Source organism: Vannielia litorea, from assembly GCF_018424695.1.
Classification (GTDB): domain Bacteria; phylum Pseudomonadota; class Alphaproteobacteria; order Rhodobacterales; family Rhodobacteraceae; genus Vannielia; species Vannielia litorea_A.
The window spans coordinates 1-43,878 of sequence record NZ_QTNQ01000029.1 but is presented as its reverse complement, the minus strand read 5'-3'; the positions used below and the strand labels follow the sequence as shown (position 1 = coordinate 43,878).

Here is a 43,878-nt window from a genome sequence, read left to right as displayed (position 1 = left end):
GGCAGCCCGCTGCGCGGTGAAATGCTGATCTATGATGCGCTCTGGAGCGAAACCCGCAAGATCTCGCTCAAGCGGCGGGCCGATTGCGCGGCCTGTGGTGCGCGCGAGGACGTCTCGAAGGACGGATGAGCGCACCCCCTTCGCCTTCCGCCCCGCTGCCCCTATCTTCCCTCCCAAAGGAGACCGCGACCCATGTCAAACCCGCTTCTCACACCAACCGAGCAACCCTTCGACCTGCCCGATTTCGCCGCCATCGAAGATGCGCATTTTACCCCCGCGCTGGATGCCGCCGAGGCCGAGACGCGCGCGGCGATCGACGAGATCACGGCCAATCCCGATGCGCCCACCTTCGAAAACACCATCGAGCCGCTCGAGCTTTCGGACGAGCCGCTGAATGACGTGCTCGGGCCGTTCTTCCTGCTGGCCGCCGTGTCGTCCACGCCGGAACGGGAGAAGCTGCAACGCGCCTTCTCGCCCCGGCTTTCGGCGCTGGGCACCGACATTGCGCTCAACGAAAAGCTCTTCGAGCGGGTCGATACCCTGTGGCAGGCGCGCGACGAGCTGGAGCTGACGGACGAGCAGGCGCGGGTGCTCTACCTGCACCACCGCTACTTCCGCCGCGCCGGCGCCGGGCTGGATGACGCGGGCCGCGCGCGGCTGCGCGAGATCAACGCCGCGCTGTCGGAGAAGACCACTGCCTTTGGCCTCAACCTGCTGGCCGACGAGCGCGACTGGTTCATGCCGGTGGCCGACCTCACCGGCCTGCCCGCCTTTCTCGTGGATGCGATGAAATCCGCCGCCGAGGAAAAGGGTAGTGAGACACCGGTGGTGACGCTTTCGCGCTCGCTCATCGTGCCCTTCCTCCAGTTCTGCCCGAACCGCGATTACCGGCGCACCGCCTACGAGGCCTGGACCTCGCGCGGCGCCAACGGCGGCGAAACCGACAACCGCGCGCTGGCTGCCGAGATGCTGGCGCTGCGGGCCGAGCGGGCGGCGCTGCTGGGCTACGAGAGTTTTGCCGACTACCGGCTGGAAACCGAGATGGCCAAGACGCCCGACAACGTGCGCGGGCTGCTTCAGGCCGTCTGGTCGCCCGCTCGCGCCAAGGCCGAACAGGACGCCAAGGTGCTGGAGCGCCGCCTCCATGCCGAAGGATTCGACGGGCGGCTGGAGCCGTGGGACTGGCACTACTACGCCGAGGCGCGCCGCAAGGAAGAGCACGCGCTGGATGAGGCCGAGTTGAAGAGTTATTTCCAGCTCGACCGGATGATCGAGGCGGTCTTCTCCTGTGCCAACCGGCTCTTCGGGCTGGAGTTCACCCCGCTGGCCGCGCCGCTCCACCACCCCGATGCCCGCGCCTGGGATGTTCGGCGAGACGGTGAGCACATCGCGGTGTTCATCGGCGATTACTTCGCCCGCTCCGGCAAGCGCTCGGGCGCGTGGTGCTCTGCGCTGCGTGCGCAGAAGAAACTTGGCGGAGACACGGCGCCGCATGTCATCAACGTGTGCAACTTTGCCAAGCCGCCCGCGGGCCAGCCTGCGTTGCTGAGCTACGACGACGCGCGGACGCTGTTTCACGAGTTCGGCCATGCGCTGCACCAGATGCTCTCTGACGTGACCTACGGCTCGATCTCCGGCACCTCCGTCAGCCGCGATTTCGTGGAGCTTCCCTCGCAGCTCTACGAGCACTGGATGGAGGTGCCCGAAGTCTTGCAAGAGTTTGCCACCCACGCCGAAACCGGCGAGGCGATGCCCGAAGACCTGCTGCAACGGGTGCTCGACGCGGCGACCTACAACATGGCCTTCCAGACCTGCGAATACATCGCCTCGGCTTTGGTGGACCTTGAGTTTCACGCCGGCCCGCCGCCTGCCGACCCGATGCAGAAGCAGGCCGAGGTGCTGGAAGAGATCGGCATGCCCCGCGCGATCCGGATGCGCCACGCCACGCCGCATTTTTCGCATATCTTCGCGGGAGGCTATGCCTCGGCCTATTACAGCTACATGTGGTCGGAGGTGATGGACGCCGATGCCTTCGCGGCCTTCGAAGAGGCGGGCGGGCCCTTCGACCCGGAAATGGCGAAAAGCCTTGAGTCGAACATCCTCTCGACCGGCGGCGGGCAGGAGCCTGAGGCGCTTTACACGGCGTTCCGGGGCCGTTTGCCCGGTGTGGAGGCGCTGTTGAAGGGCCGAGGGCTGGACGACGTCGCCTGACAATCCACGAAGTTATCCACAGGCATGGCCGGTTCATTCACCGGCCGTGTCGCGGCCCAGGCTCCGTTAAGGCGGGCATTTGCCCAGATTAAGGGCGCAATAAAATAACTGCAAAAGGCACGTTTAAGGCCTTGATCCGGAGATTATTGGCCAGCGACTCGGGCCAAGCACCCTTCCGCTGCGGTGCCGCATTGCGCAAATGCAGTGTCCGCTTGGGTATTTGTTCACACCGGCTTGGTGTGACGCTGCGTCAATTCTTACAACCCCAGCAAGAGGCCGGGCAGGTAGAGCACAATCGCCGGAAAGGCGACGAGGCCGGCGATGGTCAGCGCGTCGGCGATGAAGAAGGGCGCCGCGCCGCGGAACACATCCTGCACCGAGAGTTCAGGGCGCACGCCTGCGACGACGAAGCAGTTGAGCCCGATGGGCGGGGTGATGAGGCAGAGCTCGGCCATTTTCACCACGATGATTCCGAACCAGATCGCGCAGCCCACGGCGTTCATGCCAAAGGCACTGTCTGCCGCCGTCACCGCCTCGCCGCCGTTGAGCGCGATCACCGCCGGGTAGACGATGGGCAGGGTCAGCAGCAGCATGCCGATGGCATCCATGAACATGCCCAGAACCGCATAGGCCGCGAGGATCATCAGCAGGGTGATCATCGGCGATTGTTCGAGGGTGCCGATCCAGTCTGCGAAGGCGCCGGGGAGGTCGGCGAAGCCGAGGAAGCGCACGTAGATCAGAACGCCCCAGATGATGGTGAAGATCATCACCGAGAGCTTGGCGGTTTCCAGCAGTGCGTTCTTCAGCTCGGGCCAGCGCATGCCGCGCCAGAGCGCGATGAGGAACACCACGAAAGCCCCCAGCGCCCCGCCCTCGGTGGGCGTGCCCCAGGCGTCGCCGCCGAAGGGGTTGTAGATGAAGAAGATGATGATGAGCACGACAAAGAGTATCGGCAGCGCGCCGGGCAGGGCGGCAAAGCGTTCCCCCCAGGTGAAGCCGGTGACGGGCGGACCAAGCTTGCGCCAGACCATCGCCATACCCACGACCATACCGCCGTAGATCAGCGCCGAGAAGGCGCCGGGGATGAAGCCCGCCAGCAGCAGCGCGCCCACGTCCTGCTCCACGATGATCGCGTAGATCACGAGGATCGCCGAGGGCGGGATCAGTGAGGCCAGCGTGCCCGCTGCGGCCACCACGCCAGCAGCAAAGCGCTTGTCATAGCCCACCGCCAGCATCTCGGGGATGGCAATGCGGGCAAAGACGGCGGATGTGGCAACCGATGCGCCCGAAACGGCGGCAAAGCCCGCCGTCGCGAACACGGTCGAAACCCCGAGTCCGCCCGGCAGCCAGCCCACCCAGCGCTTGGCGGCGGTGAAGAGCGCCTTGGTGAGCCCGGCGTAATAGGCAAGGTAGCCGATCAGGATGAAGGTGGGGATCAGCGAAAGCGCGTGGCTCGACACCTTGGAATGCGGCACTTGCCCGGCAGTCTTGACCGCAACGCCAAGCGCCCAGCCGAACTGCTCCGGGTCATAGCCCTTCTTCGACCAGAAGATCCAAAGCAGGCCGACCAGCCCGGCGATGGCGGCGGCAAAGGCGACGCGGGTGCCGATGAGCACCATCACGAGCAGGCCGGCGGTGACCCAGAGGCCGATCTCGACGGAGGTCATTTGCTGTCCTCCTCGAAGCCGGAGACGGTTTCGGCCTCATGGGCGGCCTGGGTGGCGGCGTCTTCGATCAGCGGCACGGCCACGGGGGTTTCAGCCCCCTCGATCAGCGCCTTGCCGTAGGCCCAGACGTGCAGGCAGAGTCGCAGGCAGAGCAGGCCAAAGGCGATGGGCACCACCAGCTTGGCGGGCCAGAGCGGCAGGCCGATGTCGATGGAGCTGTCGGACGACCAGAGCGGGCGGGTGATATCGAAGCTTCTGTCGAAATGCGACCAGCTGCCCCAGACCAGAAGCACCATCAGCAGGAGCACAAGCAGGGTGGAGAGCAACTCGAACAGCCACAGCGCCCGGCCTTTCAGCCGCCCGACCAGAATGTCCATCCGGATGTGCCCGCCGAGCCGGTGGCAATAGCTTACGCCGAGGATGGCGATGAAGGGCATCAGGAACTGGATCCAGTCCACATAGCCCGGCAGCGGCTGGTTGAAGAGCTTGCGGCCGCCGACCGAGCCGACGGCGAGGAGCATCAGCGAGAACACGACGATGCCACCGACGAGCGCCATGAGCGTTTCCACCCGAAACAGCACCCTGTCGATCCGACTGAGCGTGCTGTCGTCTTCAATGACGTTCGATGCGCCTGCCATGTCCCTCACCCCCCTTTGCAGAACGGCGGGCCGGGGGTGCGCCCCGGCCCGCCGCCGTATCACATCCGAGCGTGGATCAGCTGTCGCCGCCGATCACGCCCTGCACCAGCTCCAGCAGCTCTTGCGCCGGAAGCCCCTTGGCCGCGTTCTCCTCGACCCAGGCCGCGGCAATCGGTCCGGCGGCCTGCTCGCGGAAGGCGTTCAGCGCCTCTTCGGAATAGGTGACCTGCTCGATCCCCTTTTCCTCCAGCAGCGGGCCCCACTTGGACATCGTTGCGCCGTTGTAGTTGTCGACGTAGTGCTGGATGGCCTCGTCAACCGAGCCCATCAGCGCCTCGCGCTCGGCATCGCTCAGGGCGTTCAGCGCATCGGTGTTGACTACGATGGGGCACTGCACGGTTCCGGGGTTGAGGTTGGTCGTCCACCAGTTGGCGCCCTCGATGGTGCCGAAGCTCATGTGCGCGTGGGGCGCGAAGGCCACAGCCTTCACCACGCCGGAGTCGAGCGCCTGGCGCGCTTCGGAGGAGGTGACCGAGGTGGGCACGGCGCCGACGGTTTCCATCGCGCGGCCAATACCGCCGGTGGCCCGGACGGTGAGGCCGGAGTAGTCGTCCAGCGTTTCAGGCGCTTCACCCACGCCGGCAATGTTGTATTGCGGCATCGGCGAGGGCATCAGCAGGGTGGCGTTCCAGCGGGCGAGGTCTTCCTTCACCGCCGGGTGCTCGTAAAGGGCAAAGCTCACCTCCACTTCCTTGTCGAGGCTGTCGACGCCAAGGAAGGGCAGCTCGAGCACGGTGAGCGAGGGGTTCTTGTCGGGGTGATAGCCGGCGCAGATCTGCGCCATCTCGAAGGCACCGATCTCGATGCCGTCGAGGTTTTCGGTGTTCTTCGACAACCCGCCATAGCTGATGTTCAGCGTGAACTCGCCGTTCGTCTTTTCGCTCACCAGCTCGGCCATCTTCTCGACGTGCTCGGTGAAGGCGCGGCGCTTGCCCCAGACCGAGACGTTCCACTCGGTGGCGGCGGCTTCGCTGGCGATACCGGCTGTCATCAGGGCGGCCACGGCCACCTTCGTCATCATCTGCATATCTCTCTCCCTGTTGCCCGCTGCTTTTCGCCTGGCGGAATTTAGTTCCACCAATCTGCTGCGGATCGCCGTCATCCTAGAAGCACGCGCTTGCCGATGTGAAGGCTTTTCTGACCGACAGGGGGATGCTGCGCCTGCACATTTAATTGCAAATCATTCGCATTTGCATTGACTCGGGCCAACGGCGGCATATCCTCACGCCAAACAGCAACGCAGGACTGCCCCAATGCGCATCATCGCCGCCGCCCTTGCATTCCTAGCCCTAGCGCCGGGCATGGCAGGGGCCGAGAAATTCAAGGTCGCCACCACCTTCACCGTGATCGCCGACATGGCACGCAACGTGGCCGGGGAGGCGGCGGAGGTTGTTTCAGTCACGCCGCCGGGCGCCGAGATTCACAACTACGCCCCCAGCCCGCGCGACATCCTGGATGCGCGCGATGCCGACCTGATCCTGTGGAACGGGCTCAACCTCGAGCTCTGGTTCGAGAAGTTCTTTCGCAACCTCGGGGATGTTCCCTCTGCCGTGGTCAGCGAAGGGGTGCAGCCCATTTCCATCAGCTCCGGCCCCTATGACGGCAAGCCCAACCCGCACGCCTGGATGGGACTCGATTCGGCGCTGATCTACGTTGACAACATCGCCGCCGCGATGGCCGAGCATGACCCGGAGAACGCTGAGACCTACCGGGCCAATGCCGCGGCCTACAAGGAGGAGATCGCCGCCACCATCGCGCCGATCCGCGAGGCCATCCTTGCGCTGCCGGAGGAGGAGCGCTGGCTGGTCACCTCGGAAGGCGCCTTTTCCTACCTCGCCCGGGACTATGGGCTGAAGGAGCTTTACCTCTGGCCGATCAACGCCGACCAGCAGGGCACGCCCCAGCAGGTGCGCGCGGTGATCGACGCGATCCGCGACAACGAGATTGCAACCGTCTTTTCCGAGTCGACCATCTCCGACAAGCCAGCACGGCAGGTGGCGCGGGAGACCGGCGCGCATTATGGCGGGGTGCTCTACGTAGATAGCCTGACAGAGGCGGACGGCCCGGTGCCGACCTATCTCGACCTGCTGCGCGTCACCTCGCAAACCATTCTGGACGGGCTGGAAGAGGGCAAATCGTGAGCCTCGCAACCGAACCTTGCGAAGTCTTCGAGCCCGGCACCGCAGAGGCGGGGGCCGGGCTCAAGGTGGATGATATCACCGTCACCTACCGCAATGGCCACACCGCCCTGCGGCAGGCCAGCTTCGAGATTCCGAAAGGCACCATCACCGCGCTGGTGGGGGTGAACGGCGCTGGCAAATCGACGCTGTTCAAGGCGATCATGGGCTTTCTGAGCCTCGCGGCGGGCGATATCCGCGTGCTGGGCCTGCCGGTGCGCGAGGCGCTGAAACGCAACCTGGTGGCCTATGTCCCGCAGGCCGAGGAGGTGGACTGGGCCTTCCCGGTTCTGGTCGAAGACGTGGTGATGATGGGCCGCTACGGCCACATGGGCTTCTTGCGCCGCGCCCGCGCCGCCGACCGGCAGGCGGTGACAGAGGCGCTGGACCGTGTTGGCATGGAGGGCTTCCGTCACCGCCAGATCGGCGAGCTCTCGGGCGGGCAGCGCAAGCGGGTGTTCCTTGCCCGGGCGCTGGCGCAGGAGGGGCAGGTGATTTTGCTCGACGAGCCTTTCACCGGGGTCGACGTGACGACCGAGGAAGAGATCATCAAGCTCCTGCGCGAGCTGCGCGACGAGGGGCGGGTGATGCTGGTTTCGACCCACAACCTCGGCTCGGTGCCCGAGTTCTGCGACCGGACCGTGCTGGTAAAGGGCACCGTGCTGGGCTTTGGCCCGACGTCCGAAACCTTCACCCGCGAGAACCTCGAAGAGGCCTTTGGCGGCGTGCTGCGTCACTTCGTGCTCGGCGGGGCCGACCTGCATGACGATGAGGATACACGCCGCGTAACGGTCATCACCGACGATGAGCGGCCCTTCGTGATGTATCAGGAGCACGCCGAATCCGACCCGGCGATCGAAGAGCGCGACGAGCGTGGAGAGAGCGAGGCCGAAGAGCGGGCCGACGGCCCCGATGAGGCCGCCCGGTGAGCCTGCTTGAGCCCTTCTCCTACGGCTACATGACCAATGCCATGTGGGTCTCGGCGCTGGTGGGCTGCGTCTGCGCCTTCCTCTCGGCCTTCCTGATGCTCAAGGGCTGGTCGCTGATCGGCGACGCGCTCTCCCACGCCATCGTGCCGGGCGTTGCGGGGGCCTACATGCTCGGCCTACCCTTCGCGCTGGGCGCCTTTCTTTCCGGCGGGCTGGCGGCGGGGGCGATGCTGTTCCTGAACCAGCGGACGGGGCTGAAGGAAGATGCGATCATCGGGCTGATCTTCACCAGCTTCTTCGGCCTCGGCCTCTTCATGGTCTCTATTTCGCCCGTACCGGTGGACATTCAAACCATCACGCTCGGCAATATCCTCGCCATCACGCCCGAGGACACGCTGCAACTCGCCCTCATTGGCTTCGTCACCCTCGCCGTGCTCACCGCCAAGTGGAAAGACCTGATGGTGACCTTTTTCGACGAGAGCCACGCCCGCTCCATCGGGCTGAACACGAACGGGCTGCGCATTCTCTTCTTCACCCTGCTGGCCGCCTCCACCGTGGCCGCGCTTCAAACCGTGGGGGCCTTCCTCGTGATCTCCATGGTGGTGACGCCGGGCGCGACGGCCTACCTGCTGACCGACCGCTTTCATCGCCTGATCTGGCTTTCGGTGCTGATCGGCGCGGGCACCGGCTTTTTCGGAGCCTACGCCAGCTATTTCCTCAACGGGGCGACGGGCGGGGTGATCGTGCTCTTCCAGGTCGGACTCTTTCTGGTGGCCTTCTTCCTCGCCCCCACCCACGGGCTGCTGGCGGCGCGGCGCCGCGCACGGGAGGCGCTGGAATGATCGAAGAGCTGCTGCTGCCGTTTCAACTGCCCTTCATGCAGAACGCGCTCGCCGTGGCCGCGCTGATCTCGGTGCCCGCCGCGCTGCTCTCGTGCTTTCTGGTGCTCAAGGGCTGGTCGCTGATGGGTGACGCAGTGAGCCACGCGGTGCTCCCCGGCGTGGTGCTGGCCTATCTTGTCGGCCTCCCGCTGGGTGTGGGGGCCTTTGCCGCCGGGATGGGCTGCGCGCTGGCGACCGGCTACTTGCAGGAGAACTCCCGCATCAAGCAGGACACGGTGATGGGCGTGGTCTTCTCCGGCATGTTCGCTCTGGGCCTCGTGCTCTACACCGCCATCTCGACCGATGTGCACCTCGACCACATCCTCTTCGGCGACATCCTCGGCATCGGCGCGGCGGACCTCTGGGAGGCGGGCCTCATCGGCGGGGTGGTGACCCTCGCGTTGGCGGCGAAATGGAAAGACCTGCTGTTGCATTCCTTCGACCCGACGCAGGCCAAGGCCTCGGGCCTGCCCGTGGGCTGGTTGCACTACGGGATGCTTGTGGCGCTTTCGCTCACCATCGTGGCGGCGCTGAAGGCGGTGGGGATCATCCTTGCCATCGCACTGCTCATCGCCCCCGGGGCCACCGCATTTCTGCTCACCCGGCGCTTTCACGCGATGTTGGCCGTTGCCGTGGCGCTCGCGCTCATCTGCGCCCTCGCGGGCACCTATGCCAGCTTCTGGATCGACAGCGCACCGGCCCCCACCATCGTGCTTGCCATGACGCTCTGCTTCATCGCGGCCTTCATCGCCACCGTCCTGCGCAACCGCCGCGCCGCCAGCCCGCTTGCGTCTGCCGAGACGGCACCGTAACCCGGGCCGGGCAATCCCGGGATCACCATGCTCGTTCTCACCATCTGGCCGCTTTTTGCGCTGATCTGCCTTGGCTACCTGCTCTCGCGGCGGGGCTGGCCGGATGCGGGCTTCTGGCCCGCGGCCGAACGGCTCAATTACTTCATCCTCTTCCCGGCGCTGCTCGTCTCAAGCCTTGCGGACGCGCCGCTGCGCGACCCGGCAATCCTGCGGATGGGCGGGGCGGGGCTGGTGACGATCACGCTCGCGGCACTGGGGATGTGGGCGGTGCGCCGGTTGATCCTGCCCGCAAGGCCCGCCCGTTTTGGCCCGGCATTGCAGGGGGTGATCCGTTTCAACACCTATATCGGGCTGGCTGTCACCGTAGGGCTCACCGGTGCGGCGGGGTTGGGGCAGGCGGCGGTTTACCTCGCCATCGCGGTGCCCTTCGTCAACGTCCTCTCGATCATGGCGCTCTCGGAGTCGACCGGCCTGCGCGCCGCGCCTGCCATGGTCCGCAGCATCCTCGCCAACCCGCTGATCCTCGCCTGCCTTGCCGGGATCGTGCTGACGCTCACCGGCATCGGGCTGCCCTGGGGCGCCGACCGGTTCCTCGATCTGATGGGCCGCGCCAGCCTGCCCCTGGGTCTGCTCTGCGTCGGCGCGGCGCTGCGCCCCGCGGCCCTGCGGCAAGACCTTGCGCCGCTGATCACCATTGGCGCGCTGCGCCTGCTGGCCATGCCACTGCTCGCCGCGCTCATCGCCCGGGCGATGGGCCTGGAGGGCACCGAGGCGCTGGTGCTGGCGACCTTCTCCGCCATTCCGGTTGCGCCCACGGCCTATGTGCTCACCCGCCAGCTCGGCGGCGACGGCACGCTGATGGCGGGGCTGGTCACGTCGCAGACGCTGGCCGCTGTCGCCACGATTCCGCTGGTGCTGTCGCTCCTCGGGCTGGCGTGAGTCAGCCGTCTTCTTCCGCGCGCACCACGTAATCCGCCGCGAGTGCGTTTGCGGCCACGTGCCGCGCATTCACCAGGTCGTTCTCGTGGATACGTCTCTTGGCTTCCGCCTCGGGAATGGCATGGTCGCGCCAGCGTTGGGTAAGGCGGGCTTCGAGCACGTCGAGGGGCACCTCAAGCTGGATAGAGATATCCCACTGCCGGGCCATCTCCCGCCAGACCGGGGCATCGAGAAGCAGGTAGTTGCCCTCGACGATGACGGTATCGCAGCCCTCGCCAACCTCGCCCGCCCCGCCGATCGAGATGTCGCGCTCGCGGTTGAACACCGGGTAATGCACCTGTGCATCGTCCCGGAGGGCGGACAGGAGGCGCAGCAGGCCAGCGGCATCGAAGCTTTCGGGCGCGCCCTTGCGGCCGATGAGGCCGCGGCGCGACAGGATGCGGTTGTCGAGGTGAAACCCGTCCATCGGCACGATCTCGGCGGGGCAGCCCTGCGCCGTCAGATCGCGGGCGAGGGTCTCTGCCAAGGTGGACTTGCCCGAGGCGGGCGGCCCGGCGAGCGCCACAAGCCTGCGGCGCCCGGTGTGGGGCGCGGCCAGGATCAGGCCCGGCAGCGCCCCCGCGTCGTCAATCGTTTCGCTCACGCGGCATCCTGCTCGGGGGGCTCCTTGGCCCCGGTCATGAAGGCCACCGCATCGGACATGGTATAGTCCTTCGGGTCGATGGTGCAGAGCCGCTTGCCGAGCCGGTGGATGTGGATCCGGTCGGCCACCTCGAAGACATGGGGCATGTTGTGGCTGATGAGCACAATCGGGATGCCGCGCGCGCGCACGTCCTTGATGAGCTCCAGCACCTTGCGGCTTTCCTTCACCCCCAGCGCCGCGGTGGGCTCGTCCATGATGATGAACTTGGTGGCGAATGCGGCGGCGCGAGCCACGGCCACGCCCTGGCGCTGGCCGCCCGAGAGCGTTTCGACCGGCTGCTTGATGGATTGCACCGTCATCAGCCCCAGCTCGGTGAGCTTGTCGCGGGCGAACTTTTCCATCGCGGGCTTGTCGAGCAGCCGCAGGTATTTGCCCATGAAGCCCTCTTTGCGCAGCTCGCGCCCGGTGAACATGTTGTCGGCGATGGAAAGCGCCGGGGAGAGCGCGAGGTTCTGGTAGACGATCTCGATGCCCATGTCGCGGGCCTCGATGGGCGAGGAAAACCGCACCGGCTTGCCCTCGATCAGGATCTCGCCCTCGTCGGGCACCGTGGCCCCGCAGATCGCCTTGACGATGGAGGATTTGCCCGCCCCGTTGTCGCCGATGACGGCGAGGATCTCGCCGGGGCGCAGCTCGAAGTCGGAGTGGTCGATTGCGGTCACGTGGCCATAGCGCTTCACGATTCCGCGGGCCTGAACAACTGGTGTCGTCATTATGCCGAAACCCTTCTGATCCATTGGTCGATGGCGACCGCGATGATGATGAGCCAGCCGATGGCGAAGACCTGCCAGAGCACGTCGACTCCGGCCATCCGAAGGCCCGACTGGAAGACGCCGACGATGAGCGCGCCGAAGAGCGCCCCCATGATCGAGCCGCGCCCGCCGAACAGCGAGATGCCCCCGATCACCACGGCGGTGATGGATTGCAGGTTGCCCTCGTAGAACGACTGCGGCGAGATCGAGCCGACACGTCCGATGGAGGCCCAGCCAGCGATGGCGCAGACGAGGCCCGCCAGCATGTAAACCGAGACCAGCGTGCGCTGGGTGCGAATGCCCGAAAGCTCCGCCGCCTCGATATCATCGCCGATGGCGTAGACGTGGCGGCCCCAGGCCGTCTTGTTGAGCATGTACCAGAGGGTGACGAAGATCACGATCATCAGGATCACGCCGAAGGTGATGCGCGCGCCGCCGAAGTCGATGGCATTTCCGAAGAACTTCAGGAACGGCGCGGCATCGTCGATGTCCTGGCTGCGAATGGATTGTGCACCGGAAAGCCAGAGGTTGAGCGCGAAGAAGATCGACCATGTGCCCAGCGTGGTGATGAAGGGCGGGAGCTTGACCTTGGTGATGAGCAGGCCGTTCATCGCGCCTGCGGCCATGCCGCCCGCCATGCCGATCAGGATGGCGAGGGGGGAGGGCACGCCGAGGTTGACGGCGAGATTGCCCATGATGACGGACATCAGGATCATGATTGCGGCCACCGAAAGGTCGATCCCGGCGGTGATGATGATGAGCGATTGCGCCGCCGCCAGCATGCCGATGATCGACACCTGCTGCATGATGAGGCTGAGGTTGAAGGCCGAGAAAAAGCGGCCGCCCGCGATCATCCAGAACGCCAGCAGGCTGATGAGCAGCACGATGACGGGCACGAAGGTTGGGTTGTTGTGAAGGATGTGCTGAACGCGGTTCAGCGGTGACATGCGCCGCGCCGCGAATTGGGCAACGCGGGTATCGCTTCCGCTGAGGGCGCTTTCGTAGCCCTCGCCCTTGGAGCCGGTTCCGGATGAATCAGACATGTAGGCCCTCCCGCCCCGAGCCTACGCCGGGGCCTGCGATCTGGTCAAAATCTTGGTGGTGGGGGTGTGCTGGCCGGGGCGACCTGTGCCCCGGCCAGCGAGATGTGCGGGGATCAGCCCCAGCACTTCTCCATACCTGCTTCGGAGGTGATCGACTCGATGCCGTCAACCGGCGCGTCGGTGATCAGCTCGACGCCGGTGTTGTAGAAGTCGAGCCCTTCCGAGTTCTGCGGCTTCTCGCCGGTTTCGGCAAAGGTCGCGATGGCTTCGATGCCGAGCGAGGCCATGAGCAGCGGGAACTGCATCGAGGTGGCGCCGATCACGCCTTCGCTGACGTTCTGAACGCCGGGGCAACCGCCGTCGACCGAGACGATGAGCACGTCATTCTCGCGGCCAACCGACTTGAGCGCCTCGTAGGCACCGGCGGCGGCGGGCTCGTTGATGGTGTAGACGACGTTGATTTCAGGGTCGATCTGGAGAAGGTTCTCCATCGCCGTGCGGCCGCCTTCTTCGTTGCCGTTGGTCACGTCGTGGCCAACGATGCGGGGATCATCCTCGTCACCGATGTCGGTCGGGTCCTTGATGTCGATGCCGAAGCCCTGAAGGAAACCACCGTCGCGCAGGTAGTCCACCGAGATCTCGGAGGCGTTCAGGTCGAGCAGCGCGATCTTGGCGTTGGCCGCCTCGTCGCCCAGCGTGGCAGCGGCCCACTGGCCGATCAGAACGCCGGCCTGGAAGTTGTCGGTGGCGAAGGTGGCATCGGCCACATCGGCGGGCTCGAAGGGAGTGTCGAGCGCGATCACGAGCGCCCCGGCCTCACGGGCCTGGTTGATCACCGGGGTCAGCGCGCGGCTGTCGGTGGGGGTGATCAGGATGCCCTTGGCGCCCGAGGCGATGCAGGTTTCGACGGCGGCGACCTGGCTTTCCACGTCGCCGTCGATCTTGCCGGCGTAGGTGGCAAGGTTGATGCCGTTCGCTTCGGCGGCCGCGGTGGCGCCTTCCTTCATCTTCACGAAGAAGGGGTTGGTGTCGGTCTTGGTGATGAGGCAGGCGTTGGTCTCTGCCGCGGCAGCACCTGCCATCACGGTCAGGGCAAGGGCCGAAGTGGTCACTAGGCTTTTCATGGAGTCCTCCCATTGAAGTCAATTCGATCGCAGCGGTGGCAGTGCCCCGCCGCTGAACCTGCGCTCTCCTCGGTTTTGCAGGTTGGCCCTTTGAAACCTGATTCTGGGGAGTCTGTCAAATAGTTTGTAAACTTTCCTAACTAATAAGTTTGGGCTATATTTAAGGGAAGAAAGCAGGCAAACATGGTCCGCATCATGGATGGAGACAGCATCAGCAGCCGCAGTGCGGGCGTGAACCAGAGCGGGGTTCGCGACCATAACGAGCGGCTGTTGCTCTCCATCCTGAACCGGCATCGCAGCGTGCCCGCTGCCGAGCTGGCACGTCGCACCGGCCTTTCGAAGCCAACGGTCTCGACGATTTTGCGCAACCTGGAGGCGGACGGGCTGATCCGGCGAGGCACCCCGCTGCGCGGCCGGGTCGGCAAGCCCTCGATCCCGATCGAGCTGGACCCTGACGGGGCATTTTCCATCGGGCTCAAGGTGGGGCGCAAGAGCGCCGACCTGCTGCTGCTCGATCTCTCCGGCGCCACGCGCGGCCAACTGCGTACCACCTATGAATACGCGATGCCCGACGCCGTTTTCGGGTTTCTGCAAAGCGGCCTCGACACCCTGCTGGAGACACTCCCGGCGCGGCTGCGCTCCCGGGTCTGCGGCATTGGGATTGGCAGCCCCTTCGAGCTTTGGAAGTGGCATGATCTGTCCGGACCGGCGGCAGAGCGCTTCCGCTCGTGGAAGGACGTGGTGTTCAGCGAGGAGGTTGCCCGCTTCAGCGAGTTGCCGGTCTATGTGGTCAACGATGCCACCGCCGCCTGCCAGGCCGAACACCTCTACGGGCGTGGCCACGAGTTTCGGGACTTCGCCTATTTCTTCATAGGTTCCTTCGTCGGCGGCGGAATCGCGCTGAACGGCACCGTCTTCGAAGGCAACCAGGGCAATGCGGGCGCGCTGGGCGCGATGCGCACCACCGGCCCGTTGGGGGAAAGCCAGCAGCTGATCGACACCGCCTCGCTGCATCTGCTGGAGGCCCGTCTGGTGGAGGCCGGGCTTGACCCGCAGGTGATGTGGCAGAAGCCGCAGGACTGGTCGGCGCTGTCGCATTACGTGGAGCCGTGGATCGGCGAGACGGCGCAGGAGCTGGCCAAGGCCTCGCTCTCGATCTGCTCGGTCCTCGATTTCGAGGCGGTGCTGATTGACGGCGCCTTCCCGCCCGATGTGCGGCAAGAGCTGGTGGAGCGGGTGCGCCGCTACCTCGTGAACCAGGACAAGCGCGGCCTGATCGCCCCGGTTGTCGAGGCAGGCACCGTTGGCGAGAACGCGAGAGCCATAGGCGCGGCCTGCGCACCGATTTTCGCGCAGTTCATGCTCAACACGAATGCCGGGCTTTCGGTTTTCTGAGGGGCATCTCGCCGACTATCAAAAATATCCGAAAACTGTTGCGGGAAGTCACGCGTTGGCAAGGCGCGGCCCGGGGCCACATATTGGGGCGGACACCCAACACTGACAGGAAGCCCAATGCCCCGCTCCTACTTCGCGCCCACCGGCGGCCTGCCCGGACAAGACCAGCTGCTGACCGACCGTGCGATCTTCACCGAGGCCTATGCCGTGATCCCGAAGGGCACGATGCGCGATATCACCACCAGCTTTCTGCCCGGCTGGGAGGGCACGCGCCTGTGGGTCATCGCCCGCCCGATGACTGGCTTCGCCGAGACATTCTCGCAATACATCATGGAGGTGCAGCCCGGGGGCGGATCGGACCATCCTGAAAGCGATCCTGACGCGCAGGGTGTGCTCTTCGTGGTGGAGGGCAGCGTGGAGGTCACCGTGGAGGGGGCGGCGCAAAGGCTTGAGCCGGGTGGCTACGCCTATCTGCCGCCATCGTCCGGCTGGACGTTGCGCAACACCGGCGAGGCCGTGGCGCGGTTTCACTGGGTGCGCAAGATCTGGGAGCCGGCGCCGGGTGTGGACATGCCGGAGCCGCTGTTCCTGAACGAGGCCGACATCGCCCCCACGCCCATGCCCGATACCGACGGCGCCTGGGCCACCACGCGTTTTGTCGACCCATTGGATCTGCGCCATGACATGCATGTCACCATCGTCACGCTTCAGCCCGGCGCGGTGATCCCGTTTCTGGAAACCCACGTGATGGAGCACGGGCTCTATGTGCTGGAGGGCAAGGGCGTGTATCGCCTGAACGGCGATTGGGTGGAGGTTGAAGCGGGCGATTTCATGTGGCTCCGCGCCTTCTGCCCGCAGGCCTGCTATGCGGGCGGGCCGGGGCCGTTTCGCTACCTGCTCTACAAGGATGTAAACCGTCACGCGGCCCTGCGCCCGCTGGCGCACGGCGGGGCGGCCCCTACGCGCTTCAGGGGCGCGGCCAAGTAGGCGTGCCGCCGATGGCGGCGGTCAGCCGGGCCGCCGCGTGCCGCACCGGTGCAACCAGTGCGACGATGCTCTCGGGCGTGACCCGGCTGGTGGGGCCTGATACCGAAATGCCCGCCACGGCCTCGTCATTCACATCAAACACCGGGGCCGCGATGCAGCGCATCCCTTCGTTGCGCTCCTCGTCATCCAGCGCGTAGCCCCGCTCGCGGATCGCGGCGAGATCTGCCCGCAGAGCGGCCTCCCCTGTGATCGTCCGCGCGGTGAAGGCCTCGCGCGAGGCCTGGAGCGCCCGCGCCAGCCGGGCCTCGTCCATCTGGGCCAGAAGGGCCTTTCCGATCCCGGACGCATGCATGGCCGAGAGCGTGCCGGGCGGAAAGAAGGCGCGGATGTTGGCATGGGTTTCCACCTGGCTGAGGAAGAGCACCGCGCCTTGCTTCTCGGTGCCGAGGTTCGCCGTTTCACCCGTGGCCTCCATCAGCTCCCGCAGCACCGGACGCGCCCGTTCGACAAGGCTGGTGCGCCGCAGGAACCTTGTGCCGATGGCAAAGGCGCGCGGGCCGATGTGCCAGAGCTGCTCCTCGGCGTCGAACTCCACCAGCCCCCGGCCTTCCAGGGTGACGAGGATGCGGTAGGCGGTTGAGGGCGCCTGGCCGGTCTGCTCCGCGAGGGCGGTGAGCGTGATGCCTTGCTGGGCGCTCAGATACTCGAAGACCTCCATCGCCCGGTCGAGCGACTTGATAGTGTTCTGCTCGGTCTTGTCGTCCCAACCCCGAGGGCGGCCCCGGGCGCGGCGGGGATTGTCCTGCTTTTCCATAAGGTCCCTTCGGAATGCATTGGAAATACGATTTCATGATACGAAAAAATCAACCACTTGAAAACATGTGAAAAACCACCTTGAAAAGCCGAAGCTTACCGCGTGTCGAAAAATTTTGCGGAGCCGAACCTAGCCTGTAGCGTGTCGCCAACCTTCAGAGGAGACCGCCATGAGCTTCCAGAACCCCGTCTTCATCCCCGGTCCGACGAACATCCCCGAGGTGCTGCGCAAGGCCTGCGACATGCCCACCATCGACCATCGTTCGCCCCTCTTCGGGCAAATCCTGCATCCGGCCCGCGAGGGCGTGCGCCGGGTGTTGAAGAGCGAGAGCGCGGAGGTGTTCATCTTTCCCTCCACCGGCACCGGCGGCTGGGAGACGGCGCTGACCAACTGCCTCTCGGCCGGGGATAAGGTGCTGGCCGCGCGCAACGGCATGTTCTCGCACCGCTGGATCGACATGTGCCAGCGGCATGGGCTGACGGTCGAAGTGGTGGAGACCCCTTGGGGCCATGGGCTGCCCGCCGACCGCTACGAAGAGATCCTCACCGCCGACACTGGCCATGAGATCAAGGCGGTGCTCGCCACGCACAATGAGACGGCCACCGGCGTGCGCTCCGATATCGCCGCCGTTCGCCGCGCGCTGGATGCGGCGGGTCACCCTGCGCTGCTCTTTGTCGATGGTGTCAGCTCCATCGCCTCGATGGACTTCCGCTTTGATGCCTGGGGCGTCGATGTGGCCGTGACCGGCTCGCAGAAGGGGTTCATGCTGCCGCCCGGCCTCGCGATCTCCGGCTTCTCGCAGCGTGCCATGGAGGCCGTCGAAACCGCCACGCTGCCGCGCACCTTTTTCGACGTGCGGGACATGGGAAAGGGCTATGCCAATAACGCCTATCCCTACACCCCCGCCGTCGGACTGCTGAACGGGCTGAACGAAGCCTGCAACATGCTTCTGAACGAGGGCTTGGAGAACGTCTTTGCCCGCCACCACCGCATCGCCGAGGGCGTCCGCGCTGCCATGGGGGCCTGGGGGCTGGAGCTGTGCGCGGTGTCGCCCAATGTCTATTCCGACACGGTCAGCGCGATCCGCACGCCCGAGGGGTTCAACGCGACCCGCATCGTGGAGCATGCCGCCAGCGCCTATGGCGTGGCCTTCGGCACCGGGCTCGGCGAGGTTGCGGGCAAGGTCTTCCGCATCGGTCACCTTGGGAGCCTCACGGATGTGATGGCGCTTTCGGGCATCGCCACCGCCGAGATGGTCATGGCCGATCTTGGCCTGAACATCACCCTCGGCTCCGGTGTTGCTGCCGCGCAGGACTACTACCGCAGCCACCGCGCCGAGCAGAAGGCCGCCGCGTGATGAAGGATGGTGCCATGGATATCCCCACCTTCGACGACATGCTGGCGGCGCATGAGCGCATCGCACCGCACATCCGCCGGACCGAGGTGCGCACGTCGGCCTATCTCAACGAGCTGACCGGCGCGGAGCTGTTCTTCAAGTGTGAGAACTTCCAGGAACCCGGGGCCTTCAAGGTGCGCGGGGCGTGCAACGCGGTCTTCGGCCTGTCGGACGAACAGGCGCGGGCGGGTGTGGCCACACATTCCAGCGGCAACCACGCCTCCTGCCTGAGCTACGCGGCGATGCGGCGGGGCATTCCCTGCAACGTGGTCATGCCGCGCACGGCTCCGCGGGCCAAGAAGGACACGGTGCGCCGCTATGGCGGGAAAATTACCGAGTGCGAGCCGTCCACATCGAGCCGGGAAGAAACCTTCGCGAAGGTGCAGGCCGAAACCGGCGGCGATTTCGTGCACCCCTACAACGATCCGCGCGTGATCGCGGGGCAGGGTACCTGCTCGAAGGAGTTCATCGAGCAGGTCGACGGGCTGGACTACATGGTGGCGCCGATTGGCGGCGGCGGCATGATCTCGGGCACCTGCCTCACGCTCTCGACGCTGGCCCCCGAGACGAAGGTGATTGCCGCAGAGCCGGAGCAGGCCGACGATGCCTACCGCAGCTTCAAAGCCGGGCACATCATCGCCGACGACGCGCCCAAGACCATCGCCGATGGACTGCTGGTGCCGCTCAAGGATCTGACCTGGCACTTCGTCTCGCGCCATGTGCATGAGATCTTCACCGCCTCCGACCCCGAGATCATCGACGCGATGAAGCTGGTCTGGAAGCACCTGCGTGTGGTGATGGAGCCCTCCAGCGCCGTGCCTCTCGCGGTGATCCTGAAAAATCCTGAAGCCTTCTGTGGCAAGCGCGTGGGCCTCATCATCACCGGCGGCAACGTCGACCTCGACCGCCTGCCGTGGTTGGCCGCCTGATCATGCAACCCGACCCGACACACACAGGAGCAAGGACATGAAAGACATGACCGATCTCGACCAATACGACGTGGGCTATGACATTCCGGCCAAGCCGGGGATGGACGAGGCCGAAATTCAAACGCCCGCACTGGTGCTCGATCTCGATGCGCTGGAGCGTAACGTGAAGAAAATGGGCGACTATGCCAAGGCCCACGGGATGCGCCACCGGGTGCATGGCAAGATGCACAAGTCGGTGGATGTGGCGAAGTTGCAGGAGCGGCTCGGCAGTGCGGTGGGTGTCTGCTGCCAGAAGGTCAGCGAGGCCGAGGTATTTGCCCGGGGCGGCATCAAGGATGTGCTGGTGAGCAACCAGGTGCGCGACCCGGCCAAGATCGACCGGCTGGCGCAGCTGCCGAAGCTGGGTGCCCGAACCCTCGTTTGCGTCGATGACGTGGATAACGTGGCGGAGCTTTCCGCCGCCGCGCAGACACATGGCACCGAGATCGAATGCCTTGTGGAAATCGACTGCGGCGCGGGCCGCTGCGGCGTGACCACGACCGGGGCGGTGGTGGAGATTGCCAAGGCCATCGACGCTGCGCCGGGGCTGAAATTCACCGGCATCCAGGCCTATCAGGGCGCGATGCAGCACCTCGACAGCTACGCCGACCGCAAGGCCAAGCTCGATGTTGCCATCGCGCAGGTGAAGGATGCGGTAGAGGGGCTGACGGCCGAGGGGATCGCCTGCGAGCTGGTCTCGGGCGGCGGCACCGGCAGCTACTACTTCGAGAGCAACTCGGGCGTTTACAACGAGCTGCAGTGCGGCTCCTACGCCTTCATGGACGCCGACTACGGGCGGATCCTCGATGAGAATGGCCAGCGGATCGACCGGGGCGAGTGGGAGAATGCCTTTTTCATTCTTACTTCGGTGATGAGTCACGCGAAGGCCGACAAGGCCATCGTCGATGCCGGCCTCAAGGCGCAATCGGTGGACAGCGGCTTGCCGGTGATCTTTGGCCGCGATGATGTGGAATACGTGAAGTGTTCCGACGAGCATGGCGTGGTGGCGGACCCGAAGGGCGCGCTGAAAGTGAACGACAAGCTGCGCCTCGTGCCGGGCCACTGCGACCCCACCGCCAATGTGCATGATTGGTACGTGGGCGTGCGCAACGGCAAGGTCGAGTGCGTCTGGCCGGTCTCGGCGCGCGGAAAGGCCTACTGACGGTTTTCGTGTTGGAGGGCCCGGCTCGGGAGGAGCCGGAGAGTCGTCCCGATGTATGCCTTCCCTCCGGCGGTGGCATCGGGACGCACGAAAAGTGTTAGATCGGAAGCAAACAACAAAGAAATCCGAACACTTTTAAGGGAGAGAGACAGATGACCACGACAGACCAGAACCCGGGGCACGCCCACGTGCCGCACGGCGACACATTGGACCCGGAAGGGCACAACACCCTCAACCCGGTCGGGGAGGCCGAGAAAACATGGGGATGGTTTGCCATCTTCAACATCTGGGCCAATGACGTGCAGTCGCTCTTTGGCTATTCGCTGGTGGCGTCGCTGTTCATTTCTTTCGGTGTGAGCGGCTGGACGGCCTTTGCGGCGCTGATCGCCGCTGGGCTGTTCACCATGTGGATGGTCAACCTCTCCGGCGCGCCGGGCGAGAAATACGGCATTCCCTACCCGGTGCTGGCCCGCGCCAGCCTTGGGACACAGGGGGCCAAGCTGCCCGCCGTGCTCCGCGCCACCGTCGCGGTGTTCTGGTATGGTGTGCAGGTCTATTTCGCCTCCACGGCGCTGGCGCTGCTGATCCGTTCTCTCACCGGGGCCACCGGCGGCACCGAAGTGCTTGGCCTCACCGGGATCGACTGGCTATCGTTCCTGCTGGTCTGGGTCTTCCACATCGTCATCTTCTGGCGCGGCATGAACTGGGTGGAGACCTTTCTCAACATCGCAGGCCCTTTTGTTTACGTGGTGATGATCGGGCTCGTGATCGTGCTCTGGCAGCGCTCAGACGGGCAGTTGCTTTCGGCCACCGCCACCATTTTTGCCAACCCCGAGGGCACCTTCTCCACCGAGTTCAAGGGCTTCGTCGCCATCGTCGGCACGATGGTCGCCTACTTTGCGGCGGTGATGATCAACTTCAGCGACTTCTCGCGCTACGCGAAGGACAAGCCCGCCATGGTGCGGGGCAACCTCGCGGGGCTGCCCTTCAACATGATCCTCTTCTCCGCGCTTGCGCTGCTGACGACCGGCGGCGCCGCCGTTGTCTTCGGTGAAGAGATCATCAACCCCACCGAGATCGTCGAGCGCACCGACAGCGTGCTGCTCGGGGTGATCGCGGCCGTCACCTTCTTTGCCGCCACCGTCGGCATCAACCTGGTGGCCAATTTCATCCCGGCGGTGAACGGCATCGCCAACCTCGCACCTTCGCGGATCAGCTTTCGGGCTGCCGGGCTCATCACCTCGGTCTTCGCGCTGGTGATCGGCGGCTTCTGGACCAGCTTCATCAGCCAGGTCGGCATCGGCGGCTTCGTCAACACCCTCGGCGCAACGCTGGCCCCGATCTTCGGGATCATGATCGTCGACTATTACTGGCACCGCGGCCAGGAGCTGGAGGTGGACGACCTCTACGACATGGCGGGCGGTGCCTATCACTACGGCAACGGCTGGAACGGGGCGGCGGTCAAGGCTTTCGGCATTGCGGCGATCTTCTCGGTCGCAACCGTCTGGGTGCCATGGTTTGCGTTCCTGTCCGGCTACAACTGGGTCATCGGCGCTGCGCTGGGTGGGCTGCTCTACGCCCTCATGGCCCCGGCGCGCCGCACGGTGGACTGACATCATCGACAACGGGAGCGGCGTGCCTTGGCCCGCCGCTCCGCCACCCCGCCCTTCCCCCAAATCAGACCAGGAGACCATGGGATGCTGATTGTCCCCGAACGCGAAATCGCCAACCTGATGACCCGCGAGGCGGCCTTTGGCGCCGTGGAAAAGGTGTTTGCCGCCATGGCGCGCGACGAGGCCTATAACTTTCCGGTGGTGCGCGAGGCTATTGGCCATGAGGATGCGCTCTATGGCTTCAAGGGCGGGTTTGACCGCGCCGGGGCGACGCTGGGGCTGAAGGCCGGGGGCTACTGGCCGAACAACCTCGACAAGCGCGGGCTCATCAACCACCAGTCCACCGTCTTCCTGTTCGACCCCGACACCGGAATGCCCTCTGCCATGGTGGGCGGCAACCTGCTGACGGCCCTGCGCACGGCGGCGGCCTCTTCGGTGTCGATCAAGCACCTGGCGCGGGACGATGCGAAGGTGCTGGGCATGATCGGCGCGGGGCATCAGGCGACGTTCCAGTTGCGGGCCGCGCTGGAGCAGCGCCGCTTCGAAAAGGTCATCGGGTGGAACTACCACCCGGAGATGTTGCCCAACATCGCCGAGGTCGCCGAGGCGGCGGGCGTGCCCTTCGAGGCTGCTGAACTGCCAGGCATGGCAGAGGCCGATGTGATCATCTCGATCACCTCCGCCTTCGCGCCCTCGCTGATGGCCGACCACGTGTCGCCCGGCACCCATGTGGCCTGCATGGGCACGGACACCAAGGGCAAGCAGGAGGTGGAGGCCGCGCTGCTGGCCCGCGCCTCGGTGTTCACCGATGAGGTGGCGCAATCGGTTTCCATCGGGGAAGCGCAGCATGCGGTGGCCGCGGGGTTGGTCGGCGAGGCCGATATCACCCAGATCGGTGCCGTCATCAACGGCACCCACCCGGGCCGCAGCTCGGCAGAAGAGATCACCCTCTTCGACGGCACCGGCGTTGGCTTGCAGGATCTGGCTGTCGCGGCGGCGGTGGTGGAGCTTGCGGTGGAGCGCGGCGTGGCCATCGAGGTGGATTTCTAGGCGTCTCCGGTCCGCAGGGCCTACACCCCTCCCATTGCAGCTTCCTCGGATCGGGCGCAGGCTGAGATGGGAGGCCTGCCATGGACGATGAGAACGATACGCGCGGCGGTGACGCGCCCTGCTTTGCGCATCAGGTGATTGGTGGCGAGAGCATCGACCCGCAGCAAGCCCGAGATGTGGCCCGGTTCCGCAAGGCGGAGCGGGTGCGCCTGCTGGGGGTGCGCCGTATGCCCTCGGAGGCACGTCAGGCCGCGACCGAGAGCCTCGTCGAGGCGCTGAATACCCACGTTGAACCACAGCCTGGCCAGCGGATTGCCGTCTACTGGCCGATCCGGGGCGAGCCCGATCTGCGCGGCTGGATGGCTTCGGCCCATGCACGGGGCGCCCGCGTGTTGCTGCCTGTGGTGGTTGCGAGGGATCATCCGCTGGAGTTTCACCTATGGTCCCCCGGCTGCGCCATGAAGCGCGGCATCTGGAACATCCCGGTGCCTGACGGCGCCGCCGCAGACACACCGGACCTGGTGATTTCTCCGCTGGTGGGCATCGATGACGCGCTCTACCGGTTGGGCAATGGCGGCGGTTACTATGATCGCACGCTTGCTGCGCTGGAGCCGCGCCCGAAGGTCATTGGCGTGGGCTTCTCCGGGTGCCGGATTGAGACGATATTTCCCATGCCATGGGATGTGCCGATGGACGAGGCGCTGCTGTCGGACGGCACTCATCTGCTACGCTGACCACTAGCGGCAGAGCACAACGAAAGACGGCGCCCGAAGGCGCCGCCGTTGTCTGCATTCGTCCCGCCGGATCAGGCCGGGGTGTCTTTCTTGAACGAGCCCTTGGCGTGGCCCGACATGCCGCCCGAGACCTCTTCCGTCGCCTCGCTCGCCAGCTCGTGCGGCAGGATGAGGTTGAGCACGATGGCGATGAGCGCGGCGGGCAGGATGCCGGAGGTGGCCAGCACCTTCACCGTGGAGGGCAGGTATTGCAGCGCGCCCGGCTCCAGTTGCAGGCCGAGGCCCAGCGAGAGCGCGATGGCGAAGATCACCATGTTGCGGCGGTTCCAGTCGACGTCCGAGAGCATCGAGACGCCAGCCGCCACGACCATGCCGAACATCACGATCACGCCGCCGCCCAGCACCTCGATCGGCACCGAGGAGATGATTGCGCCGATCTTGGGCAGGAGGCCGCAGAGGATCAGGAAGACCGCACCGATGGTCACCACCGCGCGGCTCATCACACCGGTCATGGCGATGAGGCCCACGTTCTGGCTGAAAGAGGTGTTGGGCAGGGCGCCGAAGAGGCCGGAGATCGCGGTGCCGATGCCGTCGGCAAAGGTCGCGCCCTGGATCTCCTTGTCGGTGGCCTCACGGCCTGCACCGCCCTTGGTGATCCCGCTCACGTCGCCCACCGTTTCAACGGCGGAGACGAAGGACATGAGGCAGAAGCCGACGATGGCGGCTACCGAGAACTCCAGACCGAAGTGCAGCGGGTTGGGCAGGGCGAAGACGGCGGCATTGCCGACGTTGCCGAGGTTCACTTGCCCCAGTGCGAAGGCGAGCGCGTAACCCACCAGCAGGCCCACCAGTACGGCGGAAACCGAGAGCATCCCGCGGGCAAAGAATTTGAGCCCCAACGTCACCACGATGACGGTGCCGGCCATGAGCCAATTGAGGCCGGAGCCGTATTCTTCGGTGCCGATAGCGGGCACGCCCCCGGCGGCATATTGGATGCCCACCTTCACCAGCGCGAGGCCGATCATGGTGACGACGAGACCGGTGACCAGCGGCGGCAGCGCAAAGCGGATCTTGCCGATGAAGAGGCCGAGGCAGGCATGAAACAGGCCGCCCACAAGGATGCCGCCCATCAGCACGGCAACGGCGTCCACGCCCTTGCCCGCCACCAGCGGAATCATGATCGGGATGAAGGCGAAGGACGTGCCCTGAACGATGGGCAGCCGCGCGCCTACGGGGCCAACACCGATGGACTGGAACAGGGTGGCGATCCCGGCGAAGAACATCGACATCTGGATCATGTAGATCATCTGCGGAAAGTCCGGGCTGTTCGAGCCGAAGCCGAACCCCGCCGCGCCGCAGACGATGATCGCCGGGGTCACGTTGGAGACGAACATCGCTAGAACGTGCTGAATGCCGAGCGGCACCGCCTTGATCAGCGGCGGCGTATAATCCGGGTCGCGTAGCTGCTCCGGCGTTCCGATGGATGCATCGGCCATGGTCTGTCCCTCCCTGGGTTTGCGGGTGCCGGCTCCTCCTCCGGCGGCCCATTCAAGTGGCTATGTCAAACGGCACGCTGAACCAGTGCTCCTCCAGGTTGTCGCCCTCACCGATGCGGTCGATAACCGCAAAGAGGCCTGGTCCGGTCAGCGGGGTCAAAACCCCGTGCCACGTGTTGCGGTAAAAATTGATGCCCTGCCCGGCTTCGGTGCGGAAAGCGCGGGGTGTGCCCGGTTTTCCGGCGTCATCGTGAGCGACGATCACCAGAAACGGGTCCATCGACATCGGCAGAAAGGCCTGGCTGCCCAGCGGGTGGCGCTCCATCATCTCCAGCCGGTAGGGCAGGGCGCGCAGCTCGGCCTTGAAGAGGCTGATGCCGGCCCGCCCGCCTTCGGTGAAGTCGAGCGTGGCGCGGTCATGGTAACGCCCGCAGAGGCCCTGGTTGATCAGCTTGTCGGGGGTGCCGGAGGCATCGAGCACCTCGCCGAAAGGGGCGAAGGCTTCTGCCGTGAGCGGTTCTATCTCGATTTGGTTTTTCATGCGCCCAGCTTCTCGATCAGGCGCAGTTCTGCAATCCGTTCCACCTGTCGGCAGGCCTCGGCAAACTCGGCCTCGCGGCTGTTGTCGATCCGGCGGTGGAAGGCATCGAGGATGCTGGCCTTGGTGTTGTCCTTCACAGCGATGATGAAGGGAAAGCCGTGTTTCTCGGTGTAGCGCGTGTTCAGCGCCGTAAAGCTGGTGCGCTCTTCGTCGGTGAGCATGTCGAGCCCTGCGCCCGCCTGTTCAGCGCTGCTCTCTGCGGTCAGCCGCCCCGCCGCGGCCAGCTTTCCGGCCAGGTCGGGGTGGGCGGTGAGCACACCGAGGCGCTGCTCTTCGGTGGCGGAGCGGAAGACGCGGGCCAGCGCATTGTGCATCCCCGCCGCATCGTCGCTGTGCGGCCCCAGCTCCTGCGCATGGGCCGCTTCGGCAATCCAGGCGGAATGCTCGAAGATGCCGCCGAAGGCCTCCACGAAGCGCTCCATATCCATCTGCGACGGGCGCAGCCCGGTTGCGGGCGGATGCGCGGCGGCCCAATGGTCGGCAATCTCTTCGCGGGTGGCAAACCAGACGCCCTCGTGCCCGCGCATGTAGTCCAGCGCCCGCTTCAGGGCGGTGGCGCGGCCCGGCCGCCCGGCAAGGCGGCAGTGCAGACCGATGGAGAGCATCTTGGGCGCGCCCGCCGCACCCTCGGCATAGAGCATGTCGAAGCTGTCACGCAGGTAGCTCTCGAACTGGTCGCCATTGGTGTAACCGGCCTGGATCGCGAAGCGCATGTCATTGCAATCCATGGTGTAGGGCACGATGAGCTGATCCTTCCCGCCCGCGCGCACCCAATAGGGCAGGTCGTCGGCGTAGCTGTCGGCGATATAGGCGAAGTCGCCCTCTTCGGCGGCGAGGCCGACCGTGTTCATCGAGCAGCGCCCCGTGTACCAGCCGCGCGGCGGGGTGCCGACCACCTCGGTGTGCAGGCGGATCGCCTCGCGGATCTGGGCGCGCTCCTCCTCCACGGGCATGTCCTTGTGCTCGACCCACTTCAGCCCGTGGCTGGCAATTTCCCAGCCCGCCGCCTTCATCGCCTTGAGTTGGCGCGGGGCGCGGGCCAGTGCGGTGGCAACGCCGTAGACGGTGACGGGCAGGCCCGAGAGCAGCCGATGCACCCGCCAGAACCCGGCGCGGCTGCCGTATTCGTAGATCGACTCCATGTTCCAGTGCCGCTGGCCGGGCCATGGCTGGGCGCCGGTGATCTCGCTCAGGAAGGCCTCGGAGGCGGCATCGCCATGCAGGATGTTGTTCTCGCCGCCCTCCTCGTAGTTCAGCACGATCTGCACGGCGATCTTGGCCCCGCCGGGCCATGGCGCGGCGGGCGGGGTGTCGCCGTATCCCGAAAGATCACGAGGGTAACGATTCAAGTGCAGTCCTCCTGTTCGATACCCTCATAAACCAAAACAGTCTGCGGAATTATCAAAATTGAATTGAAGCACTCTCAGGCGGGCCCGCCTTCACTCCGGCGGCCTTGCCCGGCATAGACAGGGGCACCACGAAGCGAGGCTCTCATGACCGGATACCTGACCACACACGTCCTCGACACCGCGCGCGGCTGCCCGGCGGAGGGCATCCCCATCGCGCTCTACCGGGTTGCGGGCAACTCCCACAAGAAGGTCGCCGAGACCGTGACAAATGCAGACGGGCGCACCGACAGCCCGATTCTGCCTGCCGAGGCCTTCAAGCCCGGCACCTACGAGCTTGTTTTCTTCGCGGGTGACTACCTGCGGCGCACCGGCCAGACGGAAGGCGAGGTGTTGTTTCTCGATCAGGTGCCGATCCGCTTTGGCATGTCGGAGCCGGATGCGCATTATCATGTGCCGCTGCTGCTCGCTCCCTACGGGATGAGCACCTATCGCGGCAGCTAGGACGCGGCGGGCAGGGTCTCGCGCACTGCGGCGGTGATCCGCTCGACCATGAATTCCATGAAAAGCCGGGCCTTCGGATCCTGCCCGCGCCGATGGGTGAAGAGGCAGGCCATCTGGATGGGTTCCGGCGGGGTGGCTGTGGCCACCGGCACCAGTGCGCCGGAATTCAGGTGCTCCGAGACGGCGAAGACGGGGCGCAGGGCAATGCCATGGCCGGCGAGCGCCCAATCCGTCAGCACGTCGGCATCGTCGCATTCGTAGCGCCCGGTGACGCGGAATCGCTTTGGGCCGTCCGCGGTGATGAGGTTCCATTGGAACTCTGTGGCCCCGGGGTAGCGCAGGCTGAGGCACTCATGCGCGCCACCCAGCAGGTCTTCGCCCGTTTCGGGCATGCCACGGGCCTCGACGTAGCCGGGGGAGGCGCACAGCACCCGCTGCACATCGGCGATCTTGCGGATCTTCAGGTTGCTGTCTTCCGGTTGGCCAAGGAAGAACGCCAGGTCGAGCCCTTCGGTGGCGAGGTCCACCTTCCTGTCGGTGAGGCGGAGCCGCACGCTGATTTCGGGGTAAAGCGCCAGGAATTCGGGCACACGCGGCGCGATGAGCCGCCGCCCCACGCCCAGCGGTGCGGCCACGAAGAGCGAGCCCCTGGGGTTGTCGGTGAGGTTGGCCACCTCGGCCTCGGCACTGGCCACCGCATCGAGGATCTCGGTGGCCTTGCGGTAAAACACCTTGCCGTGCTCGGTTGGCGCAAGGGATCTGGTGGTGCGCTGAAATAGCCTGACGCCCAGATGCTCTTCGAGCTGCCCGATTCGGGAGGAGGTGACTGCCGGGGATATTCGCAAATCGCGCCCTGCGGCGGACATGCTGCCCAATTCGTAGACACGAACGAAGGTGCGGACGTTATCGAGATAGGACATTGTTCGGCATATTTTGATACTGCTTGGCTTTACCAAGCAATACCCGAATAACGGTAACCAAGCTAGTATCCCTGACAGCACAGCAGCGGGAGTAATGAGATGTTCGACTTGGCGGTAATCTGGGACTGGATCGCCTTTTCTGTCCGGTGGCTGCACGTCATCACCGCGATGGCCTGGATCGGCGCCTCCTTCTACTTCATCGCGCTCGACCTGATGCTGAAGCCCAACACCGCCCTGCCGGAGGGCGCCCATGGCGAAGAGTGGGAGGTGCACGGCGGCGGGTTCTACCACACGGTGAAATACCTCGTCGCCCCCGCCGAGATGCCCGAGCACCTGACATGGCACAAATGGCAAAGCTACATGACGTGGATCTCGGGCGCGGCGCTGCTGATGATCGTCTACTGGGTGGGCGGCGAGCTGTTTCTGCTCGATCCGACGAAGGCCGAGCTGGCGCTCTGGCAGGGCATCGTGATTTCGGGCCTCTCCCTTACCATTGGCTGGCTCATTTACGACTTTCTCTGCAAGTCCAAGCTGGGCGAAACGCCCACACTGCTGATGCTCCTGCTCTTCGCGATGCTCGTCATCATGGCGTGGGGCTACAACCAGATCTTCACCGGCCGGGCCGCGCTGCTGCACCTCGGGGCCTTCACCGCCACGATCATGACGGGCAACGTCTTCTTCCAGATCATGCCCAACCAGCGCATCGTGGTGGCCGACCTGAAGGCGGGCCGCACGCCGGATGCCAAGTATGGCAAGATCGCCAAGCTGCGCTCGACCCACAACAACTACCTTACGCTGCCGGTCGTCTTCCTGATGCTGTCCAACCACTACCCGCTGGCCTTTGCCACCGAGTACAACTGGATCATCGCCAGCCTGATCTTCCTCACCGGCGTGACCATCCGCCACTACTTCAACACCATGCACCGCACCGGAAAGGGCCCGCATTGGACGTGGGCCGCAACGGCTCTGCTCATGGTGGTGATCGCCTGGCTCTCCACCGCCGGCGGCGGCGAAACCTACGAGGAGGCAGAGGCCCGCGCGCTCAGCCCCTACGAGCAGAAGTTCACCCAGGCCGCGGGTTTCGAGGACGCCTTCTACGCGGTCGTCGGCAACTGCTCGATGTGCCACGCGCGCGAACCCTCGTGGGACGGGCTGCACTGGGCACCCAAGGGCGTGGTGCTGGAAACCGAGGCAGATGTGGCCCGCCACGCCGAAGAAGTCTATCTTCAGGCCGGTCGCAGCCATGCCATGCCGCCGCCCAACGCCATCCAGATGGACCCGGAGGCGCGGGCGCAGATCGTGGCATGGTATCGCGACGCGAAGAGCAACTGACGAGCTACGCCCATGCCCCATCCCCTGCTGACCGACGCCGAGATCGAGGCCTACCAGCGCGACGGTGTCGTGTTGGTGCGCGGGCTCTTTGCCGATCAGGTCGCGCAGTTGCGTGCGGGCGTGGAGCAGAACATGGCCGAGCCCGGCCCCTATGCCGCGGAGAACCTGAAGGAGGGCGAGGGCGGGCGCTTCTTCGACGATTATTGCAACTGGTCGCGCATCCCCGCCTTCGAGGCGGCCATCAAGGCCTCGCCCGCGGCGGAAGTGGCCGCCGACCTGATGCATTCGGACAGTGCGCAGCTCTTCCACGATCATGTGCTGGTCAAGGAGCCGGGCACATCAAAGCCCACCCCCTGGCACCAGGATGGCCCCTACTACTTCGTCGAGGGGGCGCAGACCGTCAGCTTCTGGTCGCCGCTCGATCCGGTGCGCGAAGCCTCGCTGCGTTGCGTGGTGGGCTCGCACAGGTGGCCCCGCCCGGTGCTGCCCACGCGCTGGCTGGCCGAAACCAGCTTCTACCCGAACGAGGAAGATTACATGCCGGTGCCCGACCCGGAGGCCGAAGGCATGGACATCAGGGAATACGAGATGGAGCCGGGCGACGCCGTGGCCTTCAACTTCATGATCCTGCACGGCGCGCGCGGCAACACCACCAGCCTGCGCCGCCGCGCCTTCTCGCTGCGGATGGTCGGCGATGACGCGCGCTACGTGGAGCGCCCCGGCCGCACATCGCCGCCCTTTCCCGGCCACGGCATGAAGCCAGGCGAGAGGCTGCGGGACGACTGGTTCCCGGTGCTGTTCAGGCGCGCGGGCTGAGGCCGCCAAAGCGCGATCCCGGCGCTAACCTTTTTGCACGCTACGAAGGAATGCAGAGGGCGACTGCCCGGTCACGCGCGCAAATTCGCGGTTGAAGTTCGATTTCGTGTTGAACCCGCTGCCGAGCATGGCCTCGGTGATGGTCTCGCCGCCCTCCATGAGTGCGCAGGCGTTGCGAACGCGAAACCCGTTCACATATCTTGAGACGTTCTCGCCCTTTGCCCGATTGATCGCGGCCGAAAGCTGCTTGATCGGCACATGCAGCCGCCGCGCGAGGCGGGCCAGCGTGAGGTCGGCGTCAAGATGCGGGCGATCTTTCTGCATCAGCGCATCAAGGCGCGCGATCAGCTCCGCATCTTGCTCCGAAGGGCGGGGCGCTTTCGGCGCGGTGGCGCCCGGGTCGTCTTCGTCCGAACTTTCGTCACCCGTGCCATCCGCGTCGCGTGAGAGCGACAGAAGGCCGACGCCGAGCAGCGTGAGGGACGTGAACATGCTTATGATCAGCGGTCGCCACTCGACATGCCCGAGCCGAAGAGCAACGGCGATCAGGACATCCGAAAGTGCCGAGAGAATAAGAAGCAGACCAACGGCCTTCCAGATCCGTGCCGGTCGTGGCCCGGCGCCGAGCCGGGCGAGCGGCAGAGCTTCGTCGATCCGGAGAGCGACCAGGATCGCCGCGCCGTAGCCGGCGAAGAGTGCCGGCAGCACCACGTCCAGTGTTGCCGGGGCAAAGACAGAGCAGAAGGCGGTGAAAGCGGGCCCAAGCAGGTGAAGCCAGTCTCTTTTTCGGTCGAGCGGTCGCAGGGCAGCAGACTGGAATGTCAGCCACGCCAGCGGCGGCATCGCAACGGCGGTGCCCAGTTGGATGGGCCAAAGCAGGGACAGCCCGTAGTGCTGCGTCAGCGAGATCACCAGGGCCTGCACCCCGCAGGTCGCCAGAAGCACCAGAAACAGGATTGAGCGGTCGCCGGCCAGTGCGTGGCGCAAGGCCAGAAAGCCCAGGATCAGGGCGACCACGAGTGGAATCGGGAGCGTCAACATGGGGGTCGAATAGACCAGGATCCGGTTTCGCACGACCTGAAACCGGTTTCAGGACGCGGGACAGCGCCGAGACGTGGCACCTGGGGCCATCATCCGAACCAAGGAGACCCGAGATGACACGCCTGCTTTCCATTGCCGCCCTCGCTTGTTTGCTCGCTGGCCCGGCGCCCGCGCAGCCGAGCGTCGGCTTCGACCGCTTCGATGTCCGGGCCGACCATCGGTCTGGGCCCATCGCGGCCGGTATCTGGTATCCCGTCGGTCGGGAGACCTATGTGGTCCCTGTGGTCGACAGCCTGATCTTCGAGCCGGTTGCGGCTTATGTCGGCGCGGCGTTTCCCGATGGGAAGCTGCCGCTGATCATCGTGTCGCATGGGTCCGGCAGCAGCATCGACGGCACCGCCTGGTTGGCCGCCGGGCTGGCCGAGCGTGGCGCGATGGTTGTGGTGATGAACCACCCTGGGACAACGACCGGCGACAGCTCTCCGCGCAGAACCGTGCGCCTGTCGGAGCGCGCGGCGGATCTGGGGGCGGCGCTCGACCATGTCCTGAGCGATCCGGAGATCGCGCAGCATATCGACCGTAGCCGGATCACGGCCCTCGGCTTCTCGCTCGGCGGGTCCACGGTGATGGGCCTTGCTGGTCTGCGTCTCGATCCTGACGCTTACCGGGACTACTGCGACAGGTTCGGCGAGGCCGCGCAGGACTGCCTGTTCCTGATGCGTGGCGGAGTCGACTTCAACAACCTGCCGCCGGAATTCTCGGCCGATATGTCGGACCCCCGCTTCACCTCGATCGTCGCCGTCGATCCGGGCTTTACCTATGCTGCGACGCCCGAGAGCGCGTTGGAGATCGACGTCCCGGTGCAGGTGGTGTCCCTGGGCGACGATTTTCCGTGGTTCGCCACGGATGTCCGTACAGAGGGCAGTGGGCTGATCGACATGTTGCCGAATGTAGAGCACTCGGTGATCCCCAATGCCTGGCACTACTCGTTCCTGCCAGTTTGCAAGGCGAATGCCGCGCAGCTGCTGATCGAAGAGGGGGAAGATCCGATCTGCGACGATCCCGAAGACTGGGACCGCGGCAGGGCGCACGCAGCGTCTGTGGAGGCGATCGCGCAGTTCCTGAACCTGTAGGCGCCTTGATCTGAGGTAACCCTTCCGTGGAACGCCGGCGGAAGGGTTACCGTCTTCTCGTTGGTGCGCCTTGTCCCGAAGCGGCCCTGAAGCCGCCGCCGGGACACGGTAACCAAAAGCTCGTTTTGCCCCGCAATGCGGTCATCAATGCACCTTGCGGCGAAGGTGCGGTTTGAGCCCGTTTTGCCGCCTGGACCCGCGCGGAATCAAGGCGAAGCCGCCGCGCAGCGCCGTCCCGCCCCCTGGGGCGGCGCTTGGCTGCCGTTGGCGCTGAGCTCCCAGGGAAGAAGGTGCTTGGCTACCATAAAGCGCGCCGCTCATCAGGTCGGGCGCCACCCCGCGGGACGGCGCTGCACGGCTTGCGGATCAGTGTCTGCTTCGTCCCGCAGTGCAGACTTCCGCATCAGCGGTCGCAACAGATCGCTTAACAAGAGAAAGCCCGGACAGAAGCGAGGGTGCTGTCCCGAAGGACACATCCATGCAGGGCGATGTTTTGATGAATTGGTCGGAGTGAGAGGATTCGAACCTCCGACCCCTGCCTCCCGAAGTTTGAAGGCCACCGCCAAGGTATTGATTTTTAGTGAAAGGCGCTCTGTTTATCTGGGAGTTTCGCCAAAGTATTCGGCATCGAACTTGAGCTGTGAGGTTCAATGAACCTAGGAGCACTGTCTACCGCGGCAATGAAACGCGACGCTGTCTAGGGATGAGAGCGAAAAAGGCTCGGGGTCTTCATGCTGGGCTGGCTTCCTTATCGGCTAGTAATGACGGCGGCCAATCTTCACCGAAATGCCTTGATGCGGGCGAGGACATACTTCCTGTCTACGGGGCGCTAGAGGCGTTCGAAACACTGAGTCCCAGGTCCGAAGACCCAACCCAAACAGTTGCCAGCTTCTTGCCCCTCTGATTAGGTGATCAAAAAATGTGCTGGGGGCAGGTATGTCGTTTTTCGAAGAACCAATTCTCAATTCTCCTTACAAGGTTCCCGAAGAACATTGGGAGATGGATGCCGACGGCCGACCGACAGACATCCGTGTGCCCCGTCGTCGCCGGTCGGACCTTATTTCGGCGATGCCCAAGCCAAAGAGCGTGAAGGGCGGCAAGCAGGCGGAGATGGAACTCAGCGCTGCCGGGCTCGAGGGCCGTGACATGGCCTACAGCGTCACCGAATTCGTCAACGAGATGCGCTCGCAGGTCGACAGCTGGCGCGCCCTCCCCAACCCGAACGACTGGAAGGTCAGCCCTGTCACGCAACGCCTGCTTCAACACTGGCGGGCAATCCAGAAGGACGACACCCAGGCGATCCGTCCCTTCTTTTGCCAGCTCGAAGCGGTGGAAACGGCGATCTGGATGACCGAGGTGGCGCCAAAGATTGGCGAGCGTGGCAAGCGCGTGCGGGCCCGGCTGGAGGCCGCCAATGTAGAGGCCAACCCCGACCTCTTCCGCGTGGCGATGAAGCTCGCCACTGGTGCCGGCAAGACCACGGTAATGGCCATGCTCATTGCTTGGCAGACTCTCAACGCTGTCCGTAGTCCAAACTCCAAGAGCTTTTCTCGCGGCTTCCTGATCGTCACCCCGGGCATCACCATCCGCGACCGCTTGCGGGTGCTCCAGCCCAACGACGCCGACAGCTATTACCAGAAGCTCAACCTCGTGCCCGGCGACCTGATGCAGGACATGCAGAAAGCGCGGCTCGTGCTGACCAACTACCACGCCTTCAAGCTGCGCGAGCGGCTCCAGCTCGCCAAGGGCACGCGTTCAGCGCTGGAAGGCCATGGCGAGGCGCTCTCCACGCTCGAAACTGAGGGCCAGATGCTCCAACGGGTCATGCCTGAACTCATGGGCCTAGGGCGGATCAACGTGATCAATGACGAGGCCCATCATTGCTACCGCGAGCGGCCCGACGGAATCGTCGAGAAACTGACGGGCGACGAAAAGCGCGAGGCGGAAGAGAACAAGGAGGCGGCTCGGCTGTGGATCTCCGGCATCGAGGCCGCCAAGCGCAAGCTCGGGGTGCAGATCGTCTACGACCTGTCCGCGACCCCCTTTTTCCTATCCGGCTCCGGTTGGGTTGAGGGGACGCTCTTTCCTTGGGTCATCTCCGACTTCTCGCTGATGGATGCAATCGAATGCGGCATCGTCAAGCTGCCCCGCGTGCCGGTGGCAGATAATTTGCCCGGCGAGCCAGAGCCGCTCTATCGCAAGCTTTGGGATGCGATCGGGAAGAAGATGCCGAAGAAATCTCGTGGTGCGAAACCGGACCCCGCCAGCCTGCCCATCCCGCTGAAAACCGCCATCGACGCGCTCTACGGCCACTACGAGAAGACATTCAAGGCTTGGGAGCAGGAGGGCGTCGGCATTCCGCCGGTCTTCATCGTGGTATGCAACAACACGACGAACTCGGAGCTCCTGCGCGACTACCTTGCCGGTTACGAGCGCGCGAACCCTGACGGCACGCTGGAAACCATTCCCGGCAAGTGCCCCCTCTTCGCCAATTTCTCCGATGACGGCGAGCGGCTGCCCCGCCCCCGCTCGGTGCTGATCGACAGCGCAACGCTGGAAGCGGGCGGCGATATAGACAAGGCCTTCCGTGACGCGCATGCCGAGGAGATAGAGGCGTTTAGACGTGAACAAGCGGTGCGCAGCCCCGGACAGGAGCTGACCGACGCTGACATCCTGCGCGAGGTGATGAACACCGTCGGCAAGAATGGCCGGCTGGGCGAGCAGGTGCGCTGCGTCGTCTCCGTCTCCATGCTGACAGAGGGCTGGGACGCAAACAACGTCACCCACATCCTCGGTTTGCGCGCTTTCGGCACCCAGTTGATCTGCGAGCAGGTCATCGGTAGGGCGCTCCGCCGTCTCTCCTATGACGCGGACCCCGACACCGGCCTCTTCCGAACCGAATACGCCGACATCATGGGCATCGACGGACTCAATTTCTCGGCGCAGGCAGTGAAGACCGAGGTGCAGAAGCCGCGCGACGTCATCAACGTTCGCGCCGTCTCGCCCGAACGTGACGCGCTGGAAATCACCTTCCCTCGCGTCCAGGGCTACGTGACCGACCTGCCGACCGACCGGCTGGATGTCGATTTCACCGGCATGGAGCCATACGTGCTGACCCCAGAAAAAGTCTCGGCCACCGTCATCACCATGCAGGGCATCGTTGGGGAAAGCGAGCAACTCAACCTCGATCACCTCGACACCACACGCCAGTCGACCATCGCCTACCACGTCGCCAAGCACATGGTCTTTGAGAAGCTCCGCGATGCGCACCAAAAGCCCAAGGTCCACCTGATCCCGGCGGCGAAGCGCATCCTAAACCAGTGGCTCTCCGAGGGGCTGCTCGTCTGCAAAGGCGACACCAAGCCCGCGCTCCTGCTCTACCGCGAACTGGCTGACGAGGTCTGCGAGATGATCTTCGGTGCGCTGGTCGAAAAGCCGGGAGGCGAAAGCATCCTGCGTGCCGTGCTCGACCCCTACGCCCCCACGGGCTCCACCCTCGGCGTCAACTTCAACACCTCGGTGGCCACCCGCTACGCCCCCCGGCCCGACAAGAGCCACCTCAACTGGATCATCACTGACAGCGACTGGGAGGACAAACTGGCCAACACCATCGAGAGCCACCCGGCGGTGCTCTCCTACGCCAAGAACCACAACCTCGGATTCGAGGTGCCCTACCTGGTGGAGGGCGAACCGCGGCACTACCGACCCGACTTCCTGATCCGCCTCGACGTCCCCGAGCCGACCACCCTTGTCGTCGAGGTCAAGGGCTACCGCGGCCATGACGCCATGCTGAAGGCAGAGACCATGCGCGGCAAGTGGATCCCCGCCGTTAACCGGCTTGGTTCTTACGGCCGCTGGGGCTTTGCGGAGCTACGCGAAGTGCACGACTTCGGGCCGGCGCTGGACACGGCGATCAATACTTTGTTGGGAAAGGTTTCGGCATGACACTGGCGAACCTGGCAATTTCAGAGGCCCAAAGGTGGACCCTGAGCCTGGAAGAACCGATCCGAAAAAGCATAGAGAGCAAGGGTTGGAGCAAGGAAGCGGTCAGGGCGATCGCGAATGGCTTCCAGATCACGCGAACACTTCCGAGCAACCGTGCGCATGGCACCTTCGAGGTTCTCGCCGCGTTCTTCAGGTCGCCCTCGTGCCCCAAGCTTGAGGGCAAAAACATGTTGGCTGACTACCAGTCACTCGTGGCCCAGTTCAGCACCGACAAGACCACACGAGACATCTGGATAAGGGAAACCACTGGAGGTCAAACCAGACGCTGCCATTCAGCCCTCTCGAAGCTGGGCATGTTTCACTCAGGTTTCAAGTTTCCACCGTTCGACAGCTATGCCGCGAAGGCCATGAAGGCACGAACTGCCGCCGAAGTGTCCATGGCTGAGAATTACTACGCCCGTTTGCAGGACCTGAGGTTTCGAGACATCGCGGATAGCATCCAGGCAGATCTTCGAGATCTGAGCGTCCAAGCTGAGCGGGTCATCGACAAGTATCTCATGCTCAGCGCTGACCCGAAGTTCCGTTTCCTTCCTGCTGCCTACCTCCAAGCACAAGACCCGAAGGTGCGAGACGCAATGAACGAGGCGGGCAGCAAGATCGAGGCAACGCTGAAGAGCCTGCTGCCATGACCGACATCCGCTTCGACCGCCTCGTCGACTTGCCCCTCCGCGACGCCTGGGCCCACGAGGCGCACCAGTTCACCCCTTGGCTGGCCGAGAACATCGACCACCTCTCCGAGACCATCGGCATCCCGCTGGAGCTCACTGGCACCGAGGTCGCGGTGGAAACCTTCTCGGCCGACATTCTCGCCCGCAAGGGTGGCACCTGCGTGATGGCCTCACTCAACTGGTGCGGCCTTTCGGCGATGGAGAGCCTGCGTGCGCACACGCCACTGGCGATCCACGGCCACCGCAACGGCTTTGGCGCGATGAGCCGCCACCCGGCCCTTGGAATGGGCTTTCCGGCCTACCAGGCGCTCTACCGGCTGGCGGGGGTCGACCACATGCATGTGCATGGGATCGGCGGCAAGTTCGTGGACAGCGCCGAAGAGGTGACGGAGGCCGCCCGCGCCTGCCTCGCGCCGCTGGCCGAGGGCACCGATGACGCGGTGATGCCCGCCTTCTCCTCGGGCCAGTGGGCCGGCACGCTGGGCACGGCGCTGGAGGCTGCGGGATCGGCTGACCTGATGTTCATGTGCGGCGGCGGGATCCTTGCCCATCCGGGCGGGCCTGCGGCTGGCGTGGCCTCTCTACGCGACGCCTATGCCGCGTTATCGGCGGGGGAGAGTCTTGCTCAAGCCGCCGCCAACCGCCCGGCGCTGGCCGAGGCGCTCGACTTCTTCGGCAAGCGGTGATGGGCGCGGGGATCGTCTTTCTGGGCGATGATTTCACCGGGGCCTCCGACAGCCTGGCCACCTACGCGCGCGGTGGGTTCACCGCGCGGCTGGTGACGGGCGGGGCCGCGCCGCAGCAGGGGCTGGACGTGCTGGGCATCGCCACCGACCTGCGGTCGCTGCCGCCGGAGCGCGCGCGGGAGGTGGTGGATCGGCTCTGGCCGATGATCGCCCGCGAGGCGCCGCGGGTGCTGCACTTCAAGACCTGCTCCACCTTCGACTCCACGCCGCATGTCGGCTCGATCGGGGCCGTGGCGCGGCACCTCGTGGAGCGGTTCAAGCCCGATGTGACGGCGGTGATCGGCGGCCAGCCGAGCCTTGGCCGCTACTGCGCCTTCGGCACGCTCTTTGCCAAGGGACCGGACGGCGCGGTGCACCGGATCGACCGGCACCCCGTGATGTCGTGTCACCCGGTCACGCCGATGAAGGAGGCCGACCTAGGCCGGCACCTTTTGGCCCAAGGGCTCGGACCGTTGACCCGGATCACTTTGCCTGAACTGAATGATCCGCACGAAGTTGCCGCCCGGCTCGGCGATGGCCCCGCGCTGATCGACGTGATGTGCCCAGAAGATCTCGGCAAAATCGGCGAAGTCCTCAGGCAGGCCGGAGGCCGACAACTGTTGATCGGCGCGAGCTCGGTCGCGGAGATCTACGGCACAAAGCAAAGAGAGGCGACCTTTTCCGCGCCACCTGCGCCATCCGGTGCGCTGCTCGTCTTCGCAGGGTCACGCTCTGCGGTGACCGCAGCACAGGTAAAGGCGGCCCGGTCCTACAGGCGTGTGCAGCTGACAGCCGAGATGTTGGATGATCCAGCAGTTCCCGGCAAGCTGGCCGACAGCCTGAATGCCAGCCAGCCAATGCTCATCCACCTTGATCCGGAAGCCAGCTACGATCGCAGCCCGGATGCCCTCGCCGATGCTTGTGCTGAACTTTTGGATCGTGTCGCGGCACAGCAGCCGCTTCGCGCTCTTGGTCTTGCCGGCGGCGATACCTCGAGCCGCATCGTCGCTCGCCTCGGATTCGCAGCCCTGGACTACCTCTCCGACATGGGGCAAGGCGCATGTATCTGCTCCGGGAGCCATGCTGATGGAACGCGAAACGGCATGCGTGTCATGCTGAAGGGCGGACAGATGGGTGCCTTGGATCTGTTCGAAGATTTTGCAGCAAGCATTTCCCGTTGACGCCGCCCTGGACCGCAAACTTCAGGGAGGATCTTCTTTCAGGGGGCAGGCCAGTGCGATAGTTTTTGCGGACGACTTGCCGGGCGATCGGAGCGAGGTAGTGGCGGACGGATAAACATGTCGCGGAGGAATGACCCAAGCGGCGGCGCGTTCGTTTCGGCCACCAATGGAGTTTCTGAAAGCCTCTGTGTCATCACAGGCAGAATTGCCCCCCCGGATACTGCCGGCGCCGAGATGCATCCGGATGGTGCTCACTCGGATTTCATAGGGCTTCCTCGGGATCCACCGACTGACGGCGCTCCAACCTTTCCTCCTAGGCAGTCGCACTCGTTCATGATCGACCGTCACCCAAGTCGATTGCGAGCCGAACTCGCGCATGCGGCTGCTAACTAGGACTTCCGCGGGATCCACTGGGCTATCGGTGCTCCTGCTGCCATTCCCGGGTTAACGACCTACAAAATAGCGCAGCCCTCTAAGGCGGCTTCTTCGAATAGCGAACATGCGGCAAAACCACACCGGCGACCAAGTTGCGGGACGAAAAGGACGTTCGCTGCCTATCCTCGATCTTCGCCGCAACCGTGAACGCCACCGCAAGAGGGGCAGAGAGCAGTCGTTCGCCGCTCCTGACATGAAGGTCAGGGATGCGAGACGAAGCAGACATTGATCCGCAAGCCGTGCAGCGCCGCCCCAGGGGGCGGGACGGCGCTGCACGGCGGCTTCGCCTTGATTCCGCGCGGGTCAAGGCGGCAAAACGGGCTCGAACCGGCCGTCCGCCGCGTGACGCCCGACCGACCGATGTCCGGACTTTGCTGCCATTCGTCCCCGAGCGGTCAACTGGCGCTACCTGTGCATTGCTGCCTTCGGGAGGAATTCGGCGGTGTCCACTCACCGTATCGGACTGTCTTCCAAGCGATCAACAGGAATGCAAGAATCCGACGATTGTTCGACATTGTGCAAGTCATAAAGAGTGCTACCCTTGTGCCGATCCTTACCCGAGGAAAGGGAGAAAGGATAAATGGCCCGCGTGAAAGAGTCGGTTGCTGTGATGAACGGCGCACCACATCTGAAACTGACCAAAGGTCGTAGTGCTGCCCTTGTTCAAGCATGTCGTATTGCTCTTGAAACCGGGCGTCTAGAAAAAAGGCAGAAAGGAACGGTCGGAAGTTTGCTCGAACTGTTTGAAGAAACTGCGTCCGGGCACTTTGTCGAACCAGACCCTATCTGCTTTGTTTATGTGCATTACCGTGACAGCCAACCAGACGTTTGCAAGATCGGGCACGCGCGGGACTTGGATAAGCGTCTGAGCCGCAATACCGACATGACCGAGCCGTTGAAACGCGCGGCAGCTTGGGAATTTGGCTCAGTCAAAGAAGCGATGAAACAGGAGGATATGGCGAGATCCCTGTTTCAGCCTTACGGCGCCGGTGGCACCGAGTGGGTGCTAGCCTCTGCTCCGACAGTCGTTGATCATTTGGTTGGTCTGTGGGGGCCGCCGAGCGGCCTGTGAAGCAAGTGGTGACTGTCTCTCATTGTTAAGTATCGATCGATTTTTTTGGGGGGGACCATTTCATCAGAACCGGCATGGCACTACAAGCCGCCATTGGAGCAACTTCAGCGAATGCTCACTTTGTCGGAAAAACTACCAGTTCGCGCAGACCGCAGCATTCGGGACTTTGGGCTTCCGGCGGACGCTTGTCGCGCTCACCACGAAGGTCCGCTTCGGGCCGGTCGCAACTTCCGGCGGAGATTGACTGCATGCGGACGAAATCAGCTACCTCTCGCTACAGATGACCACTAATCGCCTTCACGTTCCTCCGGTGGGCGGCGATTGAACCAATGCCTACTCAGTCGTGCTCGTAGCAGATCGCCGGCGGGGCGCCCCGTTTCGATCATGGCAGCCTTCAGGCCTGGCTTCCTGGCAATGGTCTGTTCGACTTCGTGAATTTGCAACAGAACAGCAGCATTTGCGGGCGCAATATTGCGCGCGTTGAACAGCAAATTGATTGCATCGACCTCGCCTTCTGGGCGAAACGAGATGAGGCTCGCACGGTCTTCTAGGGCGGCAATCAAATCATCCTGGGCGCGCCGCGCCATCCAAGCATCGATTTCAGACCTCGGCGCATTCCACGAAAATGTGCCTGCTCTCTCTTCCAGCCGGGCGACGCGGTGCTCGATGGCCGCAATGATACTCGCATGGAGGCCTTCTGCGGCTCGTTGGAGGTCACAGTTCCAGTCTGCCATGAGCTTTTTCTGTGCGTAACCCTTCAGGTTGTTGCTACCAAGGAGAGCGGCAGCGCCGATCGCTGGTCCAAGGACGAGCGCACCGGCGGGACCGATCGCAACCAGGCCGAACCAGGCCCCGGCATTGCCGCCTGCGAAGGCGAGCAAGCCGTGCGAGGCGCCATCAAGAATGAGCCAGGCTGGCAGGTCGGATACAGGGACTCTCCCCTTGGCGACTTCGATGCCACCGCGAAGCACGCCCACGGAAAGCGCGAATTGCAGAATGTCCGGATCAGCCAGATCGGCAGCATGACCCAGTGAATCTGCGATCTGCTCTTCGATCAGGGAAATTTCGAAGCCGGGAAGGGTCGTTACCAGACGCGCCCATGGCGCACCGCCTGCCATGGCATCCTCGGCAAGTGCGGCATTGGCGATCACCGGGATGTCCGGGTATTTCTCGAAATGCTCGGTCAAGTTCGATAGCGCCGCCCCGCATTTCACTTGGACCGGCATCCCGTCGACGATGAGGTCAAGACCAGGTGTGTTGCTCGCCTCGGCAAGGCGGACGTCGTGACCGTCGGCGATCAGCTTGTCCATGACCAGTCGCTCGGCCGTGTAGCCTCGCAGCGACAATCCGGCGCCCGCGGTCATGTAGTCGGCGGCATTGCAGGCAAAGGCCATAGGATCGCCGATATCCTCGGAGCGAGAGAAACCGGCCGCTTCCACGACGTTGGGGTCGAGCGCTGCGGCATGCCAGAGCATTTCGCCGGCGGTCAGGCCCAATGCGACGACTGCATCCGGAAAATCAGTGGTTATCTTCTTGGAAGACCAAGGCTCCGGAGGCCCTCCTGCGGGTGCGGGAAGTGGTCCTGCCAGGCGACTGGTTATGTCGGCAACGTATCGGCGCATGTCTGCGCGATCGTGCGCCGGCATCCAGTCGAAGGAACCGGTCGGTTCGCAGTCCAACTTGCGCATGTCTGTGAGGAATTGGGCGAGACCGGTTGCGCTGCGCAGCGTGCCTTGTGCCGCCATAAGCACCCCAAGACGGGCAGCCAGCTGACTGCGGACTACCCGTGACCCACGCCCCATTCCAAGCCATCCAAGCGCGGCAACGCCCACGAAGACCGTCACGGGGTTGATGAGTGTCGTCAGAAGCGAGACCAGGGTGGGGCCACTGACCAGAGGGATGATCGCGCTGAGCTGTGCAGCCAGCATGTAGGGCAAGAAACCGGCATTGGCGACGACCGCCGCCCCGACGCCCCAAACGCCGCTAGCGGCAAGTGCATTGCGTGCCCGGGCCTGGCCTTGCCGTAGCGCCTCAGCAATTTCGGGATCGGCTTCTTTCGCAGTGGTCTCGATAACCTTGTCGTCGGAGAAGACCGCGAGCATCTCCTCGGCCACGATCTGGGGGAATGGCAGAGGCGGCTCCGCGACGACGGTAGCTTTCGCCGACTTCCAGTAGTCAGCGGCCTTACCGCCGACCAGTTCGCCAAGACCTCTGTCAGAATCTTTGCGATCGACCCTCCGGCGTCGCGCGCGGATCGAGGGCGTCAGTCTCTCGGAGGCGCGAACAGCGAAGGCGGAAGCCGATTGCGTGGCGAACTTCTCCGACAGGGAGGGGGCAACCGACGGCAACGCCACGGCCTCTGTCAGCCGCGACCACAGACGAAAGCGCAGGGCAGCATCCGAGGCAGACGACCCCGCAATGTGTCCCCCGTCAGCACCTTTGGAACATCTGATTTGATTTCGTAACGGAGGGTTTCTGGCTCATCGTAACCGCGAAGGAGTGGAGATGAGACAGAAACCCGGAACGCGGAAAGAGCCCGCCGAGAAGG

At 64.7% G+C, this 43,878-nt stretch carries 37 protein-coding genes; 23 read left to right on the top strand and 14 right to left on the bottom strand.

Annotated elements, in window-relative coordinates; translation table 11 throughout:
• Nucleotides 1-192: 192 nt before the first annotated feature.
• Nucleotides 193-2,211: a M3 family metallopeptidase gene (locus tag DYI42_RS11865; RefSeq protein ID WP_213546148.1), complete on the top strand. Its 2,019-nt coding sequence runs from the start codon at nt 193-195 to the stop codon at nt 2,209-2,211.
• Nucleotides 2,212-2,468: 257 nt separating this feature from the next.
• Here DYI42_RS11865 and DYI42_RS11860 read toward each other — a convergent pair whose 3' ends face one another.
• The 3 genes from DYI42_RS11860 to DYI42_RS11850 form a co-directional block, all read right to left on the bottom strand.
• Nucleotides 2,469-3,878, bottom strand: a complete 1,410-nt coding sequence (locus DYI42_RS11860; RefSeq protein ID WP_213546147.1) for a TRAP transporter large permease — start codon at nt 3,876-3,878, stop codon at nt 2,469-2,471.
• Complete coding sequence (locus tag DYI42_RS11855) at nt 3,875-4,516, bottom strand: TRAP transporter small permease subunit (RefSeq protein ID WP_213546146.1); 642 nt, start codon at nt 4,514-4,516, stop codon at nt 3,875-3,877. Before DYI42_RS11855 ends, DYI42_RS11860 begins: the two co-directional genes overlap by 4 nt.
• Before the next feature lie 76 nt (nt 4,517-4,592).
• Nucleotides 4,593-5,603, bottom strand: coding sequence for a C4-dicarboxylate TRAP transporter substrate-binding protein (locus DYI42_RS11850; protein WP_213546145.1), 1,011 nt, complete (start codon nt 5,601-5,603; stop codon nt 4,593-4,595).
• A 226-nt stretch (nt 5,604-5,829) separates the two neighbouring features.
• Between DYI42_RS11850 and DYI42_RS11845 the strand changes: the two genes are divergently transcribed.
• The 5 genes from DYI42_RS11845 to DYI42_RS11825 all read left to right on the top strand — a co-directional run bounded on the left by DYI42_RS11845 (nt 5,830) and on the right by DYI42_RS11825 (nt 10,314).
• Complete coding sequence (locus DYI42_RS11845) at nt 5,830-6,717, top strand: metal ABC transporter substrate-binding protein (RefSeq protein WP_213546144.1); 888 nt, start codon at nt 5,830-5,832, stop codon at nt 6,715-6,717.
• Between the two features lie 65 nt (nt 6,718-6,782).
• Nucleotides 6,783-7,682, top strand: a complete 900-nt coding sequence (locus DYI42_RS11840) for a manganese/iron ABC transporter ATP-binding protein (RefSeq protein WP_342344651.1) — start codon at nt 6,783-6,785, stop codon at nt 7,680-7,682.
• Between the two features lie 29 nt (nt 7,683-7,711).
• Nucleotides 7,712-8,524, top strand: a complete 813-nt coding sequence (locus DYI42_RS11835; protein WP_213546152.1) for a metal ABC transporter permease — start codon at nt 7,712-7,714, stop codon at nt 8,522-8,524.
• Entirely contained in the window at nt 8,521-9,375 is an 855-nt protein-coding gene (locus DYI42_RS11830) for a metal ABC transporter permease (protein ID WP_213546142.1), read from the top strand. Before DYI42_RS11835 ends, DYI42_RS11830 begins: the two co-directional genes overlap by 4 nt.
• 27 nt (nt 9,376-9,402) lie before the next feature.
• On the top strand, nt 9,403-10,314 hold the full coding sequence (locus DYI42_RS11825) for an AEC family transporter (RefSeq protein ID WP_213546141.1): 912 nt from the start codon (nt 9,403-9,405) through the stop codon (nt 10,312-10,314).
• Between the two features lies 1 nt (nt 10,315).
• Here DYI42_RS11825 and DYI42_RS11820 read toward each other — a convergent pair whose 3' ends face one another.
• From DYI42_RS11820 to DYI42_RS11805, 4 genes are all read right to left on the bottom strand, one after another.
• Nucleotides 10,316-10,957, bottom strand: a complete 642-nt coding sequence (locus DYI42_RS11820) for a nucleoside/nucleotide kinase family protein (RefSeq protein WP_342344650.1) — start codon at nt 10,955-10,957, stop codon at nt 10,316-10,318.
• Complete coding sequence (locus DYI42_RS11815) at nt 10,954-11,754, bottom strand: ATP-binding cassette domain-containing protein (protein WP_213546140.1); 801 nt, start codon at nt 11,752-11,754, stop codon at nt 10,954-10,956. The genes DYI42_RS11820 and DYI42_RS11815 overlap by 4 nt, the downstream gene beginning before the upstream one ends.
• Entirely contained in the window at nt 11,730-12,812 is a 1,083-nt protein-coding gene (locus DYI42_RS11810; protein WP_213546139.1) for an ABC transporter permease, read from the bottom strand. The genes DYI42_RS11815 and DYI42_RS11810 overlap by 25 nt, the downstream gene beginning before the upstream one ends.
• A gap of 113 nt (nt 12,813-12,925) precedes the next feature.
• The gene (locus DYI42_RS11805) at nt 12,926-13,936 is read right to left on the bottom strand and encodes a sugar ABC transporter substrate-binding protein (protein WP_213546138.1); all 1,011 of its coding nucleotides are present in this window, start codon (nt 13,934-13,936) and stop codon (nt 12,926-12,928) included.
• Between the two features lie 183 nt (nt 13,937-14,119).
• On the opposite strand from DYI42_RS11805, the gene DYI42_RS11800 reads away from it, so the two are divergent.
• Both DYI42_RS11800 and DYI42_RS11795 read left to right on the top strand, forming a co-directional pair.
• The gene (locus DYI42_RS11800; protein WP_342344649.1) at nt 14,120-15,331 is read left to right on the top strand and encodes an ROK family transcriptional regulator; all 1,212 of its coding nucleotides are present in this window, start codon (nt 14,120-14,122) and stop codon (nt 15,329-15,331) included.
• Nucleotides 15,332-15,448: 117 nt separating this feature from the next.
• Nucleotides 15,449-16,318 (top strand): bifunctional allantoicase/(S)-ureidoglycine aminohydrolase, encoded by an 870-nt coding sequence (locus tag DYI42_RS11795; RefSeq protein WP_213546137.1) that lies wholly within the window; start codon nt 15,449-15,451, stop codon nt 16,316-16,318.
• Here the strand turns inward: DYI42_RS11795 and bhcR are convergent.
• Complete coding sequence (bhcR, locus tag DYI42_RS11790; protein WP_213546136.1) at nt 16,299-17,132, bottom strand: HTH-type transcriptional regulator BhcR; 834 nt, start codon at nt 17,130-17,132, stop codon at nt 16,299-16,301. The two genes, DYI42_RS11795 and bhcR, sit on opposite strands and share 20 nt — an antisense overlap.
• A 169-nt stretch (nt 17,133-17,301) precedes the next feature.
• On the opposite strand from bhcR, the gene bhcA reads away from it, so the two are divergent.
• The 6 genes from bhcA (at nt 17,302) to DYI42_RS11760 (ending at nt 24,055) form a co-directional block, all read left to right on the top strand.
• The gene (gene bhcA / locus DYI42_RS11785; RefSeq protein ID WP_213546135.1) at nt 17,302-18,489 is read left to right on the top strand and encodes an L-aspartate--glyoxylate aminotransferase BhcA; all 1,188 of its coding nucleotides are present in this window, start codon (nt 17,302-17,304) and stop codon (nt 18,487-18,489) included.
• Nucleotides 18,489-19,457: a beta-hydroxyaspartate dehydratase BhcB gene (gene bhcB, locus DYI42_RS11780; RefSeq protein ID WP_213546134.1), complete on the top strand. Its 969-nt coding sequence runs from the start codon at nt 18,489-18,491 to the stop codon at nt 19,455-19,457. Before bhcA ends, bhcB begins: the two co-directional genes overlap by 1 nt.
• A 37-nt stretch (nt 19,458-19,494) precedes the next feature.
• Nucleotides 19,495-20,658 carry a 3-hydroxy-D-aspartate aldolase BhcC gene (bhcC, locus tag DYI42_RS11775; RefSeq protein ID WP_213546133.1) on the top strand — a complete coding sequence of 388 codons (1,164 nt, stop codon included), beginning with the start codon at nt 19,495-19,497 and terminating at the stop codon, nt 20,656-20,658.
• Nucleotides 20,659-20,810: 152 nt separating this feature from the next.
• Nucleotides 20,811-22,271, top strand: a complete 1,461-nt coding sequence (locus tag DYI42_RS11770; RefSeq protein ID WP_213546132.1) for an NCS1 family nucleobase:cation symporter-1 — start codon at nt 20,811-20,813, stop codon at nt 22,269-22,271.
• 84 nt (nt 22,272-22,355) lie between these two features.
• On the top strand, nt 22,356-23,321 hold the full coding sequence (bhcD, locus tag DYI42_RS11765; protein ID WP_213546131.1) for an iminosuccinate reductase BhcD: 966 nt from the start codon (nt 22,356-22,358) through the stop codon (nt 23,319-23,321).
• A gap of 80 nt (nt 23,322-23,401) precedes the next feature.
• Nucleotides 23,402-24,055, top strand: coding sequence for a 5-formyltetrahydrofolate cyclo-ligase (locus tag DYI42_RS11760; RefSeq protein ID WP_213546130.1), 654 nt, complete (start codon nt 23,402-23,404; stop codon nt 24,053-24,055).
• 71 nt (nt 24,056-24,126) lie between these two features.
• On the opposite strand, the gene DYI42_RS11755 is transcribed toward DYI42_RS11760, so the two are convergent.
• The 3 genes from DYI42_RS11755 to puuE are packed head-to-tail and all read right to left on the bottom strand — an operon-like array spanning nt 24,127 to nt 27,501.
• Nucleotides 24,127-25,551, bottom strand: a complete 1,425-nt coding sequence (locus tag DYI42_RS11755) for a uracil-xanthine permease family protein (protein ID WP_213546129.1) — start codon at nt 25,549-25,551, stop codon at nt 24,127-24,129.
• A 52-nt stretch (nt 25,552-25,603) separates the two neighbouring features.
• Nucleotides 25,604-26,092, bottom strand: a complete 489-nt coding sequence (locus DYI42_RS11750) for an ureidoglycolate lyase (RefSeq protein ID WP_213546128.1) — start codon at nt 26,090-26,092, stop codon at nt 25,604-25,606.
• Nucleotides 26,089-27,501, bottom strand: coding sequence for an allantoinase PuuE (puuE, locus tag DYI42_RS11745; RefSeq protein ID WP_213546127.1), 1,413 nt, complete (start codon nt 27,499-27,501; stop codon nt 26,089-26,091). The genes DYI42_RS11750 and puuE overlap by 4 nt, the downstream gene beginning before the upstream one ends.
• A 144-nt stretch (nt 27,502-27,645) precedes the next feature.
• Between puuE and uraH the strand changes: the two genes are divergently transcribed.
• Entirely contained in the window at nt 27,646-28,002 is a 357-nt protein-coding gene (uraH, locus tag DYI42_RS11740) for a hydroxyisourate hydrolase (protein ID WP_213546126.1), read from the top strand.
• Here the strand turns inward: uraH and DYI42_RS11735 are convergent.
• Nucleotides 27,999-28,922 carry a LysR family transcriptional regulator gene (locus DYI42_RS11735; protein WP_213546125.1) on the bottom strand — a complete coding sequence of 308 codons (924 nt, stop codon included), beginning with the start codon at nt 28,920-28,922 and terminating at the stop codon, nt 27,999-28,001. The genes uraH and DYI42_RS11735 overlap by 4 nt on opposite strands.
• 99 nt (nt 28,923-29,021) lie before the next feature.
• Here DYI42_RS11735 and DYI42_RS11730 point away from each other — a divergent pair, with 99 nt between their 5' ends.
• Both DYI42_RS11730 and DYI42_RS11725 read left to right on the top strand, forming a co-directional pair.
• On the top strand, nt 29,022-30,254 hold the full coding sequence (locus tag DYI42_RS11730; RefSeq protein ID WP_213546124.1) for a urate hydroxylase PuuD: 1,233 nt from the start codon (nt 29,022-29,024) through the stop codon (nt 30,252-30,254).
• Nucleotides 30,255-30,266: 12 nt separating this feature from the next.
• A complete protein-coding gene (locus tag DYI42_RS11725; protein WP_213546123.1) occupies nt 30,267-31,070 on the top strand; it encodes a phytanoyl-CoA dioxygenase family protein in 804 nt (267 codons plus the stop codon).
• A gap of 24 nt (nt 31,071-31,094) precedes the next feature.
• On the opposite strand, the gene DYI42_RS11720 is transcribed toward DYI42_RS11725, so the two are convergent.
• Nucleotides 31,095-32,087, bottom strand: coding sequence for a helix-turn-helix domain-containing protein (locus DYI42_RS11720; protein ID WP_342344648.1), 993 nt, complete (start codon nt 32,085-32,087; stop codon nt 31,095-31,097).
• A 137-nt stretch (nt 32,088-32,224) separates the two neighbouring features.
• On the opposite strand from DYI42_RS11720, the gene DYI42_RS11715 reads away from it, so the two are divergent.
• The 6 genes from DYI42_RS11715 (at nt 32,225) to DYI42_RS11690 (ending at nt 41,330) form a co-directional block, all read left to right on the top strand.
• Complete coding sequence (locus tag DYI42_RS11715; protein ID WP_213546121.1) at nt 32,225-33,244, top strand: alpha/beta hydrolase family protein; 1,020 nt, start codon at nt 32,225-32,227, stop codon at nt 33,242-33,244.
• 936 nt (nt 33,245-34,180) lie between these two features.
• Complete coding sequence (locus DYI42_RS11710; RefSeq protein WP_369334181.1) at nt 34,181-37,189, top strand: BPTD_3080 family restriction endonuclease; 3,009 nt, start codon at nt 34,181-34,183, stop codon at nt 37,187-37,189.
• Nucleotides 37,186-37,878, top strand: a complete 693-nt coding sequence (locus DYI42_RS11705; protein WP_213546120.1) for a hypothetical protein — start codon at nt 37,186-37,188, stop codon at nt 37,876-37,878. Before DYI42_RS11710 ends, DYI42_RS11705 begins: the two co-directional genes overlap by 4 nt.
• Nucleotides 37,875-38,603, top strand: a complete 729-nt coding sequence (locus DYI42_RS11700) for a RuBisCO large subunit C-terminal-like domain-containing protein (protein ID WP_213546119.1) — start codon at nt 37,875-37,877, stop codon at nt 38,601-38,603. The genes DYI42_RS11705 and DYI42_RS11700 overlap by 4 nt, the downstream gene beginning before the upstream one ends.
• A complete protein-coding gene (locus DYI42_RS11695) occupies nt 38,603-39,823 on the top strand; it encodes a four-carbon acid sugar kinase family protein (RefSeq protein WP_213546118.1) in 1,221 nt (406 codons plus the stop codon). The genes DYI42_RS11700 and DYI42_RS11695 overlap by 1 nt, the downstream gene beginning before the upstream one ends.
• Before the next feature lie 1,015 nt (nt 39,824-40,838).
• Nucleotides 40,839-41,330 carry a GIY-YIG nuclease family protein gene (locus DYI42_RS11690; RefSeq protein ID WP_213546117.1) on the top strand — a complete coding sequence of 164 codons (492 nt, stop codon included), beginning with the start codon at nt 40,839-40,841 and terminating at the stop codon, nt 41,328-41,330.
• 287 nt (nt 41,331-41,617) lie between these two features.
• Here the strand turns inward: DYI42_RS11690 and DYI42_RS11685 are convergent, their stop codons facing one another.
• Entirely contained in the window at nt 41,618-43,684 is a 2,067-nt protein-coding gene (locus DYI42_RS11685; protein ID WP_213546116.1) for a hypothetical protein, read from the bottom strand.
• Nucleotides 43,685-43,878: the final 194 nt, after the last annotated feature.

Excerpts from the sequence above, each read along its gene's own strand:
- DYI42_RS11695 (WP_213546118.1), top strand. The coding sequence starts at position 38,603 with ATGGGCGCGGGGATCGTCTTTCTGGGCGATGATTTCACCGGGGCCTCC.
- DYI42_RS11755 (WP_213546129.1), bottom strand. The coding sequence starts at position 25,551 with ATGGCCGATGCATCCATCGGAACGCCGGAGCAGCTACGCGACCCGGAT.
- DYI42_RS11725 (WP_213546123.1), top strand. The coding sequence starts at position 30,267 with ATGCCCCATCCCCTGCTGACCGACGCCGAGATCGAGGCCTACCAGCGC.
- DYI42_RS11845 (WP_213546144.1), top strand. The coding sequence starts at position 5,830 with ATGCGCATCATCGCCGCCGCCCTTGCATTCCTAGCCCTAGCGCCGGGC.
- bhcC (WP_213546133.1), top strand. The coding sequence starts at position 19,495 with ATGAAAGACATGACCGATCTCGACCAATACGACGTGGGCTATGACATT.
- DYI42_RS11865 (WP_213546148.1), top strand. The coding sequence starts at position 193 with ATGTCAAACCCGCTTCTCACACCAACCGAGCAACCCTTCGACCTGCCC.
- bhcD (WP_213546131.1), top strand. The coding sequence starts at position 22,356 with ATGCTGATTGTCCCCGAACGCGAAATCGCCAACCTGATGACCCGCGAG.
- DYI42_RS11795 (WP_213546137.1), top strand. The coding sequence starts at position 15,449 with ATGCCCCGCTCCTACTTCGCGCCCACCGGCGGCCTGCCCGGACAAGAC.
- DYI42_RS11835 (WP_213546152.1), top strand. The coding sequence starts at position 7,712 with ATGACCAATGCCATGTGGGTCTCGGCGCTGGTGGGCTGCGTCTGCGCC.
- DYI42_RS11850 (WP_213546145.1), bottom strand. The coding sequence starts at position 5,603 with ATGCAGATGATGACGAAGGTGGCCGTGGCCGCCCTGATGACAGCCGGT.
- DYI42_RS11815 (WP_213546140.1), bottom strand. The coding sequence starts at position 11,754 with ATGGATCAGAAGGGTTTCGGCATAATGACGACACCAGTTGTTCAGGCC.
- bhcR (WP_213546136.1), bottom strand. The coding sequence starts at position 17,132 with ATGGAAAAGCAGGACAATCCCCGCCGCGCCCGGGGCCGCCCTCGGGGT.
- DYI42_RS11715 (WP_213546121.1), top strand. The coding sequence starts at position 32,225 with ATGACACGCCTGCTTTCCATTGCCGCCCTCGCTTGTTTGCTCGCTGGC.
- DYI42_RS11760 (WP_213546130.1), top strand. The coding sequence starts at position 23,402 with ATGGACGATGAGAACGATACGCGCGGCGGTGACGCGCCCTGCTTTGCG.
- DYI42_RS11700 (WP_213546119.1), top strand. The coding sequence starts at position 37,875 with ATGACCGACATCCGCTTCGACCGCCTCGTCGACTTGCCCCTCCGCGAC.
- DYI42_RS11825 (WP_213546141.1), top strand. The coding sequence starts at position 9,403 with ATGCTCGTTCTCACCATCTGGCCGCTTTTTGCGCTGATCTGCCTTGGC.
- DYI42_RS11730 (WP_213546124.1), top strand. The coding sequence starts at position 29,022 with ATGTTCGACTTGGCGGTAATCTGGGACTGGATCGCCTTTTCTGTCCGG.
- DYI42_RS11710 (WP_369334181.1), top strand. The coding sequence starts at position 34,181 with ATGTCGTTTTTCGAAGAACCAATTCTCAATTCTCCTTACAAGGTTCCC.
- DYI42_RS11855 (WP_213546146.1), bottom strand. The coding sequence starts at position 4,516 with ATGGCAGGCGCATCGAACGTCATTGAAGACGACAGCACGCTCAGTCGG.
- DYI42_RS11690 (WP_213546117.1), top strand. The coding sequence starts at position 40,839 with ATGGCCCGCGTGAAAGAGTCGGTTGCTGTGATGAACGGCGCACCACAT.
- bhcA (WP_213546135.1), top strand. The coding sequence starts at position 17,302 with ATGAGCTTCCAGAACCCCGTCTTCATCCCCGGTCCGACGAACATCCCC.
- bhcB (WP_213546134.1), top strand. The coding sequence starts at position 18,489 with ATGAAGGATGGTGCCATGGATATCCCCACCTTCGACGACATGCTGGCG.
- uraH (WP_213546126.1), top strand. The coding sequence starts at position 27,646 with ATGACCGGATACCTGACCACACACGTCCTCGACACCGCGCGCGGCTGC.
- DYI42_RS11805 (WP_213546138.1), bottom strand. The coding sequence starts at position 13,936 with ATGAAAAGCCTAGTGACCACTTCGGCCCTTGCCCTGACCGTGATGGCA.
- DYI42_RS11830 (WP_213546142.1), top strand. The coding sequence starts at position 8,521 with ATGATCGAAGAGCTGCTGCTGCCGTTTCAACTGCCCTTCATGCAGAAC.
- DYI42_RS11705 (WP_213546120.1), top strand. The coding sequence starts at position 37,186 with ATGACACTGGCGAACCTGGCAATTTCAGAGGCCCAAAGGTGGACCCTG.
- DYI42_RS11860 (WP_213546147.1), bottom strand. The coding sequence starts at position 3,878 with ATGACCTCCGTCGAGATCGGCCTCTGGGTCACCGCCGGCCTGCTCGTG.
- DYI42_RS11750 (WP_213546128.1), bottom strand. The coding sequence starts at position 26,092 with ATGAAAAACCAAATCGAGATAGAACCGCTCACGGCAGAAGCCTTCGCC.
- DYI42_RS11810 (WP_213546139.1), bottom strand. The coding sequence starts at position 12,812 with ATGTCTGATTCATCCGGAACCGGCTCCAAGGGCGAGGGCTACGAAAGC.
- DYI42_RS11735 (WP_213546125.1), bottom strand. The coding sequence starts at position 28,922 with ATGTCCTATCTCGATAACGTCCGCACCTTCGTTCGTGTCTACGAATTG.
- DYI42_RS11770 (WP_213546132.1), top strand. The coding sequence starts at position 20,811 with ATGACCACGACAGACCAGAACCCGGGGCACGCCCACGTGCCGCACGGC.
- DYI42_RS11800 (WP_342344649.1), top strand. The coding sequence starts at position 14,120 with ATGGTCCGCATCATGGATGGAGACAGCATCAGCAGCCGCAGTGCGGGC.